Origin of the sequence: Chryseobacterium sp. BIGb0232 (assembly GCF_024810195.1) — a bacterium.
Taxonomy (GTDB): Bacteria; Bacteroidota; Bacteroidia; order Flavobacteriales; family Weeksellaceae; genus Chryseobacterium; species Chryseobacterium pennae.
On record NZ_JANUEH010000012.1, the window covers coordinates 1 to 57,671 of the forward strand.

Consider the following 57,671-nt stretch of genomic DNA (forward strand, 5'->3'; position numbering starts at 1 on the left):
ATTTATTTTCTGAGGACGTAGGCCCTTGATATTTTCAAAATCTTTCACAGTACAAATTTAATCTTATTTCAAAACCACTACAAGATGAGCCTCTGGAGGGGGAATGATGAAGGCCACCACTTATTAACTGAAGCTAAGATAGTTCCTTACCTCATCCTATTTCTATTATCTCTATATCTCCCTAAAAAACAAAAACCGCTCATTGCTGAGCGGCTTATATTTTTACCAGATTTTAATTCTGTCTTCCGGAGCTTTATATAATTTGTCTCCTTTTTTTACATCGAATGCTTTGTAGAATGAATCAACATTGATTAACGGACCAAAGCTTCTGAAGTAACCCGGCGAGTGCGGATCTGTCTTCACCTGGTTGATCATGTATTTTTCACTTGATAAAGTTCTCCAAACGGTTGCCCAGCTTAGGAAGAATCTCTGATCCTGAGTAAATCCACTGATGGTTCCTGGATTTCCTTTATCTTTTAAGTACATCTGAAGAGCGTCATAAGCAATATTCACTCCTCCTAAGTCAGCAATATTTTCACCGTTTGTGAAAGTACCGTTTACAAATGTTCCTTTTACAGGCTCATATTTGTCATATTGAGAAGCAAGAGCTTTTGTAGCTTTTTCGAAGTTTGCTTTATCTTCCGGAGTCCACCAGTCTACCAGGTTCCCCTCTGCATCAAACTGTGCTCCAGAATCATCAAATCCGTGGCTCATTTCGTGACCAATAACAGCTCCGATTCCACCGAAGTTTACTGCTGCATCAGCCTTAGGGTTGAAGAATGGCGGCTGAAGAATTGCTGCCGGGAATACGATTTCGTTATATACCGGGTTATAGTAAGCATTTACAGTTTGTGGAGTCATTCCCCATTCTGTTTTATCAACAGGTTTACCAATTTTGGCTAATTCTCTGTTGTATTGCCATTCACCAATATTCTGAAGGTTTTTATACAATGTACCTCCTTTTGATTCAGGTGTAATTTCTAATTTTGAATAATCCTTCCATTTATCAGGATAAGCTACTTTTACAGTGAATTTATTTAACTTCTGTAGTGCTTTTTCCTTAGTTGTAGAAGACATCCATGCTAAGTTATTGATGTGAACTACAAAACTTTTCTTTAAATAGTCAATCAATTCAACCATTTGAGCTTTAGCTTCTGCAGGGAAATATTTCTCAACATATAATTTACCGAAAGCTTCTCCGATGTTTCTGTTGATTAATTCAAAACCTCTCTTGTTCAGTGCTCTTTGTTCCTGCTGACCTCTTAAGTATTTCCCAAAGAAATTAAATTTCATATCACCCAGCTTTTCGCTTAGGTAAGAAGCACTTCCATTGATCATGTGGAATTTCAGGTAATCCTTAATTACCGGAAGATTCTCAGCATTTACTAATTTATCAAAGTTTTTATAATACCCCAGTTCTCCGATGATCACTTTATCTGTGTTTACTCCCACTTTTTTAAGGTAAGCCGGAAGATCTACTCCTTTTACCAAAGCTGAAAGTTCAGTCATTGTCTGAGGATTATACTGAAGGGTATTGTCACGGCTCTGCTCGTTTGTCAGATAAGTTTTTGCAATGCTTTTTTCATAATCAACAATACTTTTTGCTGCTGCATCTGCATTTTTATATCCTAATTCTTTCAGCATTGAAGCTACATATTTCTGATACTCAGCAATAGCTTCCGTATTCTTTTCATTTACTTTCTGGTAGTAGTCTCTTCCTAATCCAAGAGAAGCTTCTCCTAAGTAAACAGCATTCATATTAGAATTCTTTAAATCAGCATATACTCCCCATCCGTAGAAATTATTTTCTCCTTCTTTTGTTACAGATGCTAAATATCCCTGAAGATCAGCCATATTTTTGATGGCATCAATTTTACTCAGGTGCTCCTGAATAGGCTTGATTCCGTCAGCATTTCTCTTCTCCATATTCATGTAAGAAGCATATAAATCCTGAATTTTTTTCCCCTCACTTCCATCTGCAAACTTATCTTTCAAAAGAGAGTTCAGAATTGTCATGGAATTGTTATCCGTATCCTCACCCAATTTATTAAAACTTCCCCAAGTTGGTTTATCAGCCGGAATTTTAGCTGTTTTCATCCACGTTCCGCTCACATAATTATAAAAATCATCCTGTGGACGTACTGAAGTATCCATTAAGCTAAGGTCTAAACCTTTATCTGTATTATTCATTGCTACTTTAGTAGCTTTAGCTTGTGCGCTCATCGTATTTTGAGAGCAGATCCCTGCTATTAGAAACAAAGAAAGCGTTAGTTTTTTCATTATGATAACAATTTATACAATATGTATGATTTATTTCTTATTTGTTACTTTTTTGTGAAATAATTTTTAATAGATGATGGAAGATGGGAGATGGAGGTTATGAAAATCATAAAGAATAACTACTCTATTTCTTTATATCTTTTAAAGAAGTTTATTCGAACTCTCAGTAATAATACGACTAAAAGTAACTTCTAACCTCCAGCTTCCAGACCCTACCCTTTTAAGATGTTGCTATCTCTTTTACATTCCCTGTGCGTTTCAGAAAGCCCCAGGATTGTATTTCACCTTTCAATGCTTTTCTTAAACTTTTAAACAGTACAATATACATCAGCCATCTATACCCAAATCTTTGCGGAATAATATAGAACAGATTCGTTAATTTTTCCCTTTGCATAATAAATGCTACCAAAGCCAGAGAAGCATCTACCAGAAGAAAAATCAAATAATAACTAAATATTTTATCTCCGTTTCCAGACAGGATTCCAAAGAACATAATAAGGTCTGCCAAGGGTGAGAAAAACGGAATAATATACTGGAACAATAAGATATTCGGCATGGCCCAAAGTCCTAATCCTTTATATTGAGGATTAAGGAAAGTGTGTCTCTGTTTCCAGAACATCTGCATGATTCCATACGTCCAGCGGAAACGTTGTTTCAGGAACTGTCTTACGGTTTCCGGAGCTTCTGTTACGGCAACCGCTCTGTTTTCATTGGCCACTGTATATCCGGCTTTTAAAATTTTTACTGTAATATCACAGTCTTCAGCCAGTGTATCGGAAGAATACCCTCCTGCTTCAAGAATTACGGATCTTTTAAACGCCCCGATAGCTCCAGGAATTACAGTAATGGCATTGATATTAGCATACGCCAGCCTGTCAAAATTCTGGCTGGTTGTATATTCAATGGCCTGCCATTTGGTAAGCCAGTTTACAGTGTTTCCTACTTTTACATTTCCTGCCACTGCAGCAATTTTTTCATCTGAACCTGCATTCAGGAATCTTGCAATCAGATACTTTACCGCATCCTGCTGGAGTTTGGTATCTGCATCTATACACACTACGTATTCAGCATCTGTCTGTGAAATCCCGAAGTTTAAAGCGGTTGCTTTTCCTCCATTTGTTTTTGTAAATATTTCTAACTTCGGATGATCCGGAAAAGCATCTCTGGCCTTTTCATAAGTTGAATCTTTGCTTCCGTCATCTACCATAATGATGTTAAAGTTCGGATATGTCTGTTTTAACAGGTTATTCAGGGAAGAAACAATATTCACTTCTTCATTATAGGCAGGTACTATAATAGAAACCTTAGGATAGAATTCAAGGGTTGGAAAATCACCCAGCTCTTTTTCTTTTTTTCTTTCTTTAAAAGCCCAGTACGCCATCAACAGTAATCTTATTAACCCCAGTACAATGAAAATGGTAAATAAAGCAACCAAAAAATGACTTATTCCATAAATTACGGTGGCCAGCACCAGATTAAGCTGCATGATGTAGTAAGACTTTGTCTTAGGAACTTCAGGCATCAGTTCAGCTTTACTTTTATGCAGAAGATTGGTAAGGTTGGTAAAGTGATAGCCCTGTTTCTGAAGGGTTGGAATTAAAATTTTCAAAGCCTTCACGGTTTCTTCTCTTGTATCACCACCAGCGTCATGAAGCAATATGATATTTCCTCTCTCCTTCTTGATTCCTGCCATTACCCGTTTTACAATTTCATCTGCTTTTATTCCCGGCTGCCAGTCTTCCGGGTCTATATTTTCTCCGATATCCAGATAGTTTTGCTGTCTTGCCAATGCCACCGGAATAATCTCTTCTGAAGTGGTAGGCTCAGAGTCGGCATTATAAGGAGCACGGAAAAGGATTGTACTGTGTCCTGTCACACATTCTATAAGAAGTCTGGTAAGTTTCAGTTCCAGCAAAGCTCTTTCCGGGCTTACCTTAGCTACGTTTTCATGGGTAAAGGTGTGGTTTCCTATTTCATGACCTTCCCGATAGATTCTTTTAACGAGCGGAAGATTTTTTTCTGCATTTAACCCTACTAAAAAGAAGGCAGCCGGAACGTGATATTTTGACAGAACATCAAGGACCTGAGGTGTATACGTCTCATCGGGACCGTCATCAAATGTTAATACCAATTCTTTCTGCGGAGCGCTCCCATATTTTTTCACTTCATAGGAACTTGGATACGTAACATAGTTTTCATCGGTAATAATTTTTTCCTTCGGATCTATTTCAAGAGCAATTTTTCCATCATGGGGTGTATTCAGAACATCCAATACTTCTCCATCTCCAATGTAATCCACCATGGTCTGCCCTTTTACATTTTCAAGTGTTTTCAGATTCAGTTTAGAAAGCCCTGCAAACGTAAGGTCTTTATCATAAAAATTCCAGACTCTGCTGTCCTCACTTCCCAGTCTCCAAAGTGCAGTTCCTGCCAATGGATATTCGGAGGCAAAACGCATGGTATTAAAAATAGATGCAGCATCATTAAAAAATACAGTATGGGTATTATTTTTAGAATCTGTATAGGAATAATTCAGGTTAAAAGTATTGTCATTAAAATCAATAACCGCTTTACTGGCACTGGCCTTGGTAATGGCCTGCATATAGGTAACCGAAGTATTGTCATCCTTATTGGAGCTCCAGTCATATCCATATGCTCCCAAACCAAGGATAATCTTGTGAGGAGAGGTTTGCTTAACGATCTTTCCTGCCTGAGATTCAATCCATTTCTGCGAAGAAACAGGGCCTGCATCACTGCCTGCTGAGTATTCATCATAAGCCATCAGTACAAAGTAATCTACATAAGGATCTAATCGCGGAATGTTGTAGTCATCATTATCCGTCATAATATCCATAGTCACCAGCAATTGATTCTGTCTGAATGTTGCTGAAAGTTCTTTCATAAAAGCAATCAGGTTTTCATCAGAATTCAGGTTCATATCTTCAAAGTCGATATTGATCCCTTTGAAATGATATTTTAGGCACTGTTGGGTAAGCTTCTGAATAAGAGCCGTTCTTTTTCCGGGATCATTCAATACTTTCCCTAGCCCTTCAGAACGGAACTCCTGATTAGAATTATTACTCAGGATCGGCATGGCTGCTACTCCTGTTCTTTTGATTATTTTGTATCCTTCCGGGTCAACATTGGTTTTCAGGTCTCCTGTTTTGGGATCAAGGAAAAACCATTCAGGAAAAACCAGATTAATGTGTCTGATATTTCGTTTCAGAGACATCAGAGACTGAGGATCCCAAGCCACATAAAATGCAGAACGGATCCCTCCGGGAAACTGAGCCCAGTTTCTGTTTTGATTTTTATATCTTTCTGCTCTTGCCTTTTCAATCTTGGCAAGGTTGGTATGAATTGTTTTTTCAGAAATAAAGCTTCGGAAACCTTTGTATTCTTTGGAAATTTTATTCTCCTGAAGATAGGGCTTATTGGCTGTAATAACTGCTTTATAATCCTCTTTAAAAGGAATTTTCGGACTTTTATCAAATCTCATCATCAGTCCTAAAGCCAAAAGAAGAAGAACCGCAATAAAAATAAAGATACGGCTGCCCCATTGTACACTTTTCCAGCGTTTTTTGCTGTTAGTCTGAAAAATCTGTTTGGAATTTTCCACAATTTTTAAATTTTAATGAAGGATTTTCAAAAAGTGTGAAAAAGTACCTGAAAATTCATTAAAAAAAAATTAAAAAAGGAGTATTCCGTTTACTGATTTATCAAAAGCCCTACAAGATCCTGAATTACCTTTTGGGAAACAAAATTCATAAAGTCTGTTCTTTCCAGATGAGGCATATATAATTTTGATGTTACTTCCTGATCCTTGACCCGGATAGTATAGAAAACCGTCCCTATATCTTTGCCATCCTCTCCTTTTCCCGGGCCCGCCACTCCGGTTGTGGAAAGGGAAATATCGGTTTCAAATAAATCCTGACAACCTTTAGCCATTTCCTGAGCTACCTGCTCACTGACTACAGTAAACTGATCTACCGTTTCTCCGGAAACATTTAAAATTTTTATTTTTTTCTCTGTGGCATAGGCTACCATTCCACCTAAAAAGTATCTTGAACTTCCGCTAACTGAAGTAATCATTTTCGCCAATTCTCCTCCGGTACAGCTTTCCGCTGTGGAAATGGTCAGTTTTCTTTCGGTAAGCATTTCTGCCAGGATATTTTCGATTTTATCTTCAGATATAGCAATCACATTGTCCTTAATGAGCGGAAGCAATTTCTGAATTTCATCTTCTGTCTGTTGTTGTAAAGCTTCTTCATTATCTCCTGATGCCGTTAATCTCAGTTTTACCCTGGTTCCCACCGGAAGATAAGACAGTGAAATATTTTCAGGAAGAGCTAATTCCCAGTCTTCAATAGTATCTGCAAGAATACTTTCCGGAATTCCTACCACGGAAACAATCCTGGAATGGATATAATTAAGATTAAATTTCTCCTGTAAATACGGAATAATCTGATCTTTAATTAACGGTTTTACTTCATAGGGAACTCCAGGCAAGCTGTAACTCAATTTTCCGTTCAGTTCCATCATCATGCATGGTGCTGTACCAAAATGGTTTTGAAAAACAATCGATTTTGTAGGAACGAAAGCCTGTTCTCTATTTCTTTCCAGAATATCTGCGCGCCCCCGTCTTTCCATGTATCCTTTAAGATGATTAAAGGTTACCTCATCCAATGCAATCTCATCATTGAAAAACTCGGCCAGTGCTTTTTTGGTTTTATCATCCCTTGTTGGGCCCAGTCCGCCTGTGGTGATAATCAGATCTCCCAGTTCAAACGCTGCACTTAATGTATCTTTAATGGTTTCAATCTCGTCTGAAATTGTAAAGATCTGTACAACCTTTATTCCGATATTCTTCAGTTCAGAGGCAATAAAATTGGAATTGGTATCTACCGTATTTCCGGAAAGGATTTCATCACCAATAGTGATCAGGACTGCTTTTTCCATATATCAGATTCTTGAAAAAAATTCTCCTGCAAATGACGGAAAAATATGCGGCTGTAGCAATATAAATTGATTTTTTCTATTTTTGACAGAAATTAGTTAAAATTATGTCTAAATATGATGATGCTTCATGGCATTATGGCGGTGATTTTCCTGAAGAACTTCCTCAGAAAAACGGGGCTACTCATACCGGTATGTTCCTGAACTGGTGTATTCATAATAACCTGATCTCTGATGATCTGAAGGGAGATGGTGAAGAGGAAATTGAGAAATTAAAACGCAGAGAAATTACAGGCGCTGAATTTATCATGGATTCCTGTGACGGAAAATTCTCTGAATATGATCTGAATGACCTTGGAAACAGTTTTGCAAAAGATTATTACGCAGATGAGACCGATTTTGGAAACAGATACAGCTCGTTTGCAGATGATTATGTAAATCTTTTTGATACTAAGGCTGAGGAAAATGATTATGAGTATGAAACCTTTTATCACATAGAGGATACCTACGAGAATTATGACCTGATGAAACAGGTGATTGATTACCGTTTTGAAGAGTGGAAGGAATATATTAAGAACTAAAATAACAAAGGAAACAAAGCAGCTTAACCAGCTTTCTTTGTTTCCTTTGTTTCCTTTGTTTCCTTTGCCTTCATTTACTGATTATGTTTTACCCAGATCAGTTCATCCGTATTATAGCCAATTTTTCTGGCTTTTTCAATAAAACGCTGTCTGATGCTTTCCGGGATAGTGGTGGTTCGGGAGAGGATCCAGAGATATTTTAAGCTGCTCCCTGCTACCAGGGCATATTGATAGTCTTCATCCATATCAATGACATTGTAACCCGCCCAAATCGGTTTGAAAAAAGAGACTTTGAGCCGGGCTTCGGTTTTATCTTTAACGAATCTGGCCTCACCAATGGATTCCTGCCACAGTTTTTTTACATAGTTGTACCCTTTATTTTTAACATGAACTGTTCCATCCGGGTTTTCAGAATATTCTGCAGTGACATTATCCATATTTTTCTCGAACCTGTAGTCGAAACGGGCAATTTCATACCATCTTCCGAGATATTTTTTAACTTCAAAATTCTTTACTGCCACCGCTCCTTTTGGAATTCCTACCGAACATGAATTAAAAGCAAGCAAAGCCAAAGCTCCCAATGAAACGGGAAGAATAATTTTGTGAAAAGTTTTCATAACAGAAATATTTTGTGTGGTTCTGATAAAAACTTCAAAAATAATGCCTTTGGGCTGTTAAAGAACAATAAAATCTAGGAAAAGACCTTCAGAAAATTGTCTTTAAAACTTCCGGAAACCTCAATTTCAGTATCATCAGCAAGCATTACTGTTCCACTTTTATGATAGGATTTCACGAAAGATGTATTGATAATATGAGAACGGTGAACCCTTACAAACGGGTTTTCCAAAAGATCATCAAAATGCTTCAAAAACCGGCATACCATTTTCTTTGAGCCATCGGTAAGATAGACCTGAGTAAAATTACCATCTGCCTGAAGTCTCATAATATCCTCTGTCTTTACCACATCAAATCCCTGTAAAGTAGGAAGAATAAGCTGTTGCTTTTCAGGTTTTAGCTTTAAATTTTCCAGTAGGATCTTATTCCTGTTAAGCTCTTCTTTTTTCTCAAGACTTTCAGCAACTTTATTTACAGCTAGAATAAGCTCTTGAATATCAATAGGTTTTAAGATATAATAACTAGCCGACTTATTTAAAGCCTGTAAAGAGTATTGTGAAAATGCAGTGATAAAAATGGTTTCATAGGAAAACGCACTGGTGGCTTCCAGTACATCAAAAGCATTTCCAAAAGGCATTTCTACATCTAAAAAAACCAATTGAGGGTGATTTTCTGCAATCAGAGGAACAGCTTCTTTAATATTTTCCGCTTCTCCAAGAATTTCTACCTGTGGGCAGTATTTGGTAAGATAGCTTCTCAGTACTTCTCTTGCTATCAATTCATCATCTACGATTACAGCTTTAATCTTCATTGGATTTAAATATTAGGTTACAGTTAACAGACTGCCAATGCAAATTAGTAATATTTAGCCACCCCTGCAATCTTCCTAATACAAGTCATACCCTTTTCCAATTCCAGGCATATACTACGATCAATATTGTTATGATGCATTCCACTGCTGCAAGGAAAACATAGAATAAATACCATTCTGAATAGGACGAAATCCCGATAAACAGCATTACCAGAGTGAAAAAGAGGCCCAAAACAATATTGAGAATCCTGTTGATGACCGGTTTAAGGATAAGAGAAAGAAACACCATAATAGCCGGTATTGCCAGGACTACAGCAGCCATTAATAAATTCATTGGAGAATTCAATAAATTATGACCGTCTACAAGTCCCTGGGTTTTCCCTGGTGTATACAGTTCAAAGTAATCACCATATAAATAACATAGTGTAACAGAGGCCCAAAGTCCTGCAAGTATAATCTTGACATTTACCGGAGTATCTTCAAATTGAGTAGAATTATTCATGATATATTAATTTTGTTGAATATTATTAATAAATTTATTCCTAACTCCTGCAATCAACAACCACAGGCATATTCCTATTTCCCCTATTGAGGCCGGTAGTGTTATATATCCTGATATTGCATAATCCTGAAAATCAGGAATCAGAGTTCTACAAAAAACATTGATGATATAACCGAAACAACCCAACATTAAAAAAATGCCTAAAAGTTTGGGTAAGAAACCTGACCTGTACACCAGGTAGCCCAATGGAAATAACCAAAGACCCCAGAAAATCTGAACAATTAAAATTCCTTTGTTATAATTGCTCAGCACAAGCATTATCTGAGCCTGTAATTGTCTGGAATCAAATACTTTTAAATAATCTGCTCCCTCAACTAGGGTAAGTACAGAAAATTTACTTTGTAAATTAATAAATGAAATAGGAACGCTTATTATGGCAAAAATCACCATCAATCTTGCTGCGTTTTTATTAGTTTCTTTTAGCAACTGATACAGAGCCAAAGGAAGCAATGCAAAAGCAATATAACAAACCATACTGCTTGCAATCCCCGACCTGAATAGAAAAGCAGAAGAGGAAATATTATGAAAAGTAAGTCCCGGATCTTCCCATACAATAAGTTGTGAGGGTACATACATGAGACTGTAAAAACCGGTTATGATGACAACAAGATAAATAAATCCTGCTAATCGGGCTGTTTTATTACTGATATTCATCTGGTTAGTCTTTAAACTAATAAGACGAGACCGATATAAATTTTGTTACAGTGAAAAGTAATTATAATTGTTTTAATAAAAGAATGTTAGAAAACTACTGATATTTTCCATTTTTGAATTTCAGCTGTTTATAGAATGTTTTTGAAGTTTCCTTTTCTTCGCATTCTCCTTTCACTTCAGTATTGATGGAGGTTACAGAAATAGTTTTAATTTTAAGATTTGTGAAATTGTTTGTTTTGGATGTATCCATCATGATGTAGGAATGGTCATCTTTAAATTCACCGTTGCATCGGGTATCCCACTCTCCTGTCGTTGAATCCATTTCAAACTGATCGAGAACCTTTTTAAGAGTTTTCCCTTCCGGATAATACAGGGAAATTTTACCTGAAGCGTAAGGATTGGGTTTGCTGCTTCCAACAAAATCGGCTTTTACTCCAAATGCCCTAATAGTTGAGCTGATCGTATACAAACCTGTATCAATTGAAAAACTTCTCAGATTTACTGCATCAGAGTCAAGTTCTGTCGGATCAAAATATTTATTCTTTATCGTTCCTTTACTATCTGTAATCACTATATAATTCTGCACTGTAAAAACATAATCTTCTTGGTCCTGATTCAAAATAACCGGAATAACTGCAATATAGGAGTCATCAGCATTGGGCATTTTCTTTTCAATACAGAGTTCTTCTCTTATTTTGGTTTTATCCAGCTTCAGGTTTTTAAGAATATGGGTTAGTCTTATACTGTCAATATCCTGAGCTGCTATAGTTCCGAAAAAAAGACTTATCATCAGAGTATATAGAAATATATTTTTTTTCATTGTCCCGTTTTTATACCAGATTAATTTGGATCGTGACCACAACCCCATTACCGTTTTCTTTATCTTTTACAGAACAGGTTATATTCTTTTTGTACAGATCATTCAGTAGCTGAATTCGCTCCACTGTGTTTTTCATTCCTCTTCCTTCCCGGGTTTTCTGGTGCTGGGTTTTCTGTTTTTTACTTTCTTCAATTCCTATTCCATTGTCTTCAATCATGATTTTCAGATCACCATCATTTTTTTCAAAGCTTAGTTTTAAAAATCCTTTTTCTGTTCTGTACCGCAATCCGTGCCAGATAGCATTTTCAAGGAATGGCTGTACGAGCATCCCGGGAACCTGCAGCTGGTGCGTATTCAGATTTTCATCTACATCAATTTCATAATCAAATTTATCCGCAAAACGTGTTTTTTCAAGTGCCAGATAGTTCTGCAGAAGATCCAGCTCCTGTTGAAAAGGAATAAAATCATTGGTAGAATTCTCCATCACGCCCCGCATCAGTTTGGAAAATTTTGTCAGGTATTGATTGGCTTCCAATTCATTATTGGTTGCAATGAAATGATTGACACTATTCAGACTGTTGAAAATAAAATGCGGATTCATCTCCCGCCGAAGCGACTGAAGAGCTATTTTTTTATTCTTGATCTGAACTTTTTTCAGGGTTCTGAAAATGAAAACAATGAGACCTGTCAACAGGATCAAAACTCCGATCAGTCCATAATTGAATACATTTTTTTTACGGATAAGCTCATCTTTCAGCTCTTTTTCTTTTTCCAGCTGAGAAATTCTTTGCTCTGTATCTTCCAGAATTTTATGATCCACCAGGCTTCTGTCCTTGGAAACCAAATCCGGAAGTTTTCCCAAAAAGTCTCTGTACAGCTGAACAGAAGCATCTGTATTTCCGGAAATGGCATAAAGACTGTCCAGTTTCTTCACACTCCTCTGAGCTTCCAGTGTATGACCTTTATCCAAAGCTATTCCGTAAGCATTTTTTAATAAATCTACAGCCTCCTTGGGGTCATTCTTTTTGATATAAATATCTGCCAGCTCCTGAATCTGATTCACTTTTTCCTGTGAATTATCCTTTACAAAATCTTCCTTCAGGACTTTCTTTTTGGCTTCAATAGCTTTATCAAAGTTTTTATTTTCAACATAGAGATCCGCTAATTTCTGATTAATAGCCAATGCCTGTTGTGGAGCTTCCTTTTTTGAGATTTTATAGGCATTATTAAGATTTTCTTCAGCTTTATAAATATCTTTCTGCTGTATATTAAGGTCCGCAAGCTGAGTATAGCCTTCTGCTACATTTGCCTTTTCATTTTCCTTTTTGCTCAGGTCAATATTACTCTGTATAGCTTCTGCTCTAAGCTCAGGTGTAGGAGAGGAAAGCCTGGTCACATCGTTAGTATTCACAGCTTTACTTTTTTCACTGTAACTCATCTGTGCTGCCCGGCTATAATTGTTGAGGGCAGGTGTTATCTTATTTTGTTTCTCCTGTGACTGAGCCAGTTTTCTGGTAACCGATTCAAGATTTTTTTTATCATTAAGTTTTTGGTAAAGTGCTTTAGCTTTGGCAAAATACTCCTCACTTTTAGGATAGTTTCCCTGATTATAATAATCAGTGCCCATGTTTACATATACGTCAGCCGCCCCTTTATCATCATTTTTATCTACTGCTTTTTTCAGCTTTGCAGCAGATTTCAATACCTGAGAAACCTTTACAGAGTCCTGTGCCATGAAGAAATTCCCCACCGTAAGCATTGAAATAAAGAGTATTTTAAAAATTAATTTCACAGATTAAATCTTTATTGCAAAGTAAGTAAAACTTTAGTGATCATCTTCTATTCTTTACCAAGCCAAAACATGATTTCACCAAGTCATAACCTGTGAGGAACTTTAAACACAAATACCAAGAATGCTTTCCACAAATAACACAATTTCATATCACACAAAAAAATATACTTAAGCATCTGTGAAAATCTGTGCATTCTGTGCATTCTGTGGTAAAATAAAATTTCATGCGCTTCCTAAGAAAATACTGAACCAGAAAAGTCACAAAAGATTTAAACACTTAAGGAATTTTAAAGTAAAAGCATAATGCATAGGAAGTACACAGAAGTTTTGATTGCACAGCTCACCAAGTGAAAACTCCCATTCACCAAGTCTTCCGATTTTCACCTTTAGATCTGGCTAATTTTACATCAGAATTTAAAAGTAAAAACAGGAAATTATGAAATTGAAACATTTTTTATTAATCGGAATTTTAACGCTGGGAAGTTTTGTAAACGCTCAGGAAGTAAAGAAAAATGCGATCGAAGTAACAGGAGTCGCCGAAATGGAAGTAGAACCGGATGAAATCATCTTTAGCATCGGGATAAAAGCAGATAACAAAAACGATCTGACAGATAATGAAAAGAAGATGTTTGATATCTTAAAGAATGCAGGAGTAAAGAACGAGGATATCAAGTTTAAATCAATGTACCAGAACATCTATGCAAAAAACGGAAAGTTCTCCAAGAATTATCAGTTTAAAGCAAGTTCAAAATCGAATATCAGCAAGATCTTTGAAGACCTGAACCAGAAATGGGTAAGCAGCCTGAATATCTCAGAAGTAAAAAACACGAAAATGGCAGACTTCAGAAAAGCAGTAAAAATCAACGCCTTAAAAGCAGCTAAAGAAAAAGCAGATTATCTGTTGGAAAGCATGGGCAAAAAAGCAGGCAGCGTTCTTGAAATCATTGAAATTGAAGATTACACCAGTGACATGGTAATGCCTGCTGCCTACAAAAGCAGAATGAGCAATGTACAGCTTGAAATGGCAGATGCTCCGGTAGATTTCTCCTTTGACAACATCGAAAACATCAAACTGAAATACAGTATCAAAACGAGATACGAAATCCTTTAGAATAACAGATTTAAAAGAGGCTGCCAAAATTATGGCAGCCTTTTTTTAGCCATGAATTCACGAATTATTTTGTGGATGGGTAAAAAAACAAAACGGAAAAAACAGTTATAAAAACTTTTAAGTACAAATTAAGTCTGCCACGAATTCACGAATAAAATAATTCCAAATAGTTTGTATGCCTATGTAAAATCTATTGGGTTTAATTTTTTTCGAACCCCATAGATTTCACATAGTTTTTTGGGAGTAAGATATTTTTAAGCTTATTCATTCTACTCACCAAGTGAAAACCTCCTTTTACCAAGTATCCAAAATTTCAGGCTTAGATACAGGTAATTTTACTTCATAATTTAAAATAATAAACGATGAAACGCTATCTTTTAATCACCCTGTTTTCAGTGGCTTTCCTTAAGGCACAGGAAATAAAAAAAGAAATAGAGGTAAAACAGGCTACTGTTTTTCTTCAGGGAGCAAAAGTCTTCGGGAGTACCAATATCAATCTTCAGAAAGGAAAAAATATGATCCGAATTGTTAACCTTCCTAATAATCTGGATGAAAATACCTATAAAATTAATCTCGAAAAAAACACTACGCTACTATCCATCACTCCTCAAAGTAATTTTCTGAAAGACGATCAGCTTTCCGATAGTGAAAAAAAACTGGATGATGAAAGAAAAAAGCTGCAGAGACAGGTCAGCTTATTGAATATTCAGGTTAAAAACCTTACCGGAGAACAGAATATCATCAATGACAATCTGAAAGTATCTGCGAATGATAAATCAACTCCGCAGGAACAGCTCATCAAGCTTACTGAATTTTACAGAAAACGAATGCTGGAAATTGATAATCAGGTCTTTTTATTAAATGAACAGAAAACCGTTTTGGATGAAAGTATTGCAAAGCTCAATAAACAATCTGATGAGGAACAAACGCATAAAAACACAAATAGAAAAGAACTTTTGCTTGAAGTTCTTGCTGATAATGATACCAGCCTAAATCTGGGAGTAAGTTATATTGTTTCTGATGCAGGCTGGATTCCTTCTTATGACCTTCGTGCTGAGTCTGTAAAGAAACCTCTTGAAATGGTTTACAAAGGAAAGATCTATCAGAAGACAGGACAGGACTGGAAAAATATAAAACTGTTTGTATCTACCTACAGACCTTCTTATAATCAGGACAGGCCTATCCTTTCCCCACTTTATGTTGCTGAATATACTGCTCATAATCCAATGCAGGAAGTTGCTGATTATAGTCTTAAAGATAAAGCGGTTCTCACAAATGCTTATCAGATGAGAAAGGAAATTTCTGCAAAACCAAGTCAGATTCCAATTGCTTCTGTTTCCGATAACCAGATGAATGTGATCTATGAACTGAATTATAATCAGACTATTTTAAGCCAGGAAAAGGAACAGTACGTCATTCTGGATAAAAAACAAATAGATGCCACTTACAAATACCACACTGTTCCAAAGGTAAATAACCAGGTATTCCTGATGGCTTTTGTAAAGAACTGGCAAAATCTCAACCTGATTAATGGGGAAGCCAACATCTATTTTGAAGATAATTATATCGGGAAAACTAATATGACCAGCAATTATGTAAAAGATGAGTTCCCTATTTCTCTTGGAGTGGATGAAAGAATTACGGTAAAAAGAATTAAACTGGAAGATAAGGCCTCTCAAAAACCAATGAACTCAAATAAATGGGAAACTGAAACTTACCAGATCAGCATCAGAAATAATACCAAAGAAAGTATTGAACTGGAAGTGCTGGATCAGCTTCCTATCAGTGAAAATTCTAAAATTTCTGTCAAGACAATAGAAACCGGTGATGGAAGCCTTGATGAAAAAACAGGAAGTATTCTCTGGAACAAAAATATAAGATCCGGAGGCTCTGAAAAGATCAGTTTCTCTTATGAGGTTAAATATCCAAAAGATATGCAGATTCAATATTACAGCAGATAACCAATAAAAAATAATAATATGACAGCTTTAAAAATCTTAGCAATCGCAGCAACCTTCTTAAGTGCCGGTACGTCTCCAGCCATCCGCTGCTCAAAAAATGATTCGGAAAACAGTACCTTAACAGTACGAAATGCTTCCACAATTCCTGTAAATACGGTATCAAAAGATAATAAAATCCAGGTAGCCCTTTTACTGGATACGTCCAACAGCATGGATGGACTGATTGACCAGGCAAAATCAAGACTCTGGAATATTGTCAATACACTGACTACATTAAAATACAACGGCCAGTCGCCACAAGTGGAGATTGCTCTTTATGAATATGGAAATGATGGCATCCGGGATGAAAACTACATCCGACAGGTCACTCCTCTTACCCAGGATCTCGACCTCGTATCTGAAAAATTATTTGCTTTAAGAACCAACGGCGGAAGTGAATATTGTGGAGCTGTGATCAGGGATGCTTCTGCCAATCTGAACTGGGATGGTAATGAAAAAAGTATGAAACTGATTTATATTGCAGGGAATGAACCATTCAACCAGGGAAGGATTGACTATAAGGAAGTAGTCTCAAAAGCAAAAAATAAAAATATCTATACCAATACCATTTTCTGTGGAAGCCGTGAAGAAGGAATCCAGAGCTTCTGGCAGAACGGAGCAACAACAGGTGGTGGCAAATACTTCAATATTGACAGTGATAAAAAAGTGATTTATATTGAAACACCTTATGATATCAGAATTTCCGAGTACAATGCTAAATTGAATGACACTTATATTTACTATGGAAACCATGGCTCAGAATATAAACAGAAACAGATTACCCAGGATAAAAATGCTGAAGTACAATCGGTTTCCAACCTGGTGGAACGAACCGTTTCCAAGTCTAAAAAGAATGCTTACAAAAACGAACACTGGGACCTGATAGATAAAGCTGAAAAAGATGCCGGGTTTATTTCAAATATAAAAGAAAGTGAGCTTCCTGATGAGCTGAAAGGAAAAAGCAAAGAAGAAATAAAAAAAGCTGTTGCTACAAAATCAGCAGAACGTGAGAAAGTTCAGCGAGAAATTGAAGACCTTTCTAAAAAACGCCAGACCTACATTGACAGTGAAATGAAAAAAAGAGGAACTGATGATTCTGATGATCTTGGAAAAGCCATTGAAAGTTCTATACAGGAACTGGCTAAAAAGAATGGATATAGCCTGTAAAGATGATAACCGTAAGAAGGGTCAGCACTTAAGTATTTTTAAGTAATACCCTTCCGGAAATGAAGTACACTTAAGTTTTGAAGATTTTTGATTTTCTGCTTAAGTGTACTTTCGTATTAAACTCAATATTTAATTGCTGTAAGCCATGGCTAAATACTGTTGTTCTATCTTCCGAACTTAAAATATCCGGACAAGGGATGCTTTTTATTCTTCATAAACGCAGAAACCATTTCCATTCCCACAACTGAAAACGTAATTCCGTTTCCACCGAAACCCAATACAAAATAAGAATTTCTGAAATTTTTATGTTCTCCGATATAAGGAAGCCCGTCTTTTGTTTCCCCAAAAGTTCCTGCCCATACAAAATCAGGGTAAAAATGATAATCAGGTTTTATTTTCTTTAAATTTTTTAAAATTTCATTTTTTTTTGTATCCAATAAAGCGTCCCGTTTTTCAGCACCGTAGAAATCTTCATCACCGCCACCTATGAGCATTCTTCCGTCATCGGTACTTCGCATATACAGATAAGGATCATCGGTATTCCAGACTAATGTACTCGTACTATTTTTAAACTTATTCTTATCTACTTCCGAAACAACAGCATAAGTACTTTTCAGATCAACGAAGTTTTCTTTCAGCAGATTTTTGCTCTCATAGCCAATGCAATAGATTATTTTCTTCGCCCTGATCTGAAAACCCGTATCTACTTTAATGATATTAAAACCTTTATGATACTCCACCTCTACCATTTCAGTTTTATCAAAAACCTTTAAGCCTTTCTTTACATTATGTTTAAATAATTCATGGGCAAACTGAAAGGCATCAATACTCGCTCCCTGCTTTGACAGGATCCCGCCATAAGTATTTTCAAATTCAAATGCTTTTAATATCTGATCTGAATTTAACCATTTAACATCAAATCCAGCTTCTTTTCTGGCTTCATATTCTTTTTTCAACCATTCAGTATCTTTCTTTTTCGCAGCAAAGTACAGTGATTTTTTCCGTTTGAAACCTGCGTTGGACCGTATCTTTGCAGCAAGCTTTTCAATGGTATCAATAGATTCCGAGCATGCTTTATAACTCTCAACTGCCCCTTTTTTCCCTATTTTTTCTTTTAACTCATAAAGAGGGATATCTATTTCATACTGCAGCATTGAAGTGGTAGCCGAGGTACTTCCGTTACAAAGCTCACGCTTATCAATAAGAATAGTTTCATAGCCATCTTTCACCATCTGATGGGCGATAAGACTTCCTGTAATTCCCCCACCAATAATTACAACATCACATTTTTCGTCTGATTTTAAAGAAGGATAAGTGGTGATCAGACCATTTTTTAAAAGCCAGAAAGGTTCATTTGATTTAAGATCCATATTGATATTTTACATTAAAAATAACAATATTTATGTCTATTTTAACAATTTTCGATGAATTTATGGTGTAGTTATTGTTACTTTATTAAGTTCCAACCACCATAAAATATTTACTATGATAACAATTATTCCAGAAGCTCCGGATAATGTTGCGGCATTCAATGCAACGGGAGAAGTGACGAAAGAAGATTTTGAAAAATTGGTAATTCCGCGTGTAAAAGAGAAAGTAGATCAATTTGGTGAGGTGAATTACTTACTGTACCTGGATACCGATCTGGATAACTTTACCATGGGTGCATGGCTCGAAGACCTCCTGCTTGGAATAAAAAACCTTGCAAAATGGAATCGTGCAGCCATCGTTACAGACAAAGAAGGGGTACAGAATTTCACTGATATATTCAGTGTTCTGATGCCTGGAGAATTTAAATCCTTCCCAAAAGAAAATTTATACAACGCACTCTATTGGTGCAAAAATGGCAATGAAGTTGAGGTTTAATCAATCTTATAAAAAATGATAAAAAGACTGTCTTAAAAGGCAGTCTTTTCTATTACATCTAAATCAATATCAACAGTATACGTAAAAATACCTAATAATAAATTTGGTACATTATACTGTAATTATTTCCCAAATTGGTGAGTATATTTGTAATACTAACCCACAAAAATTTATATCATGTCAACATTCAAAACCAACATTATTGCAGGACCACTTTGGAGTAATGACGAAGCACAAAAATTAGGACCACGTATTGCTGCGGCACATTTAGGAAAATTTACTGGACAATGGACTACCATTGTAGAAGGACAAATGAGCGTTATAGAAGTTGAATTAAATACTGAGCCAACCGGCAGTACAGAATATACTTTAAATGTTTTAGCCGGTCCGATCTGGAGCGACGAAGATGCTAAAGCTATCTGCCCTTCCATCTGTGCATCCTATGGAGGAACATGGAACGGACAATGGACAACAGTTGTAGAAGGCAAAATGAGCGTTTGCAGCTGCGTATTTAAATTCTAGCCTGAAAGAATAAATGTATTAATTTAAAAAAGCTGTCGCTAAAGTCAATTTTCTGACTTTGGGACAGCTTTTTTTTTGCTTTATTATTTTTTGTCTCACATGTTCAGGAGATTATGCCGATTTTTATATTCTGTATTTCTGTAAATATATATCTTCAGGATTATCTTTTCTTACAAAATTGAAAACAAATAATTTTTGTAAAAAATCTATTTATCACAGGAAACACATTCTGTAACGGGTTCATCTTTATTCACAGTTTTTGAACCATATAGATACATATATCTTACACTGATTACAAACCCGATAAAAGTCATCCCCACCCCTACCAATGACGGATAGTTGAAAGGTAATCCATATTCCAAAGGAATTCCGCCAAAGAAAGCTCCCATTGCATTTGCAATATTAAACCCTGCCTGCATAAAAGCTGCTGCCATCATCTCACTTTTCGGGGCAGCCTTCATCATCATAATATTAATGGGTGCAGCGATTGACATTTTGATAATGCCCCACACATAAACGTCAGGATAAAAGCTATATTCTGATGCTCGGAAAGCAAAAATACGCCTACCAGAGAAATCATCATCAGAAAGATCAGCAATGCACACGTTTTTTCCGGACCTAGTTTATCTGAAATAACACCTCCTGCCAGGTTACCAACTACCATCCCCGCTCCTGCAAGAACCATTACATAAGCCATCTGACTGCTTTGAACTCCGGAAATCACTGTCATTAAAGGAGTAATATAGCTTAACCACGTAAAAAGTCCACCAAACCCGATTGCTGTAATTGCCAATACCAACCATGCCTGCTTCTTTTTCAGAAACTTCAGTTCCTCCAGAAAATGGGTATTTTGATTAGCCTCCGTTGCAGGAAGCCATAATTTTAAAAACAGGAGGGCAAAAACACCAATTAAAGCTACGATAGCAAAATAAAGCCTCCAATGGAAAGTATGCCCAATATACGTTACCAAAGGAACCATGACCAGGTTGGCTACAGTAAGCCCGGTAAACATCATAGAGATATAGAATGCTTCTTTACCTTTCCCTGCCATTTTAGCGGCCACCACAGTCCCTACTCCAAAGAATGCCCCATGAGGAAGTCCAGACATAAATCTGATAATCAACATGGTCCCGTAATTGGGAGCAATGGCAGAAAGCCCGTTAAATAAAGTAAAAAGGATCATGAATGCGATCAGCACCTTTTTAGGAGGAAATTTCACCGAATATCCGATCAGAATCGGTGCTCCGATTACAACCCCCATTGCATAGGCTGAAATCAGGTGCCCGGCTTGCGGGATCGTAATCTCTAATGTTTTTGCAATATCCGGTAATAGCCCCATAACGGTAAATTCTGTGGTTCCTATTCCCAGTCCTCCTATCGCCAGCGGTATTATTCTTTTATCAATCTTCATTGTAAATTCTTTTCTCAATTAATCTTTTGAAATGCAAATGGTAACCCATCTTTATTTTGAAAGTGCAAAATTCGAAAGAAAGATTGGATTTCACACCTCTTTGAATGATAAAAATTTGCTCCATATTAACCTTTTTATTTAAATTTAACTCTACAAACAATCAAATGAGAACAAAATGAAGATCCAGAAAGAAATTATAGAGTTTGAAAAAGGGAAATCGTTCAAGCTATTTTCCCCTTCCCTAAAGAATTGTTTTTTCTGGCATTACCATCCTGAAATAGAATTGGTATATGTAGAAGCTTCAAATGGAATCCGCCATGTTGGAAAAAATATTTCAGGCTTTACCAACAGTGAATTGTTGCTGATAGGCGCCAATGTACCTCATCTTAATTTCGATTACGGTATACAGACTGACTGCAAGCAAATGGTACTGCAGATGCGTGAAAATTTTCTTCAGGATATCATTTTGCCTGTTCCTGAATTTGATTCTATTAAAAATCTTTTGGAACGTTCCCATCTTGGGTTATCCTTTTCCGGAAAAACAAAAAGCCTCGTGGTAGAAAAGCTTCAGATTATCAAAGATAAAAACTCATTTGAATCGTTGATTGGATTAATCGAAATCTTACAGATCCTGTCTAACTCTACCGAAGTAAGTGAAATTAATAAAGAAGATACCAGGGTCAAATGGTTTCTGAATGACAAGATCAGAATGGGAACCATCTACGATTATATTCATGAAAACCATGATAAGAAACCCAATGTAAATGAAATTGCCAAGATTGTCAGCTTGAGTACTCCTGCTTTTTGCCGCTACTTTAAAAAGCAAACCAATATGACATTTACAGATTTTGTTAATAATTACAGGATCAATCAGGCTAAAATTTATCTGTTAAAAGATTCTTCAGTGACAGAAGTTTGTTTTCAGGTGGGTTTTGAAAGCCTTTCTTATTTTAATAAGCTGTTCAAGCAGCATACGGGAGAAACTCCGTCAGAATTTAAGAAAAAACATTTTAAACCTATTGAGATCAATGGAAGGATTGGAGTAATTAATCGGGAATCTTCCTGTAATAAATCGTTTTGATGATCTGGCAGATCATGCAGATTTAAATTTTATATATTTTTACCACAGATCGCACAGATTTTCACAGATGATTGGGTATAGTTTGGATATGATATTACGATAAACCACCCCGTCAAAAATTCTTTGAATTCTTGCCCCTCTAAAGGGTGGGAATGATAACAGCTATCCTTCATGGATGCTTGTTAAGATCGTTGACAACTCTTCCCTATTATCTTCTCATCTATTATCTATTCGTCTATTCTCTCACCATCTCTCATCTTCCACCAGTACAAAAAAATAACCGCCCATTGCTGAGCGGTCTGTATTTTAATGAATATGTTTTTCTGCGTGGTAAGAACTTCTTACAAGAGGAGAACTTTCAACATGTCTGAAACCAAGGCTTCTTGCAAAGTCACCCAATTCATCAAATTCCTCAGGAGTAATGAATCTCTTTACAGGAAGATGTTTTTTTGTTGGCTGTAAATATTGTCCAAGAGTGATAACATCTACATTGGCATTTCTGATATCTTCAATCGTCTGGAAAACTTCATCTTTAGTTTCACCCAGACCAAGCATTACACCGGTTTTGGTTCTTCTTTGTCCTGCTTCTTTTAAATATCTTAAAACCTCAAGGCTTCTTTCATATTTTGCCTGAATTCTCACTTCTCTGGTCAAACGTTTTACAGTTTCCATGTTATGAGAGATTACTTCAGGGGCAACATCTACCAATCTGTCGATATGTTTAGTAATTCCCTGGAAATCTGGAATTAATGTTTCCATTGTAGTTCCCGGAGAGATTCTTCTTACAGCATTTACGGTTTCTCCCCAAAGAATAGATCCCATATCTTTCAGGTCATCACGGTCTACAGAAGTAAGAACGGCATGTTTGATCTTCATTAATTTGATCGAACGGGCTACTTTTTCAGGTTCATCCCAGTTTACATCAAGCGGCTTTCCTGTTTTTACGCCACAGAATCCACAGCTTCTTGTACAGATATTTCCTAAAATCATGAATGTTGCCGTACCTTCTCCCCAGCACTCCCCCATATTCGGGCAGCTTCCGCTTTGGCAAATGGTATTTAATTTATATTTATCAACCAAGGTTCTCAATTCCCTGTAGTTCTTTCCGGTAGGAAGTTTTACACGAATCCACTTTGGTTTTTGAACGGTAGTGTCTTGAACTAAATTTTCCATTTATTTCTCAAATTGAGGTTCAAAGTTAGTGATTTTTTTATCGAAACAATCAAAGACAGACATTGATGAAACATATAATTTGTATTTTTAAAATTCAATATTTCTTATGAAGACTATATTCTGCTTTCTGTTCCTTGTTTTGGGCATCTCTTGTTTTGCTCAAAAAGAATTCCAGCCAAAAGGGTCAGTAATTAATGAGACCATTGATGGTGATCTGGATGGAGACAGGATTCCGGAGAAAGTAATCGTTTATGATATTCCAATTAATGAGGAGTCCGGGAATGCCCGTGAAATTCAGATTTTAAAGAAAGTCGGTAATAAATGGACCCTTTTGGAAAAATCCAGAAATGCTATCTTAGGAAGTAAGGATGGTGGCGTAATGGGCGATCCTTATGTGAATACCACCATAAAAAACGGAATTTTGATCATCAAGCATTATGGCGGAAGCAGCTGGAGGTGGGCAGATACAGATAAATACAGGTTTCAGAACAGGCATTTTGAATTAATTGGAAACCTTTCCGAATCCGGTAGGGTTTTCGAATTCTGGAAGACCATTGATTTTAGTTTATCAACGGGACAAATTATCTACACAAAAACAGTTGAAAATACTAAAGATCCAGAAAACGGTAAAAATGAAACTGAAAAGTATGTAAAAAAAGGAATAAAAATTAATCTTCAGAACAGAAATGATAAAAGTGTAAAAATTATACTTCCTAAGACCAGACAGGAAATCTTTATATGAACTGATACTATGTCTGTTGACAAACACAAAGAAATGAGTTTCGTTTTTCCAAGCCATTATTAAAGGCAAAGATTTGATCTACGATAAAATTATGAATACATATTAATTGCCACAAATGTACGAATGACCTTCTTTTATATGACTATGTGGTTTAAAAAACCACTTTAATTTTAACCACATAGGCACACAGAATTTATTTGTAAATAAAATTATTCGTGCACTCGTGGCAAAAAATCAGGTCTTAGAGTTTTCCAACAATAATCTTAATGATCATCAAACTCATTATTCTTTAGCAACTCTGCAAGAACCTTTTTAGCACGCATCACGCGAACTTTGGTATTGGCAACAGAAATTCCCAGTTCTTCGGCAATTTCCTTGATACTTTTTTCTTCAAAAAACCTAAGCTTGATAATGTCTTGATAATTAGCATCCAGAGATTCTATGGTTTTAATGATTTTCTTCTGCTCTTCTTCAGAAATCAGAAGTTCTTCCGGAGATTTTGCATATTGATTTTTTACCTCATCAAGATTTTCAACGGCATCTTCGTTTTCACGGCTCTTCTTTCTCCAAAAGTCTATAACTGTGTTTTGAGCAATGGTGAGAATCCAGGTTTTAAACTGAAAATGCGGATCAAACATATCCAATTTCGATAATACTTTGGAAAAAACATTCACAGTAATTTCGTCAGCATCATTTTCATCTTTTACTTTTTTCATTACAAAAGAGAAAACATCCACCCAAAAAATATTGATGAGTTTAGTCTGGGCCTTTTGGTCTTTATCTTTAGCCTTTTGAATAAGCAGGAATAGCTGTTCGTCGTTCATTAATAACAAATATAGAGTATTTGGGGGGGAAATGCAAAGCGCATAGGCTCTCATTGGTTAATTTTGCTTTGCAAGTGAATGGCCAATCAGGAAAAGTATTAATTTTATCTCCTGTTTGAGATATTTTGCCATTTTACCTTCCCTGGCTTTTGAATTTATACTTTTGAATTTATTATCTTTGCAACTTAAAATTTTAAAGAAAAAAATCAATGAATTCCTTTATAGAAGAACTGAAATGGCGTGGTCTTTTTGCTGATATGATGCCTGGAACCGATGAACAGCTGAATAAAGAGGTAACCACTGCATATATTGGTTTTGATCCCACTGCCGATTCTTTACATATCGGAAGTCTTATTCAGATTAAAATTTTAGCTCACTTCCAGCAGCATGGCCACAAACCGATCGCGTTGGTAGGAGGAGCTACAGGAATGATCGGTGATCCATCCGGAAAATCTGCCGAGAGAAACCTTTTGGATGAAGAAACTCTTTTACATTATGTAGACTGTCTGAAAAACCAGCTTTCAAGATTTCTGGATTTCGCAGGAAACGGGCCTAATAAAGCTGAGCTTGTAAACAATTACGACTGGATGAAGAATATCTCTTTCCTTGATTTTGCTAAAAATGTTGGAAAGAACATCACTGTAAATTACATGATGGCTAAAGACTCTGTAAAGAAAAGATTTTCAGGAGACGGAGGTGCAGACGGAATGAGTTTTACAGAGTTTACTTATCAGCTTATTCAGGGGTATGATTTCCTTCACCTATACCAAAACAATAATGTGAAACTTCAGATGGGAGGTTCTGACCAGTGGGGAAATATCACTACAGGAACAGAACTGATCCGTAGAAAAGCTCAGGGTGAAGCCTTTGCATTAACGGTTCCCTTGATTACAAAAGCTGATGGTTCCAAATTCGGAAAATCTGAGAGCGGAGAAAACTATTGGTTGGATAAAAAGAAAACTTCTCCATACAAATTTTACCAGTTCTGGCTGAATGCTACCGATGAAGATGCTGAAAGATTCATTAAATTCTATACTTTCCTTGGAAAAGAGGAAATTGAGGCTTTAGTCGAAGAGCACAAAACAGCTGCCCATGAAAGAAAACTTCAAAAAAGATTAGCAGAAGAAGTAACAGTCTGGGTACATGGAAGAGAGGAATATGAAAAAGCGCTTAAAGCTTCTGAAATTCTTTTTGGACGCTCTACTGCTGAAGATTTGGTAAGCCTTGATGAGGAAACTTTCCTTGAAGTTTTTGACGGAGTTCCACAAAAGGATGTGGCAAAAGCGGATGTATTGGGAGTAAACATTGTTGAGCTTCTTTCTGAAAAATCCGGATTCCTTAAATCCAAGAGTGAGGCACAGAGAGAAATCAAAGGGAATGCAATCTCTATCAACAAGCAAAAAGTAAATGATACTTTTACAGCGAATGATACTGATCTTATTGACGGCAAATTCTTATTGCTGCAAAAGGGTAAGAAAAGCTATTTCATTGTAAAGGTTATTTAATTCTAATACTACATAAAAAACGGCCGCCGAGATAAATCTCGGCGGCCGTTTTATTTTAAGTCAAACAATATTTTTTCTAAAAAAATTAATTGACCTTATTGGAGAATTCCCGAAAGCGGTTGGCTCTTCTGAAAGTCCCCAGATCATTAAACCTGACCCCATATTTCCTCAATATTTCCTGGGCCTGTTTTCTTCCTATATGACGTACATAAAATGTCTCGTTAACCACAAAATGATGAATGCTGTGGGTCCAGCCAAAAAAGAAACAGAACACCTGCATAGGGAAAGTCCACCATACATTCAGGACCTGTGTCTGTTCAATCACATTTCCTTCCTCTATATCACCGAAATAATGCATATTGGAGGTGATAAAATGTAAACAGAACTGTCGTAATAAATTGGGAAGAAAAATCGTATAAATAATCACATGTAAGCTGCTTAATATATTTTCAATATAAAAAGGAAAACCGAAGTCTGTCATCATCCTTGCATTGATCCAGTGCAATAGCAAATCTGCAAAAAAGAGATACAATATCACATGAGCAAAAATGGTCACGGGTATTAAACTCAAAAATGTAATTCGTTTTAAGGTTAAAGAAGTTTCTTTCTTAAGGTTTCCATTCTCCACTTCCCTGTCCATATCCTTAAACATTTGCTGGAGACGCAGAAGGCCACCTAAAACAATATCAGCCGTGGTCAATAAACGTTTGATGGACCAGCGTTCACCATTCGTTACCCCACGTTCCTCCACATCATGTAAGGTTCCTGAAAATTTATGATGATGATAATGCAATGTACGTCTGATCCAAGGATTAATCGTTAATGGACGTAAAATCCAGACACTTAAAAGCATAAAATGATGTATTGGTTTTTGCTTCTTAAAATAGAGCCAATGAATAAGGTCATGCTCGATCTCGTGAAGAACTCCCATAAAAAAGGCATTCATAATAATCATCAGCCAGGTTGGAATAATTGCTTCATACCAGCCAACAGATGTAGCAACAATCGCAATAATTGAAAGTAAAAATATAGAAAACCCAATGCTGTCCTGCCTCTTCAATAGAGGATATTGCTCCTTAAGCTCCTGATAGGATTGATTAATTTCTTTCCTTATGTATCTCGATTTCTCCTGATGTTTCACTATTTGGTGATTTTGTAATCAAAAATAATAAATTATACAATAACTAAATACATAAATAATTATCATTAATACAAATACATTAAAAAATAATATAAATAGCATTATATCTAACTAAAATAAAACCGGCGTTAAGATGAATCTCAACGCCGGTTTCTTTATTTTGAAAGTATTAGTTTTTTTTAAAATACATAACTGGCAGAAGCAGATAGGTACTGACCGCTGGAAGTTCCTTCTTTTTTCAGTTCACCGTCTACCCAAATCTGAACTTTTAAAGTAGAAGATGCGTTTGCACCTACAGCATTTACCGCTACATTTGCATTATAAGCTCCTTTTTCTGCAGTCACTTCAGGGCTGGACCACGTTGTTCCGCTAAGGCTGGAAGCTGTAGTTGGGTTACCATCAATTCCATACACTGCTACACCTATATCACTTCCTGCAGAAGCTATTGCCTTGAAAACCAATTTATGACTTTTATTTGCTCCATTCACATTGTTATCATCATCGTCATCTTTACTGCAAGAAGTTACAAACCCCAATAACATAGTTGCAAGAAGTACTACAAACGTACCTTTCAACAGCTGACTCATTCCTGGTTTTTCCATAATTTTTTTGTTTAAATTTTAGTTACTTTATTTGATATTCTATGATTAGTGATTCTGTATGTGCAAAGCTATTAGAGTCATCAAACATTATCAATCCTGAAAAATGTGTAATTTTTTCTACCTAAATTCAGGTATTTTTTATGCTGAAATTTTTAATTAAATTCAGCGTTTATAAAAAAGATATTCTACAGAACCGATACCCGATGAAGAGATTACTGATCCTGTTAAGTCTATTGCTGTCTTTTGGTGTACAGTCACAGCAACTGATTCCCCTTAATGAGAAACCTTATTTAGACAGCTTACAAAGCGTAATAAAGAGTAACGGAGCAAACACGGCAAAGGCAAATGCTTCTTTTCTGCTGTCCAATTATTACAGAAATATAGATTCTCTTTTAAGTAAAAAATATCTGGAAAACGGTAAAACATTCATTAAAGGCGATGACTTTCTATCTGCGAAGTATAATTTCTATGAGGCTCAGTATAACCTTGACCGAAATAAAGGGAAAGCAGCTATTTCTTATCAAAAGGCTATTAAACAATTCTCAAAATTCAAAAATGAAGAATCCGATCTCTTTCAGGCTGCAGCCTGGTACAGCTATGGAGTAACACAGAAGGACAAGGAAGGATATCCTTTTTTGGTAAAGACAATCCTTGAAAAGAGTATTCCACTGGCAAAAAAATATGAGAACAGCAGAAACCTGGGATTTTTATATACTCAACTTGCCGTGATCCTTACCTATAATGCAGAATTTAAAAAGTCTGAAGATTATAATACTAAAGCTTTACAGATTCTTGAAAAACACTATCCCAATTCTCCGGAATTATTTTTCACTTACTTAAATTTAGCCAACAATTTCTGCTATCAGGCCAAGGGAGATGAAGCTAAAAAGTTTTTGGATAAAGCCGAAACTCTTATTGAGCCTCATCCGGATTCCTCCGTTAATGCTTTTTATTATTATGGTAAAACGCTTTATTATATTACCAGACAAAAGAACCCGGAAGCCTTACCCGTTATTGAAAAAGGGATTTATTATGCTAAAAAGTTTAATCAGAATCTATTGGCACAGATGTTCTATTTCAATAAATATGACATTTTAAGAAAGTTAAAAAGATATAATGACGCAAAAAATGTTCTTGAAGATGTTTTAACCGAAAAATCCCTTGCGCTTGATCTTAACAACCGGAAAACCATTTATAAGCAACTCTCTTCTTTACATGAGGAAATGGGCAATACTAAACAGGCTTTGATATGGGAACAGAAATATTCCAAGCTTAATGACAGTCTGAATACAGAAAATGTAAAACTGGAAATCAATAAAATTGAATCCAAGTTTAATGCTGCAGAAAAAGAGAGAAAAATAGCTACGTTAAATTCCGAAAAAAAGCAAAAAGAACTGGAAGTTAATAAGAAAAATTCCTATTTATGGGGACTAAGCCTTTTTTTATTATTAGTCCTAAGCCTCCTGATTTTTCTTTATATCATCTTCAGAAAAAACAAAAAAATCTCTGAGCAGAAGATCAATGATATAAAACAGAAAGAAGAACTTTCCTTAACCAAAGCCATTCTGGACGGAGAAGAAAGGGAAAGAGAACGTATCGCAAGAGATCTTCACGATGGTTTGGGTGGAATGCTTGCCGGAGTAAAGATCAATTTTTCTACGTGGTCAGCCAGTCACTTAGACCCTGAAAAAGATGCAGAGTTTTACAGGATTCTTGGGCAACTGGATAACTCTGTCAGTGAATTAAGGCATGTTGCCAGAAACCTAATGCCTGAGTCATTGCTTAATTTCGGTTTGGAAACAGCCCTGAATGATCTGTGTGAATTTTACAGCAGAAAAGATATGGACATTGATTTCCAGGCGATCAGTATTGAGAAAAATCTGCCAATCAATATTCAGCTCAATATCTACAGGATTGTACAGGAATTATTGGCTAATGCCATTAAACATGCTGAAGCCAGCAGTATTCTATTACAATGTTCCCAGTCTGAAAAAGACTTCTTCATTACTATTGAAGACAACGGAAAAGGATTTGAAAGCAACAGGGAACAGAAAACCAAAAGTATGGGACTCCATAACTTAAAAAACAGAGTAGATTATCTGAAAGGAAATATGGAAATCAGTTCCGACAGTCAGGGCACAACGATTAATATAGAACTCAATATAGATGGGGACTGAAAAAATAAATATTGTCATCGTAGACGATCATCCTATCGTCATCGAAGGACTGAAAATGATGCTGAGCAGCCAGCCATTCTTTAATATTCCGGAAACTTTTACTTCCGGTTCTGAAATCATCAGCTTTATTGGATCCAATAAAGTGGACATTATCCTTTTGGATATTACACTTCCGGACGCCAATGGTACAGAGCTTTGCCGGGAGATTAAAAAAATATCTCCCGATACTTCTGTCATTATGTTCAGTAACCGTTCAGAAAGAAGTATCATCATGCAATCTATCCAAAACGGAGCGAGTGGCTATCTTCTTAAGAATACCTCTATTGAAGAATTAGTGATCTGCATTAAAGGGGCGTTATCCGGAGACATTGTTTTTTGTAATGAAACCAAACAGATCATCAGTAAACCTTCTCAAAATGAACTACCAATTCCAAGACTTACCAAAAGGGAGAAACAGATCCTGCAGCTGGTAGCACAAGGGAAAACAAGCAACCGGATTGCGGAAGAGCTGTTTCTAAGTCCGCTTACGGTAGATACTCATCGTAAAAACCTTCTCCAAAAATTTCAGGCTAAAAACTCTACAGAACTCGTTAACCAGGCTATAGAGTATCATCTGATTGAAAAATAAAAAAACCGCTCCAAGAGCGGTTTTTGTTTTATATAATAGTTTTATTTACGGTTCTAGGAAACTGAAAGCAACTTTGGCAACTTTGTTATCACCTTGCCCTGTAACTTTAGCAGTTCTGGCAATTTCTCCATCTATATAAAGAGTAATTGTCATTTCCGAGTTCGCCTGTGGCAACATAGCATTAGCTGCAAAATTAATCTGTGCCTGGCTTGAATTTACCCATACTTCTCCACTTGACCAGCTTTCTTTTAAAGGTTTAAGATCAGTACTGTAGGTAGTATTCTGAGCAGTTCCTATCTGAGTTACTGTAGAGATAAGTTCTCCACCTGTACTGGTTTTAGCTACAAATTGAACCACGTGATCCTTAAATTCTTCATCTTCATCTTTTTTACACGAATTTACAACAGTAATCACTGAAAATAACAAAACGAATAAAGAAGAAAGTCTAAGTAAACTTTTTAAATTGTAAAATTGCTTCATTTCTCCAAATAGATTTTTTAATGTTCCAAATATAAGTTTTTTATTAATATAAAAATATCTTTGATAAAAATTTTACAACATTTTTTTACAAAAAATATCAAATTAATAAAAAATAAAATCAAGTTAAAAAACCCAATAATACAATGTAATTCATTAATTATTAAACATAAAACATCTTTATATTTAGAATTATTTTAATACTGATAAAAACAGAATATAAATATTCATAATGATACGCTCTCAGATCAGAGATCAATCCTTGCTGTATCCGGAAAATGATTTTCAGATTCCTCTATATGAATAATAAAAGATAGGATTTACAATGTAATTTATTAATTATATTTGCTGTATGAATTTAGATTACTTAGTAAGAGAGCCGGAAAATATTACATCTTCGACCCCTATACTTTTTATGCTTCATGGCTACGGCAGCAATGAGCAGGACCTTTTCAGCTTCAGAGAAACCCTTCCTAAAGATTGGATCATCATTAGTTTCAGAGCTCCCAGAAATACTCAGTTTGAAGGGTATTCATGGTTTGATATCAACTTCAATGATCCTGAAAACTATATTGATGTTCCTCAGGCTAAAGAATCTTTAAACTCTGCATTGGAAAGCATATTAAAAGTAATCAATCATTATGGTCTTACAGAGAGTAAAGTCCATTTGTGCGGATTCAGCCAGGGAGGGATATTATGCTATGCCCTGGCCTTAAAACACCCTGAGTTATTTACAAATATTGCCTGTCTGAGTGCTTATGCGGAAGAAAAGATTCTGGACGGAATTGTAAAGGACAAAAAGAAACTGGAAAAACTGAGATTTTTTGTATCCCATGGTACGGATGATGCTGTAATCCCTCTGGAATGGGGAAGAAAATCGGCTGAGTTACTTTATGATCTTAACTGCTACTTTACATTCAGAGAGTATATGAGTGGGCATGGTGTGAATCAGAAAAATTATATGGATCTAATGGATTTTTTCTCTAAATAAACAGAATTCATTTTTTTCAGATAAATTCAACACAAAACAATAATTCATTGTAGTTTATATAAACATTCCTGTATTTGGGATGTTTTTTTATTACAATAAAGATAAATTCAGTAAATTCAGTAAATGAAACTAAAGCTTCTTTTACTGGGTTTATTATTAGGTATTTTTATTAATGCCCAGGACACTTTCAGGCTGATCAATACCAACAAAACGGTTATTCCTTTTCAGCTTATCAATAATCTGATTTTCATTCCTGTCAATATTAATGGAGCTGACCTTACCTTTATGCTGGATACGGGAGTAGCAGAAACCATTCTGTTCAGCCTGAATAATAAAGAAATTAAACTGGAAAATGTTGAAAAAATAAAATTCTCAGGTCTTGGAGGAAGTTTAAGTATCGATGGGTTAAAGTCTGAGCGTAATCTTGCCAGGGTCGGTGATCAGATCATTAATACTTCCATGTCTATTTATGTGATCCTTGATGAGGAATTCAATATTTCTTCCCATGTTGGAATCCCCGTAAACGGTGTTATCGGCTATCATTTCTTTAAGGACCATCCTATCGCCATTGATTATATTTCTAAAAAAATAACGGTCTACGAAAATATAGATTCTTTAAAAAAGAAGATCAGAAAGTTTGATGAAGTCCCGATCAGCATTGAAAAAGATAAACCTTATCTTATTGCTGATGTAGAAATGACCAATGAAAAGAAAGGCTCAAAACTGCTGATCGATCTTGGAAACAGTGATGCCATCTGGCTCTTCCCTACTCTTATCAAAGATTTTGTTTATAACAGACCTAATATTGATGATTTTCTCGGCCGTGGATTCAATGGAGATATTTATGGTAAAAGAAGCAGAATTCATAATTTTTATATCAACGATTTTAAGTTTGCCAAACCTCTTACAGCAATGCCTGATGAATTCTCCATTCAGCATGTGAAATTGGTAAAAGACCGGAAGGGCTCTGTAGGCGGCGAAATCATGAGGCGGTTTTCCATCATTTTTGATTATGCTAACAATAAACTATATTTGAAGAGAAACAGAAATTTTGATGATCCTTTTCATTTTAATATGAGTGGACTGGATTTCAAACAGGATGGACTGGAATGGCAAAAGGACAGAGTTCAAATTGAAACCCAAACAATGGGTCATACAGATAATACGAGTAATGCCACCGAAGTATATAAAGACTCCTTTCAGTATAAATTCAGTCTGAAACCTATATTTTCCATTGCTGGGATCAGAAAAGATTCGCCAGCTTATGAAGCAGGGTTAAAAAAAGATGACAGGATCATCAGCATCAATGGAAATAAAACTTCAGATATGAAGCTTGAGACCATCCTTGAGACCATGAAATCATCTGAAGGACGAACCATCACCATGATTATTCAAAGACAGGAAAAAGAAATGACTTTCCGTTTTAATTTGGAGGACCCAATTCCTTATCAAGAATAAATAGTATGACAACCGAAGAAACCACCTTAGACAAAATAAGAACCCGCCCGAGATTTAAGATGTTTACCCATCTTACCAAGGAAGAGTATGCTGTTAATCTGAAAAAATATCTCGCCGAACATAAAAATGAGTTCTCCGGTAATATCAATAAGGAAGTAGCTACTATCTGGGTGGAAACGAAGGATGATAATTACTGGAAACCCCGCCTTGCCCTCCGTGTTGAAATGGAAGATGATGAAACAGTAATACGTGGAATTTTTGGCCCCAGCTCTGCAGTCTGGACATTCTTTATGTTCCTTTATTTTACCTTTTCTATTTTCTGGATGACCTTCTTTACCATGTATTACGTAGAAAAACAAATAAAAAGCGCTGAATACCCTTGGGCACTGAGCGCTTCTTTTGTCATGTTATTTTTTATTCTTCTTACTTATATTGCTGCAAGGTTCGGGCAGCATAAAGGGAAAGATGAAATGCTTAAATTAAGACAATTTGCTGAGGAATCCACTTTACAGTTTGAGAAGAAGATTATTTAGACAAAGTATCTGTAGGTCTCTCATTCTGAATTGGAGTAGCCATTGCTTTGGCCGTTTTAATAGAATCGGCTACTTTTTCTCTGTTGGCTTGTTCCTTCAGCATTTTAGGAACATCCGGTTCCAACAATTTCGTCAGCTCTTCTACAGAAATGTTATTGGCATTAGGGTCATCAAGAAGTTTTTTCCATGGTCTTCTTCCACCCCAGTTATAGTCACCAAATACCATTACTGCAGTACCTCTTGCTTTTGTAGTGGCCCCACCAGGATTCAGGATCCAGGTATCAGCATAGGAATACAGCCACTGGGCATCTTTTCTTAATAATCTTAAGCAAGAGTGTGAAGCCGGATATCCCGGAAGTGTATATTCATGCCATCCGATACCACCTATATTGTGGATATTAAAGTTATAAGGAAGTTTCCATTCACTGCTGACTGTAGAAATAGAGAGTTTCTTTTTCCAGTTGGCAAAAGTAAGTCCTCTTGTGGTCTGTGCTGCTTTTTTTCCCATACTCGTTGGCCCCCATTTTACAAGACCTCCATTGGAGTACACAGCATAAGCCTGAATAGGATATGAAAAGATCACAAATTTTTTCACACCGCTTAATACATCAAGCTGCATGGGAAACGGCGAATATGCCATCAGAGTAGTATCTATTTTCGCAGGAACCACCAGCGTATCGGCATTCCATTTGCTTTTAGAATCCAGCCTGTTTAAGGCTAAAATAGCAGTACGTTCCTTCTCATCATATTTTTTACTGAATTCCGCATATACAGAATCCCTCATTTTCTTGTCTTTTGGAAGGACAAAGGCATTATAAAAACCATTCTCCTGCATCATCGGCGGAGCTGATTCTTTTTTCACCACAGGTACTGAATCTTTTTTTATAGAGTCTTTTTCTGCTTCAGGAGTCTCAGAAGCAGAAACGGTATCTTTAAAAGTATCGCTTATCTTTTCTATTTCTTTCTTACAGGAAACAAGAAATACTGCACAGAAACAGGCGTATAGAAATGATTTTTTCACAGATATGTTCTTCATAAATAAAACAGGTCATTTAGTTTGGCTACCCAGTACAAATATCAGACCTAAAATTGAATCCTAAAAGACATTCTGAAAAATACCGTAAAAAAACGGTGCCTAATAAGTTTTATCTACAGTAATTTATTGGTTTTAGCATAAGATAATGCTTCTGCAATATTGCTTACTCCAATTTTTTCAAAAAGTTTTTTCCGATGAAACTTCACCGTATCTGCCGTAATAAAAAGCTTGTCAGCAATTTCGCTGATCGTATGACCACTGGTATGCAGGCTTAAAATTTCATATTCGCGTGAGGACAATTTTATCTTTTCACTTTTCTCCCATTTATCTGCTGTGAGATCATACTTCCAGACTTCATCGGAGCCTTCTCTGCTAAGTACTACATTCCCGGAGGAAGTATTATTAGAAAGAGAAACAGCACATAGAGCCTTCCACACCTGTCCGTCTTCAGTAAGGAACATAGGGGCAAGTTTATGATTCACCAGGATCATATTCTTTTTGCTATTGATAAGATAAAAGTCATAGGAAATGGAATACAGCTTCCTGTCCTCTATAGGAATCTTATCATAAAACTTAAATCCTGCTTCATTGATCTTAATCAGCATTTCCACATCTTCAGGTTTCACATTCTGAAAATAGAATGCATACCCCAGATTTTTTACTTCTTCTGACGTTTTCCCACATAAAAAAAGAGGATTTTCTGAGACATATTCAAACCCTTTAGTTTGATAGTTGATGACATACAAACTCTGGTATGTGGTTCTGGCAAGTGCTTTTATAGCCTCCAGATAATCACCACCCTGGCTTAAATCAATGTCAGCATCTTTACTGACCTCATTTTTTTCGTTGAAAAACCTGTTAATCTGTTCCATATTTTTTAAAAGCGTTCTTCACGACTACACTAAAGGATAGTTTTTAGCTTTCATCCCACAAATCTACACAAAAGTGTAGCGATTCTCAAAATACCGTGATATACATTTGCAAATGATTTGCATGATTGTACCTTTTTCAGAACCGCATCATCAGGATGAGTCTGAAAAACATCACATACAGGCTATCAAAAAACACCAACTTTTGTCATCAATAACCATGATATAGAAGCTGCAGAAATTCGGTCCAAACAAAGTTGATTCGTCAAGTTTTTATCGTAAAATAACTCAGACAATGACACCTAATTCAGACTAAATATTAAATAATTGACCGAATAGAAACAGCTCAAAAGATCAGCCTTTTAAACAGCATAAATCTCTGCTTTAAATTACAAACTGATCAGCACACCATATCACTGATTTTTACTATTACTGTCCTATCAGACAGTAATTTTTTTTTATATAATATTTACCTTTTCAATTCATAATCCAAGAAAGAGATCCCATTATCTCTATGACTGAATTTTATGATTGAAATAAAGAGTTCCAAATCTCCAATAATAAAAAATCCAAATTGCAAACCAGGGCAGATTCGTAATCAGAAAAAACAGAATATCCTCTCCATTGATTTTTTGTCCTTCCGTAATCATAAAGAAATAATAGATGATAAAAAGAATCGGAAGCAAAAACCAACACAGAAACGTTTTCATTTTGCTATGAAAAGATCTTAAAAGTGAAAACAGACTACTGAATGAAACAATACTTAAAAATAAAATCCAGATAATCACCAGACCATAAGCCAATCCACTCATATCACAGTTTCTTGGATGTTCCCCCATCTCGGGTTTAGTAAGGTTCATAAATACAATGAGAAGAATGGTTGAAATAATGGTTGAGAAAAACCAGGTCTTCAATACTGATAATAATATGAACTTCTTTTTTGACATCAAATTCCGCTTTAAATGCTAAAGTAATTATAACTATTCAATTTTACAAAATATACCTGATTGTTTTCTGACTGATATTTAATAATTTGTTAAAGATACCATACCCATATTATCTATAATTTTGACAAAATATCAGTTATCATGTTATACATCATTATGGTAGTTGTACTACAGGCACTTATCACCCTAACCCTATTACTCTATCTCATTAAAAACAGGGAATCTGTCCTGAACATGCTGATACTGTATATCGGAGTGGTTGCATTGGATATGGGATATGAATATTTCATTATTCAGAGATTCGGCTATGAGTCTGTTCTTTATGAAATTCCGGGAAGTCTCCGGGTTTTTAAAGGACTTATTTTTTTATATATTACCACTTATTTAATTCATGCCAAATGGAGAGACAAACTTAAATATCTGATTGTTCCTCTTACATTAATTGTTGTTCATCATGCCATTGCCTTATCTGCAAAAATCTTTGATCTGTCCTGGGCAGATATTGCTATCAGGTCATACCAGGCTTATTTTACTTATTATAGCTATTATTGGGTAGCATGTCTTATTACCTGTATTTATTTTCTTACAAAATACCGTAAAAGCATCACTCATCCTGTGGCCAGTAATTTCCGCTATCTGGTCTGTTATGTATTAATGGGTGTACTGGTTTTCTGGACGGTTTATCAATTGGGCTGGGATACACTAATCTATCAGAAGGTCTACAGTCTTCTATTTCTTTTCCAGTTTGGATGGATTTTGTACGTTTATATTTTAACGTACCAGCACAGGCTGCTGGAACAGCAAAATACATCTCCCTTTCAGGTTCCCAAAGAAACCTATCAATATAAAGACCTTTCAAAAATAGATTTTGACACATTACAAAATGCAATTATCTCTTTTTATAAAGAAAGTGATATCTATCTGGATGAAGAATTTACTTTGGATCAACTTTCCAGCCATTTAAAAATAAGTAAAGCAGATCTAAGTCTTACTTTTAATAAGCACCTCAGCACCAATTTCCATGAGTACACCAACAGAAACCGGATTCAACATTTTAAACAAATCTTATCAGAGGATCCGTCTGCCAGTGTCATTGATCTTGCTTTTCAATGTGGTTTTAAATCCAAATCAACTTTTTATAAGTATTTTAAAAAGGAATTTGATTGTCTTCCTTCTCAGCTTATTCACTAATTTACAATTATTTAATATTAACAACCCATTGATTTACAATACAGTTCACCTCGAACTCAGCAGAATTGGTTGTCTTAAATTTAAATGAACTAAAACTTTTTGATGAGCCGGCATCTTTGTAAAAATTTCACTAAGATGTCACGAGAAAGTCTTTTTCTAACAAAAGCAGCATTTTTTCTTTTAGGCCCTTTAGCCTTTGCACAGACCTCAGTTCACGGAACTGTAATAGACAGTCAGGGAAATCTTCCCAATGCTCTGGTTTACATTGAAAACAGTGGTCAAAAGGTTACTTCCGATACCGACGGATCCTTCATTTTGAATAATGTTCATGATGGCAGTTACAGGCTTGTTGTAGAATACAAGGGCTATGATACTGTTTACATTCCTTTCAATGTAACAGACAAAAAAGAGGTAGATCTTGGATTGGTTAAGTTTGGAAGTAAGCCTAAAGAAAACAGTATTCAGGAAGTAGTGGTCACCAGTGTTTACAAAGCCTCACAAGCCAGAGCCATTACAATGAAGAAAAACTCCAACACCATCACAGAAGTGCTTTCTGCCGATGCCATTGGGAAACTTCCGGATCGTAATGCAGCAGATGCGGTACAACGGATGCAGGGAGTATCTATTGAACGCGATATGGGTGAAGGACGCTTTGTAGCGGTAAGAGGAACTCCTATACAGTGGACAGCTTCTACTTTAAATGGTAATAGAATGCCTAGCGCAAGTGGTGACAATGCCAACCGTGGAGTTCAGATGGATATCTTCCCTTCAGAACTTATCCAGAATGTTCGTTTATCTAAAGCCCTAACTCCGGATCTGGATGGTGATGCCATTGGCGGAAATGTAGATTTTATTACCAAAACTTCCCCCAATAAAGAAACTTTAGCCATCAGTATGTCTTCCGGATATGTTAACATGTCGAAATCCCCAACGTACAACTCTTCCATTGTTTATGGCAACAAAATTACCAACAAACTGAAATTTATTTCTTCTGCCGTGATTTGGAAACGTTCTACTGCCATAGATCAGATGAGAAATATTTTTAACTATGGTTTGAAAGACAAAACAGCCTCCTACTCTATCAATCAGCTTCAGCTCCGTGATTACCTGGCAAACCGAAGAACACTTGGATTTAATCTAGGTTTGGATTATGAGATCAACAGCAGGAATAAATTATATTTTAAAGGTTTATACAGCCAATATAAGGATGGGCAGTCCGTAAGGGAAACCTATTTTAATTTTGATAATAAAAATGTAACCCTTCAGGCCCGTCATGCAGATTATCTCACAGACCTCTATTCTATGCAGCTGGGTGGAAATCATCAGGTGGGACAACGTTTGGAAGTAAACTGGTCTTTATCCAAAGCCCGTTCAGAGTTCAGATTCAATTCTCCGGAAAATCTTGACAGAAATGAGAGAGGCTATCCTATGGTCAATTTTGTACAGCCAATGACCTATGGAAATCTTTCTGCAGATGGAAGAAAATATACGGCAATGGACGCTCCTGATGGCATCGGAGATACCGGAAGCTACATCTTACCTTATAACCAACAGGTTATAGCAGCGGATAAACTGAAATTAAATCAGGTTATCCTCAGTCAGAATCACAACAGTGAAACAGACCTTAGAGGCCAGGTGGATTTAAAATATAAAGTCTCTGATAATTTTGAACTTAAATTCGGGACAAAATATAACAATAAGAATAAAAATGTAGACAGTTCTTTACTGGTATGGATGCCTAAATCCGCACTTGGAATTCCCGGAGCTCCGGTAACTTTTATGAGCCAGCTTGAACGTGAAGCATTCCCATATAAAGGAGGTTTTATGAATCCTCTTGGAAATCCTTACAATCCTGTTATCATGGATCAGATTACGAACGGACAGATTGATCAGATGTACAATCCCGGTACACAGAACAGTTTAGGACTGATGCAGGTAAGCAGTAAAGACAGCAGTTCCAATATCACCAGCTCTTACCGCGGAACCGAAAACGTATGGGCTGCTTATATGATGGGAACATGGAAAGTGACCGATCAGCTTCAGATACTGGGAGGTTTCAGAAATGAATACAATGATATTACGTTCTGGGGTAAAAAAGTAGTTTCGGATAAGGATCATAAAACGGAAGATATTAAAGACAGTAAAACCTACAATGTTATACTTCCTATGGTCAATATGAAATGGAATATCAGCAGTAACCGTATTTTAAGGCTGGCTTATACCCGTTCCTTTGCAAGACCTGATTTCAATGACCTGAATCCGGGAACCATCGTCAATGATATCACTAACACCATCACTCAGGGAAATACTAAACTGGATCCTACATTTTCCAACAACTTTGACCTGATGTTCGAGAACTACTTTGGAAAACTGGATCTGATTACCGCCGGAGTATTCTATAAAGACATTACCAATCTCATTTATAAAGATCAGTCAGTGGCAGATATTGGAGGCAGAACCTACACCTTTACCGCTCCTAAAAACCTTGAAGGAGCAAAACTGTTCGGTTTTGAGTTGGGGATCTCCAAACGTTTTGAAAACTTACCCGGATTTTTGAAGAATCTAGGTTTTGAAGGGAATTATACCTATATCTCTTCCAAAATGAATATGCCGATTTATGAAAACGGACAGCAGACAGGAACCATGTCCACTACAATTCCTAATCAGGCGAAACATATCTTCAATACCATCTTATTTTATGAAACTAGTAAACTGATGTTTCGTGTTGCCGGTAATTACAAAGGTAATTATGTAAGCGAGATTAGAGCTGCTGCAGGGGCAGATCATTATCAGTATTTTGATAAAAACTTCACTGTAGATCTTTCTACTTCATACAGTATTTCAAAAAATGTCCGGTTATTTTTAGAGCTTAACAATATTTTCAATGAACCCAACCGCTATTATATGGGAACTAAAGACCGTGTAGAAAATATGTCCTACTCAGGGATGCGTGGACAAATGGGATTCACTTACAATTTTTAATCAAAAAATTTATTCATCAATGAAAAAGTATATCTATGGAGCTGCATTTTGTATGACAGCATTATTACAGGCACAGAACCAATGCCAGAATCCAAAGATCAATCAACTGCAGATTGTGGGAACACATAATTCATACGCTCAGCCTGCAGACTCCAAAGTTTTGGATATGGTAAGCCCAATCATTAAAGGGATGATGCAAAAATATGACAGTATGATGTCTGAAGAACAGAAAGCAAAGTTCAAGGAATATCATCCTAACGGAATGGATATCCAAGAAGGTTTGAACTATAACCATCCTGATTTTACAGAACAGCTCAATGCCAATCTGCGCGGTCTGGAAATAGATGTTTATTATGATCCGGAAGGCAATAGGTTCAGCCATCCCGCCTCATATGAAGCTTTAAAATCAAAAGGAGTAACAGATTTAGCTTCTTTTAATACCAAAGGATTGGATCAGCCTGGATTTAAAGTGTTGCATATGGCTGATATTGATTTCAGAACCCATTATCCTACTTTAAAAGATGCCCTTACAACACTTAGAACATGGTCTGACCAACATCCCGGACACACCCCTGTCTTTATGATGATTGAAGCAAAAGATTCAGGGTTTCCTATTCTTGAAAACAGGACAAAGGTTTTAGCATTTGATAAAAAGGCTTATGATGATCTGGATGCTGAAATTGTAAAATATTTGGGAAAAGATAAGATCATTACCCCAATACAAGTTCAGGGAAAATACAACACCTTAAAAGAAGCAGTCACCCATAATAACTGGCCAAAACTGAATGACAGCAAAGGGAAATTCATCTTTATGCTGCTGCCGGGAAGTGCAGGAACCTTGTCATCTAAAAACAATCCTTATCTTATAAACGGCTCACTGAAAGAAAGAGTGATGTTTCTGAACAGTGAACCTGAGGATTCTTTCGCAGGATTTATATTAAGGGATAATGCCATTGTAAGACAAAAAGAAATTCAGAACCTGGTAAAACAGGGATATATGGTAAGAACAAGATCAGATATTGAAACCTATGAAGCCAAGGTTAATGATTTTACACGATCTAAAGCAGCCTTCAGTAGCGGAGCACAAGTAGTCTCCACAGATTTTTTCCGTCCGGGAAACACCTATGGTACTCCTTACTTTGTGCAACCTCCTCAAGGAAAAGACTTCCTTGATAACCCTGTCAACAGCTCATGTAAATAAAATTAAAGCCAGCTCTGTTTCCAGAGCTGGCTTTTTACAATATTTTATGCTGATCTTTTACACTTTATTTTTATCGTAAATCACTTTTCCTTCTTTAATGGTTTGAAGGACCTTAATGTCTTTAATTTTCATCTTACCCTCTTTTAACGGATTCTTATCCAGAATGACCAGGTCTGCAAGCTTATTTTTCTCCAAAGTTCCTTTAGTAGCCTGTTCCATATACTGAATAGCCGGATGTATCGTAATAGCCTGAAGCCCCTGATAAGGAGTAACACACTGATCCTGACCTATTGGTACATTATCCGATGAAATTCTATTGACTGAGGACCAAAGCACCATCATTTGATTCAATGGAAGAACCACAAAGTCTGTATGATTGGTTGGCTTTAATCCCAATTTTATCGCATCTTTCATTGGACTCATATACGCAGCCTGCTTAGCTCCTCTGTTTTTAATATGTGCATCAGCAAAGTAGTATGTATGCAAGGTATAAAATGAAGGTAAAATTTTATATTCCGGATATTTCTGCAACTGCTTGTTGTTCACAAACTGAGAATGTATCATTGTCACATGTCTCTCTTTTCCAAGGTCATGTTTAGCCACCATCTCATGAGCTTTCAGAAAGGTAGCAATCGCAGAATCCCCATTAGCATGAAGATTCAGAGGAACTTCCATTTCATACACCATTCCAACCATAGCATTGATTTCAGCTTGTGAAAAGGTAAGCTCTCCGGTCCAATTCTTGTCATCTTTATTACTAGGGCTTCCCGTAAGATAAGGATCCTTAAAGAAAGCTGTTTTACCCTGAGGAGAACCGTCTATTGTAATTTTAACGCCTCCTATTTTAAGGTGATTATCATATTTCAACCAATCTTTTTTAGGGTATTTTGCCAAAATAGATTTCAAATCTCCAATAAAGGGAAATGCAATAATATCAATCATATTCACATTTGCTTTATTAGCATTTTTCATAATTTCCAGGTCATTAAATTTGGTAGCTCCATCATGAGCTGTTGTAATACCAGCTTCTGCATACAACATCTGACCTCTTTTTGACCACGCAATCTGCTGGTCCGGACTAGGTTTCGGTAAATTGTCAAAGATCGGTAAATAGGCAGTTTCCATAATTAAACCATAAGGTTCACCGTTGCTGTCCCTTACAATCACACCTCCTTTTGGAGTTGGAGTATCTTTCGTAATATTAAATCTTTTAAGAGCTTTAGAGTTTAATACCGCCCCATGCATTGAAATATGTCCTACTATAACAGGATTATCCGGAAAGGCTTTATCCAGATCATCCCTGTTCAGCAATCTTCCATCCGGCATTTTTGTATCATCATAACCATACGCCTGAATAAGAGAATCTTTAGGAATGTTCCCTTTATCTTTAAGCTGTTTTATGGTGGCAATAATTTCATCTACATTATCACCTTTTCCATCAGTAATAGGCTTAGGAGAAACATTTGCCTGATCTGATACCGTTAAAGAATTGATGTAATGACTGTGAGCATCAATAAAGCTAGGCATTAGAGTTTTTCCTTCAAGATCTGCCAATTTTGCGTCCGGAGCCTGTTTTTTTGCTTCCTCCAAACTGCCTATATAAGCAATTTTTCCATCTTTAATCCATACCGCTTTAGCATAATTTGGAGTATCTCCTGCCATCGTGAGGATATCGCCCCCAAAATAGATAACGCCATTACCTGTAGCTTCCGTAATGTCTTTGTACGTAATGGTTGAGTTCTTACAGGAGATTAAACCGGCAAGAGCAATACTCAACAGAAAAAACTTAATCTTTTTCATGTCAATTTTTGATTTTTGTTATTAGTTTTTTATTATTAAACCGTCCCACTATCAGGACTAATTTTTTAAACAATAAATAGTCACCTCACAATCAACATTATACAGGAGGCTAGTATCATCATCAATTTATTTGAGAGTGTTCCGTGAAAGTATTTGAGAATGATAAAAAAGAAAATGATATTGCCGATCCTACAATCCAGGGTGATCTTTTCTTAGTTTAAAGCTGGTCTGATTTTTAAATTTAATTAAACACAGATCTACAAATTCCTTTCCATGGAACTTTCACTTTTAACGGCTAAGCAATATTTACAAAAATAAAAGAAATTAAAAAATAAATTTAAAACAATTTGTAGAATTAATTACAAATATTAATAGAAATAATTTTATATGATTAAAATAATCACAATACAACAAACGATTTAAAATCCTTATTATTCAAAAATTCATAAAACCGATACCAATAAAAAAGTCTTCCAATGATAGAAGACTTTCTTTTTCTTTTGATAAGTATTGCCCGGAATTTTCCGTGGAAATCTATTATCCCGGAATATCTGAACCTTTTCTGCTCACCATCATTCTTGTCGCCAGAATATGTTCGCAAGGCCCTTGTCTCAAACCGTTTGCTTTATAAAAACTACACTGACAGTTTCCATCAGTTAAACGTTGGTCTTTATCGACAAAAGCTTCCGTTTTGTGAGTGAAATTATTTTCTTTTATAGTTCCCTTAATATGGAGCACCTCATTTTTTATACTGTAATCAATTTTCACCTTCCCTTCGGAAATGAACTGATCCGCTTTTTCTTCTAACGGGCTGGAGAAGCGCAGCTGTTTCATATCCAAAGGTTCCTGAGTCAGTTCACGAACTCTATATAAGCCTGAATTAAGATCATAAATAACCCTTCCGGCTTGTGTATAAGAGGTAAGTGAAGCTGAAATAACAGCAGTATCCAGATTCAGCTTTCTTGAAAGTTCATCAGGAGTTCCGAACCATGTTTGCTTTAAAGCATTAAACACTTTTTCCTGAGTCATTAAATCTACATGCCCTCTCGGAGCCATCAGATCAAAATTTCCGGCTCGGCTCCAGTCATTGGTTGTCCAGCCTGAAAGTCCCAGTGTAAAGGACATGTCTCCAAGATCTGCAATATAAAATGAAGGCAGCCCATTTCCCAGCAAAACCACTCTGAAATTTTGAGCGATAGGAATTAATCTTTCCAGAATCAGCAACCTTCTTCTCCCCCAGATTCTGATCGTCTTGCTTTCCGGTCCTTTATAAATAGAGCGGTGAAAGGTTAAAACTTCATACCATGGCTCAAAAACGGCCTGAATAGGTTTTCCAGGCTCAAGAATAAAACGCAGTGCTCTCGGCCCTTTTTTCTCTTTAAACCTTCTTAGATACTGACAAATACTGAAAATATCCATCGGATGAAGATCAAAAGTGGTGGCTGGTAAAGTCATTGCAGAGCTTACCTGTAAAAATCCACGAACCCAGGAATCAGGTAAATCTATTTTTTCTTCTTTGTAAACTTCTTCATTTGTAATAAGCGCTTCAAACCCTGAAGGATCAATTTTAAACTCGGTATCCTTATAATCTCTTATCTTTTGGAACTCATTATAAAGTGCAGCTGAATAATCAATATTGGTGGTTCCACATTTGAATTCGTTGATTTCTGTGAAAACATTATAGCTGCTGCTCAGTTTTCCGTAAGTGGATTCGTCCTGACTGAAACATTCAAAGAAAACTTCATCAGGATGTACCGTAATAACAGGATCAAGAACAAACCAAGCATCTTTATCTTTTTGATACAGATAATCAAAGTAAGCCTTTTTCGCAATATTGAAAGGACCTAACACCCTGTTTTTTTCTTTATAAACATGATCCAGCTCTCCTCTTACTTCCGCCATTCTTTTCCGGACTTCTTCTATCTGAAATTCCGCCATATAATCACTCAGCCAAAGTTTTTCCTGTTCTGCAACCCATTCTCTGTACTCCTCTCTATCCTTTGGTTTGAAACGAAGATCGGAAACCACCACATCATGCAAAGCTGAAATCGCTTCCCTGAAAGGTATTTTTTTATTGAGCTTACCCACAAAAAATGTAGGGTCTCTTTGCAGATCAGGTGAAAAGCTCATCTGCGTACTCGTTGCAGAGTTGGTAACCGCAGTATCTTTATGAAATTTATAATCGAATTGCATGGCTTAAGAGATTAATTGAAGATGAACATTCAGTTGAGGATAAATCATTTTCAGCTCAGAAATAATATTGATGCATTTAGCTTTATCCTGAATAGCTGTTGTTGCTGATAAATCGTCTAAAATTTTACTGACAATTTCTGCCGATTCCGTATTTTTTCTTCCTTCTTTTTCCAGAAAAGTGAAAATCCTGTTTTTGGCAGTTCGCGCCCGGTTTACCCTTGAAAGTACAGAACGGAAGTAAAATTCCAACTCTTTAAGTTTTTCAGGATTATCTGTTGCATATTCTTCAAGATAAGAAGTCACAAAAAGCTGTATGTTCTGGCTCGGATGTTGGCTCAATTTTGTGAGATATTCCAATCCCTGTTCTTTTTTGAAGAATTTCATAATGAGATTTTTACCGAAAGTTTCCACATCAGGACGTACAGAATCTGCAATTCCTACTAAGCAATCGGTATCCCAATCTTCTTCTGTGAATTCGGTTTGGAAGAAGTGAAAAGCAAACGCTCTGCTGTCATCCCATTTTGCATCCAGAATTCCCAAGGCATGATTCCTGTCTGATTTGATTCTTTCCACATTATTTTTATAAAAACTCCAGGACCACTGTCTTACTTCCAAAAATTCGTGATTGGCCAGAGCTATAACCTGTTTTAAGGTGAATCTACTGTCATCATTTACTTTTTTAAGCAACTCGAAACCGAAAAGCTGATTTTTCACACTGTTCGCAAACACTAATCTGATCATCCATTTTACAGGAATATCGTTCTTATATTTCACAATCATTTTATCCAGATAATCACGGAATAACTGATGTGAATTTTCAAATTTCTGTTCGGCCATCAACACATCAAACAGTCTTCCAATGGTCTGCTGCTGAATTTCAGGCTGGGACTCAAATCGATCGTTCAATGAAAGAACACTTTCTGTAACTTCTTTGTAACCAGAAGAAAGCAATTGAAGGATTTGCGGCCAGTTTTTCCCGATCTCTTCTTTCGGATATTGCTGCAAAAGACTAATCCCGTTTTGCCTGATGGATTCATTTTCATTATTTAACAGCAGCTCAATAATTGAAATTGGGATTTCTGTAACAGGATATTTCTGGGACTTGGAAAGTAGAATTTCACTGGCTAAAAACCTGTTATTATTCAACGGAGAAGTCAATAATTGGGCAATAATATCCCAACTGATCTCAGAAAAATTAGAAGAAGCCGTTATCTTGAGTTTTTTTGTAGCTGCTTCTGCGATTTTATCGTTTTCCTCGTTATTTTCCAGAGCAATCAATTGTACGATTACTTTTCCAAGCACAGCTTTTTGCCTGTCTTCCGATAAAGATGCTTTTTGAAGTAAATTATTGATAAATTCATTGGACTCTTTTCTTGAATTCATCACCAGAATCGCCATAAAATCTATAGAGGAAAGAAAATATTGTGTATTATTTTCAATGTTCACTTTCGCCCAGTTTCTTGCTTTTTCGTGTCCGGAAACTAGAATTTGTGCTACAAAACTTTCTTTTTGTCTTAATTCCGTTTCTCTTTTCTCCAAAGCATCAAAACCTAAATTTCGAGGATATTTTGAAGACTTATTAAGCAATCGGATCATCATTTCAGGTTCTATTTTCGACAGCAGATTTTTGTAGTCCGGATGGACAGAAAGATTTTCATACGCAAATCTCATTACCCTATCCATTTTTCCCTGCATCAAAAGCTGAATGTAAGCTTCAGGCATTCCATCCCAAAATTCAGGATAAAGTTCAGACCTTGATGCGCTTACCTCAGGTTGTATTACAGCTTCTTCCTGTATAGATTGAGGATCTGTCTGCTTTTCTTTATTGGAACCAAAAATATTTTTAAATGTATTGATGATATTGCCTAAAGCTCCATCCTGTTTTTTAACAGAAGAGTCTTCTGAAGAAACCGGGTTGCTATTTGTTACTGATTCTATTTTTGTTACCTTATTTTCCTGATAATAATAATCTGAGCTCCAGAACTCTTCTTTTTTTAAATAAAACTGAAGCCTGGAATCCATTTTACGGGTTCTATCGTTCCCGAAAAGTATCGTAGTAAGCAATAATGATTGATAACATTCAGGGAAATCAACTACAGTGTAATGATATCTGCTGCTTTGCCAGTCATAAGTCCCATATACGCTTAAAGGCCTTCTGTTGGCAGAAGTATAATCCTCATCAGAATACTGGATAAGAGCATTTACAGCAAACCTTAAATATTTTTTTGCTTCATTTTGTTTTCCCAACTCTTTTAAATAGAAAAAACCATTCTTCTGGAAATAAAGTTTGGTGAAGTTTGAAAATGCCAATCGGCTTTCATTATGGGAAAGCTCTTTTCTTACGTTAATATAATCTCCGAACTGATAGAAATATTGAGTCTGATTCCACGATTCTTTATCCAGACTGGCCGTTCTGTTGAACGTTGGCGTTTTCTTTTCGAATAAAAATGAAAGCATTCCCAGAATCTGAGCATCATCTCTGAAACGTGCAAGCTTGTATATGGCCCGGATATTTCTAAAATAAGGTACTTCAAACGGAATCTGCCACATTACGTTTTCGATGATTTCAACCAAAGATGGATAAGCTTTTGATAAAAGATAAAGAGAAACCAGCTCATCTGTTTTTTCTTTTTTGGAAAATTTTTCAGTGTAATGCTTTTTCAGACTTTCATAGTCTCCTTTATCAATAGCATATCGAATTTCAGATGGTAAGCTTTCCAGTAATTCTGAAACATTTTTTTCAAGCTCCGAACCTTCATTAATTGTTAAAAGCGCATCAAAAGCAACATTTTTGATGTATTGTTTATGTCTTGTACTGTGTGCAATGCTGTGAAGCAGTTCGGAAGCCTGAACAATTTTCAATCTTCTGATGGCAAAAATGGAAGCGTACAGCTGCATTTCATCCCCTTTTGTTGCCAATTTCAGAATGTAAGGAGTGGCTTCTTTGATTTCCATTTGAGCTGCTTTCCAGATGACACGGGAAGTTTTCCATTCTGTTTTGAAAGAATTAATACCCTGTATGGCATCCTCCAGACGCTTCAGCATAACCCCTTCTTTGGAATCCACATTCAGTGTTTCCAGTGAAGGAAGCTCTACGAATACTTCTACTTCAGACTGATATCCTTTATTTCTTTTTTCTTTTTCGAGTTGGTCAAAAATATTCCCTGCCTTTTCTATGGAAACAAATTCAGGGGTTTTAGTTCCTTCTTTCAATGCAGCTCCTCTTCTTCCATAGCGGAAATTGACAATGAAGGCATCGGGATTAATTTCACAAAGATCAATTTCGTAAACTTTATCTGATTTTCCCTCGTGGAAAAAGAGCTTGGTTTGTTTGATGATTTTCATCTATCTTATGGATTAAGATGTTGTTATTATGTATTGAATTCAGGCTAAAAAATATTCCACCAATCGGTTTTGTCTTCTTTTGGTGCTATTATTTTTTCTTTAATTTCGGAAACTTCAATTACTTCTACCTTTTCAGGAATTGCTTTTCCGGTTTCTACAATCGGTTTGCCGTGTTTTGCAATGATCATGTTTAATTTTTCTCTGAAAATTAACGCCTTTGAAGGATTTACCATATTAATAAAATTGATATACCCTTCAATGGCATTGATCAGATGAAATGCTTTTCCCCAGGTTTGGTTTTGCCATCCATTGACTTCAATATTGTGTAAAAGGGCTCTGAATTTTCTCAGTTTATTCCTTTCCACATTCAGTTTTTCATTCACCACGATTCCCGTTACCTTTTGCTGATGCTTTCTCCTCATGATGTGAAGCTTATCAGGATGAACCGTAAAGTTTTCGTCTTTGATTATCTGTTTTACAAAGTATAAAAGCTTATTAATGTTTTGTTCATTATCATCATTGGTAGAAAAAGTGAGATCATCTGCATACCGTGTATATACAAATCCTAATTTCAGTGCTAAGCCCTGCAATCTTTTATCCAGCTTATAAGCAATACTATTACTGATTGCCGGACTTGCAGGGGAACCTTGAGGCAGAAACCGGTCTCCTTTATGTACAAAGTATTTAACACCATCAAGCAGAGCTTCTTCTGTATGAGCATGGGTACAAGCTAATGCGAAAATAGTTGCCAGCTGTTCTGAATACCCAAGTTTAACAAATAAGCCTTTCACTCTTTTATAGCTGATTGACGGAAAAAAATCCTGAAGATCTATATTAATGATAATATCCTTACCAAGATGCGGTTCTGCATTGGTAACAATTGATTTTTTTGCTGTGAAACCATGAACAACCTCTCCTACCGATATTTTATTCAGTATATTATCCAGAATCCATTGCTGGAAACCTTTCAATTGTGATTTTGGAGCAGAAATTTTTCTTTTCCCACCTGATTTTTTTGAAATTTCAAAAATATGATAATGAGATTTTTTTGAAACTCTCCGGTGAAAAGCAAGATATTTGATTACCGAAAGGCTGTACCCTGACTTTTGACTGAAATCTAATATGTTTTCAAAAACAGGAAGTGAAAACTGAAGTAGCTTTTCGGTATCAGAATCGGTTTTATGAAGCCCCTTTGAAACATTTTCGCCAAGATAAATGATTTGCTGCTGTTGCAGCCTTTTCCAGTGATCAGCTTTATCCTGTAGCTTTTGTTCGTTTTTTTGTTTGGTGACTTCTCTTTTGGCTTTGGCTTCCTGCATCCGTTTTTTACGCATTTCTCGAAGCATTGCTTCCTGATTGCCATACTTCCGGTCTTTTGCCAGTAATTCCTGTAATTCCTGCTGTAAAACGGCTTCTTTTTGGATCAGTTGTTCCGGCAGAGAAGGCGTGGATGTTTCCTGCCAGAAACCAAGCCTTTTCATTTCTTCCAAAATATAACTGTCTTTGGAAGATGCCTTTATACGATCATAAATCTGTTGTCTGGTGAGACTTTGTGACATGATTTGGTGTATTTTTATAAATAAAAAGCCCTACAATTGAATAGGGCTTTGTTTTTGGATATACCTTCGTATCTTCTGAGAACTATATCTATCAACTCCAGAAATGGTACTAGTGCGTACCTTTATTTTCCCGGAAAATGAACTGAAAAGGCACGCACTAGTACCAATTTCACCATTAAAGATAGTATGTAGTGCAGTATGCTAAGCAATTTTACATCGATGACGAAACATCATCATTTCTTAAAAAGAAAAGCAAGGATCTATCTTTTCCAAATATATAAAAAAATTGGTTATAGCATCCAATTCCATTTTAAAATTCTTTATTATTTTTTAGACTGAAATGAACTTCCAAAAGTTGGAGATAAAGGGTTTAATTCTGATGCAAAGTTTTAAGAAGTTGATATCACATTTTTAAGGAAGCTAAGATAGAATCAATTTCATTGATACTTCTAAGCGGCTAGATCACTATATTACCTCATCAGCGGTTTACCACAATTTTTAGTTTTCTTAAAAATAAAGCAGACTTTAGTTCTGAGGGTAAGTTCCCTCCTGACATGACATCTGTTTTTCCAAAGTGCGTATAAATAAAAAAAAGTCTTCTATTTCTAGAAGACTTTTTGCGATCCGGACGGGACTCGAACCCGCGACCTCCGCCGTGACAGGGCGGCATTCTAACCAGCTGAACTACCGGATCAATTTTTTTTTAAGTAAATTGAGAAAACTTCTGCGATCCGGACGGGACTTGTACTTTTTAAAGGAAAGCCCTATCCATAAGCTTTATGCAGTCCTCTTATCTTATAGGTCACTTTCTTAAATAAGATATAGGAGCGTTTCTTTTTAACTGGTGCAAAGATATGTTTTTTTTTGTTTTTTGCAAATAATTTTAGCTAACTTTAATTTAAAACAAGCATATATATCAGAATATCAAACGCAAAAATATTTTTAAACTTATTAAAACAGACATTATTAATTTAAATGTCAGCGAATTTATTCTTGAATTCAGATTCTTTTGTCCTATAATCATCTTATTATTGATTATAAGAATTGTCATTTATTTTTAATAATTCCTTTTTCTGTTCATTGATTAGATTTTCTAATTCATTAAACATAAATTCTATTCTCGGTATATTATCATCTGATAACTCAAAATTATTTAAATCAATCGCTCCAGCGGGAAATTTTTCACTCATAATATCAATAAGTTCAAGGAAATTAACCTTGTTTTTTATTTTCTTTTAGCCATTCTCTATCTTTACTTAATAAGTCTTTGTGTAAATTCATTTGAAGAACTTTATTAAAAACTTCTTCAGAGTTATTTTTTACTAAGTCCACAAAAGAAGCCCATTGATTTTTATGAGGTAATTTTCAATTTCTTCCGAGTCAACGTGGCAAAATACTTGACTCTTGTTTTTCATTTAGAACTTGTAATATCTCGATGACTGACTGCAAATTATCTAAAGGTTTCGTAATTGGTAAGTCTTCTTTTTTAGACCATATTTTTAATATTATATCACAGCATTCTTGTTACAATACTTTTTTTATTCTTTGGATTCAGCGTGGTCAATATATTGAATTAACTCAGCAATATAATGTGACATCCATCTTGCTAATATATTTGTGGAATATTCTAAGTCGGGTTCCTTTACTAATTTTTCACCCAATTTTATAATCTCTTCCTCTGAGTGTTCTAACTGTACCATCCTGTTTAATTAAATAAAGTTTTACTTGGTTTCTATTATCACTATTTCTTTCTCTGTAATTCCGCTCTTCAAGTTGTCTATATACTATACATCGTACTATCAATGATTTTTGCTCAGCTCTTAGGAACTTTAAAATAAATTCATTTTTGACTTTAAATAAACATCCAGAAGTTTCTAAATAACTATCATATCTTCGATATTCATCATCAGAAATTTCATTCCAATTTTCGTATATATTTACTTCTTTTTCATCCAAATATCCTCTTGTGTACAAGTTATCATATTTAATGTTAAAAATTTGAATGTACAATTTCACCAAACCTGATGTATCCTTTAGAGTTATTATGAAATAATGAATCATCAGCATCTAAACCTTCATACTCGCTTGTAGGTTCTCTCAGCCATCATATACATATTCTTTATAGCCTTTGGGGCTTATCTCTTTTTTAATTTGTCCGAAACCGTTATATTCATAATAATAAACACCATTGGAAGGATCATTGAATTCAGATTTTCTACCCCACAGATCGTATTTGGCGGTTACAATATTATTGCCATACTGAGCTTTAATTGGCTCTCCTGCGGCATTATAAGAGAAGTTAATAATACCGCCTTTATCCTCAGAAGAAATAACATTATCTAAAGCATCAGTAGTTTTCTTAGTAATATGTAGAATCCTGCAAAATTGACCACCCTAATCCTGCGAAAGTTTGCAGGCTTTTTGTTTTTCAGTATCTACAAAACCTATATTGATTCCCAAGTGGATCGAATTTTCGAAAATTTTAACAGTAAATTGTGCCAAAAAAATGTTTGATTGTGCCAAGCGATTCTAAGTCGGTCAGTATCATCATATGATTCGGAGTATCGAGTTCGTATAATTGGAAGTTCGCAAATAGTTGTTCCCATTCTTGCCAATATAAACCGTGATCAAAATAGGTTTTATTCGGATCGATAGAAAAATAAGGCCTTAATTCTCCTAGAAATAGTCCGCTCTGATTGCGAAAATAATAACATGTTAACTCTTCTGGTCTAAGGAGTGGCTTGACCACATAGGAGCTAGCTTCGAATGCCTCTTGCACTTGTATCGTTTTATCAATCCATTGCGTACCTTTCACATTGTCTCGTATGTACCCTCGTTTATTGGCTATACTAATGAGCTGCTTTAAAAGATTCGCAGGAGAATGTCTTTTATTCAATTCTTCGCAATGAATGAGTTCATTGGATAACTTTTCAGGTTCCGATTGAAGGCTCGTAAAAATCTGCATATTAACGGTTTGCAGCAATGCGTCTTTCTTATTGAAGGTTGCGTTTTTAAGCTCCGGTCCTATTAATGTATCCAACATAACTATTGACTCTACTTTGTCTTCCATTTCTTGCAATTGTCTTGTAACTTCATAGGCGGTAAGTCCACCCAATGAATAACCGCCTAAATCATAAGGACCACTTGGTTGAATCGCTTTAATAATTTGGCTATAATACGCGGCCATTGCTTGTATACCATTTAAAGGAGCGCGTTCGGTCATATAGCCTCGAGCCTGAATACCATAGAATGGGCGGTTAGAATATCGGGCCAAATCTTTGTAAATTTCAACACCGCCTGCACCTGCATGGAACCAGAAAACTGGTCTACCATGCTTACCTTCATTAAGCAATACAAGTTCTGGAAACTGCGGCCAAGCTTTCGGTACAAAATTAACTTCTGCTTGTGGGCTCTGTGCCGGCAGTATTGGTTCAATACTTTTAACAGCTTCCACAATATCGTTTAGGGTGTTGCATTTTTCCAAATGTCGTGCAGTTATTGCTGGCGATATATGCGCTTGCAGTCTTTGCACTAATTGCATAAAGAGAATCGAATCCATCCCATATTCGCTTAGGGAAATCTTTAGTGAAATCACATCCTCTTGAAGTCCTAACAATCTGGCTGTCAAATTAATTACTTTGTTTTCTACAAGCATTCCATCCGCCTTTGTCTCGCTTTCCTGAATAAACAAACCTAAATCGGGTGTAGTTTCTAGCGGGGCTAACCAATAATGGGCTTTTGAGAAGGAATACGTAGGCAAACTGATTCGCTGGGGAGTTTCTTTGGTATAGATTTTCCGCCAGTCAAAGGCAAGACCTCCTACCCATAAATCGAGAAATTTGCTGTATTTTTTTCGTTTCAGCCAGTCTAAAAGCGTTTGTTGTAATTCTTCATCGGTAGAAAATAAGGATATCATTTCCCCTATATTATCCGCACTACCTTCATAAATCTCCTCCAATGAACCCTCTAAATAGCCTTTTAACTTTGTTTTTAATTCCGCTATTGAATCGGCTATAAATGCCATTCGCTCGGTCATCGCTTCTCTTCCGACCTGCAAGGTAAATGCTATTGAGGGAAGCATATCATCTGAAAGCATTTCTTCATCCAGATAAACCAACAACTGATGAGCGTAGGCCTTAAGGCTTTCCTTGGTTTTAGCCGATAGAACTACAATATTTTGCTCTAGCGTGTTAATCGGCGTGTTTTTAATCGGATACTCTTCAATAATTAAATGTGCATTAGATCCTCCCGCTCCAAACGATGAAATACCCGCAATCCTTGGTAGAATCTTTTCTTGTGTATTTCCATCAAACTTCTGCACGTTCCATTCAGAAAGCCCTTGTTGAACGCTGAACGGAGTTTGTCCAAAATTAATCTTGGTATTCAATTCTGCTATGTTTAACGAAGGAACTAATTGCTTGTGTTTCATTTGCAATAGTATTTTAGTTAAACCTGCTATCCCTGCTGCGCTTTCGCAATGACCGATGTTGGATTTGACTGAGCCAATTGCGCAAAACTGTTTTTCGGTTGTAGCGCTGGCAAATGCTTTACTTAGCCCGGCTATCTCTATAGGGTCTCCCAAAACCGTTCCTGTTCCATGCGTTTCTACATAGGAAAGTTGTTCAGGTTTTACTCCTGCTCTTTCGAGGGCATCTGAAATTGCGCTTGCTTGCGCATTTGGATTCGGAACGGTGTATCCATTCGTTTTACCTCCTGCATTAATTGCACTGCCTTTAATAACACCGTAAATATGATCTTTATCTAAAATAGCTTTTGATAAAGGTTTCAGCACTACTGCTCCTACTCCTTCCCCATCCACGAAACCATCGGCATCGTTACTAAACGCTTTGCATTTATCGTCAACCGACAACATTCCCATAGCGCAAAGGCGACTGTAATGAACGGGATCTACGATAAGATTTACACCACCCGCAATAGCCACTTCACATGAACCTCCCTGTAAACTTTCGATTGCAAGATGTATTGCTGTTAAAGAAGATGAACAGGCGGTATCTACTGCAAGACTTGGCCCTTGAAAATCAAGAACATAAGACACTCGATTGGCAATGGAATGGAAACTGGTTCCGGAAGGATAATTACCGTTCATTACGCCAACGAAAACGCCCACTTTCTTCTTCGCGTTTAATTCCTGCGGGGTATAACCTGCATCTTGCACAGCTGTATAGGCAATTTCCAGAAACAACCTTTCTTGTGGGTCCATTCTGGCGACTTCAGTTGGTGCAATTCTAAAAAAAAGTGGATCAAATTTGTCGATATCCTTAATAAACCCTCCCCATTTAGTATAATGTGTACCCCATTCGCCTTTCTCATTGCTAAAATATTTTTTCCAGTCCCATCGATCTTCCGGAATTTCGGTAATGCAATTTTTCCCGGACTTCAGATTGTTCCAAAACTGCATCAAATTATCGGCTTGAGCATACTTACCTTGTACCCCGATAATGGCTATCGAATCTCTGTCAGCTGGTCTATGTTTTTCTTCGTTTAAGTTCTTAGTCTCCTTTTCTCGGCTGAAATTTAAACTCCTCGATAAGCTTACTGTTTTATATGGTGCTTTATCAATATTTACGGCTAAATTAGGCAGATTAGTGCTTTCCTGCTCAGGTTGTAAATTGACTATTTTAGCCAAGTTATCTTTTTGAGTCTCTATAAAATAATCGGTAAGTTGTTCTATTGTCTGATACTCAAAAAATAAAGTACTGCTCACATTTTCAAACACTTCTTCTAGGGCATTATTCAATTGAATCACCATTATCGAATCTATACCGTATGATTCAAACGAGGTTACCGCATCTATTCTATGAATGGGTATTTTTAAAACACGAAAGAAAAGTTCTTTAAAATATAAGATACCTTTTTCTCTCAATTCATACGGCTTAACTGCCCCAGTAGGGATATTTGTATTTATTCCCGTATTTTGTGCAATTGCCACAGGCGATTTTACGACCTCCTTCACTAGCGGAACATCTTCGCTCTTAACAAACTGACTATCAACTGTTTTTTGCCTGATTATTCCATCGCTTTTTGCAAGCACAATTTGTTGTCCCAAT

At 36.1% G+C, this 57,671-nt stretch carries 44 protein-coding genes and 1 tRNA gene (1 of these 45 running past the window's edge); 17 read left to right on the forward strand and 28 right to left on the reverse strand.

Annotated elements, in window-relative coordinates; translation table 11 throughout:
* Window positions 1-222: 222 nt before the first annotated feature.
* The 3 genes from M2372_RS20995 to M2372_RS21005 all read right to left on the reverse strand — a co-directional run bounded on the left by M2372_RS20995 (window position 223) and on the right by M2372_RS21005 (window position 7,239).
* A complete protein-coding gene (locus tag M2372_RS20995; RefSeq protein ID WP_123321284.1) occupies window positions 223-2,280 on the reverse strand; it encodes a M13 family metallopeptidase in 2,058 nt (685 codons plus the stop codon).
* 220 nt (window positions 2,281-2,500) lie between these two features.
* A complete protein-coding gene (locus tag M2372_RS21000) occupies window positions 2,501-5,899 on the reverse strand; it encodes a polysaccharide deacetylase family protein (RefSeq protein WP_123321283.1) in 3,399 nt (1,132 codons plus the stop codon).
* 89 nt (window positions 5,900-5,988) lie between these two features.
* Window positions 5,989-7,239 carry a CinA family nicotinamide mononucleotide deamidase-related protein gene (locus tag M2372_RS21005; RefSeq protein ID WP_123321282.1) on the reverse strand — a complete coding sequence of 417 codons (1,251 nt, stop codon included), beginning with the start codon at window positions 7,237-7,239 and terminating at the stop codon, window positions 5,989-5,991.
* 104 nt (window positions 7,240-7,343) lie between these two features.
* Here M2372_RS21005 and M2372_RS21010 point away from each other — a divergent pair, with 104 nt between their 5' ends.
* A complete protein-coding gene (locus M2372_RS21010; RefSeq protein ID WP_123321281.1) occupies window positions 7,344-7,817 on the forward strand; it encodes a hypothetical protein in 474 nt (157 codons plus the stop codon).
* 74 nt (window positions 7,818-7,891) lie between these two features.
* On the opposite strand, the gene M2372_RS21015 is transcribed toward M2372_RS21010, so the two are convergent.
* The 6 genes from M2372_RS21015 to M2372_RS21040 form a co-directional block, all read right to left on the reverse strand.
* Entirely contained in the window at window positions 7,892-8,434 is a 543-nt protein-coding gene (locus tag M2372_RS21015; RefSeq protein ID WP_123321280.1) for a lipocalin family protein, read from the reverse strand.
* Between the two features lie 74 nt (window positions 8,435-8,508).
* On the reverse strand, window positions 8,509-9,243 hold the full coding sequence (locus tag M2372_RS21020; RefSeq protein WP_123321279.1) for a LytTR family DNA-binding domain-containing protein: 735 nt from the start codon (window positions 9,241-9,243) through the stop codon (window positions 8,509-8,511).
* An 85-nt stretch (window positions 9,244-9,328) separates the two neighbouring features.
* Window positions 9,329-9,745, reverse strand: a complete 417-nt coding sequence (locus M2372_RS21025) for a DUF6326 family protein (protein ID WP_123321278.1) — start codon at window positions 9,743-9,745, stop codon at window positions 9,329-9,331.
* Between the two features lie 6 nt (window positions 9,746-9,751).
* On the reverse strand, window positions 9,752-10,459 hold the full coding sequence (locus M2372_RS21030) for a DUF4386 domain-containing protein (protein WP_123321277.1): 708 nt from the start codon (window positions 10,457-10,459) through the stop codon (window positions 9,752-9,754).
* A gap of 94 nt (window positions 10,460-10,553) precedes the next feature.
* On the reverse strand, window positions 10,554-11,279 hold the full coding sequence (locus tag M2372_RS21035) for a hypothetical protein (protein ID WP_148060820.1): 726 nt from the start codon (window positions 11,277-11,279) through the stop codon (window positions 10,554-10,556).
* 10 nt (window positions 11,280-11,289) lie between these two features.
* Complete coding sequence (locus tag M2372_RS21040) at window positions 11,290-13,071, reverse strand: histidine kinase (RefSeq protein ID WP_228455790.1); 1,782 nt, start codon at window positions 13,069-13,071, stop codon at window positions 11,290-11,292.
* Window positions 13,072-13,507: 436 nt separating this feature from the next.
* Here M2372_RS21040 and M2372_RS21045 point away from each other — a divergent pair, with 436 nt between their 5' ends.
* From M2372_RS21045 to M2372_RS21055, 3 genes are all read left to right on the forward strand, one after another.
* Window positions 13,508-14,182: an SIMPL domain-containing protein gene (locus tag M2372_RS21045; RefSeq protein WP_123321274.1), complete on the forward strand. Its 675-nt coding sequence runs from the start codon at window positions 13,508-13,510 to the stop codon at window positions 14,180-14,182.
* A 362-nt stretch (window positions 14,183-14,544) separates the two neighbouring features.
* Window positions 14,545-16,143 (forward strand): DUF4139 domain-containing protein, encoded by a 1,599-nt coding sequence (locus tag M2372_RS21050; protein ID WP_123321273.1) that lies wholly within the window; start codon window positions 14,545-14,547, stop codon window positions 16,141-16,143.
* Between the two features lie 18 nt (window positions 16,144-16,161).
* The gene (locus M2372_RS21055) at window positions 16,162-17,349 is read left to right on the forward strand and encodes a VWA domain-containing protein (RefSeq protein ID WP_123321272.1); all 1,188 of its coding nucleotides are present in this window, start codon (window positions 16,162-16,164) and stop codon (window positions 17,347-17,349) included.
* 164 nt (window positions 17,350-17,513) lie between these two features.
* On the opposite strand, the gene M2372_RS21060 is transcribed toward M2372_RS21055, so the two are convergent.
* Window positions 17,514-18,719 (reverse strand): FAD-binding oxidoreductase, encoded by a 1,206-nt coding sequence (locus tag M2372_RS21060; protein WP_123321271.1) that lies wholly within the window; start codon window positions 18,717-18,719, stop codon window positions 17,514-17,516.
* A 115-nt stretch (window positions 18,720-18,834) separates the two neighbouring features.
* Between M2372_RS21060 and M2372_RS21065 the strand changes: the two genes are divergently transcribed.
* Together M2372_RS21065 and M2372_RS21070 are read left to right on the forward strand one after the other, a co-directional pair.
* Window positions 18,835-19,215, forward strand: a complete 381-nt coding sequence (locus M2372_RS21065) for an STAS/SEC14 domain-containing protein (protein WP_123321270.1) — start codon at window positions 18,835-18,837, stop codon at window positions 19,213-19,215.
* Between the two features lie 177 nt (window positions 19,216-19,392).
* Entirely contained in the window at window positions 19,393-19,737 is a 345-nt protein-coding gene (locus M2372_RS21070; protein WP_115973016.1) for a mannan-binding lectin, read from the forward strand.
* A 206-nt stretch (window positions 19,738-19,943) separates the two neighbouring features.
* On the opposite strand, the gene M2372_RS25555 is transcribed toward M2372_RS21070, so the two are convergent.
* Window positions 19,944-20,231: a hypothetical protein gene (locus M2372_RS25555; RefSeq protein ID WP_310473128.1), complete on the reverse strand. Its 288-nt coding sequence runs from the start codon at window positions 20,229-20,231 to the stop codon at window positions 19,944-19,946.
* On the reverse strand, window positions 20,201-21,148 hold the full coding sequence (locus M2372_RS21075) for an MFS transporter (RefSeq protein ID WP_310473129.1): 948 nt from the start codon (window positions 21,146-21,148) through the stop codon (window positions 20,201-20,203). The genes M2372_RS25555 and M2372_RS21075 overlap by 31 nt, the downstream gene beginning before the upstream one ends.
* Window positions 21,149-21,323: 175 nt before the next feature.
* Here M2372_RS21075 and M2372_RS21080 point away from each other — a divergent pair, with 175 nt between their 5' ends.
* Window positions 21,324-22,229 (forward strand): AraC family transcriptional regulator, encoded by a 906-nt coding sequence (locus M2372_RS21080; RefSeq protein WP_123321269.1) that lies wholly within the window; start codon window positions 21,324-21,326, stop codon window positions 22,227-22,229.
* 306 nt (window positions 22,230-22,535) lie between these two features.
* Here M2372_RS21080 and lipA read toward each other — a convergent pair whose 3' ends face one another.
* Window positions 22,536-23,402 (reverse strand): lipoyl synthase, encoded by an 867-nt coding sequence (gene lipA, locus M2372_RS21085; protein ID WP_115973014.1) that lies wholly within the window; start codon window positions 23,400-23,402, stop codon window positions 22,536-22,538.
* Window positions 23,403-23,508: 106 nt separating this feature from the next.
* Here lipA and M2372_RS21090 point away from each other — a divergent pair, with 106 nt between their 5' ends.
* Window positions 23,509-24,144 (forward strand): hypothetical protein, encoded by a 636-nt coding sequence (locus tag M2372_RS21090; protein WP_123321268.1) that lies wholly within the window; start codon window positions 23,509-23,511, stop codon window positions 24,142-24,144.
* Between the two features lie 263 nt (window positions 24,145-24,407).
* On the opposite strand, the gene M2372_RS21095 is transcribed toward M2372_RS21090, so the two are convergent.
* A complete protein-coding gene (locus M2372_RS21095) occupies window positions 24,408-24,968 on the reverse strand; it encodes an RNA polymerase sigma factor (protein ID WP_115971798.1) in 561 nt (186 codons plus the stop codon).
* A gap of 209 nt (window positions 24,969-25,177) precedes the next feature.
* On the opposite strand from M2372_RS21095, the gene tyrS reads away from it, so the two are divergent.
* Window positions 25,178-26,473 (forward strand): tyrosine--tRNA ligase, encoded by a 1,296-nt coding sequence (tyrS, locus tag M2372_RS21100; RefSeq protein WP_123321267.1) that lies wholly within the window; start codon window positions 25,178-25,180, stop codon window positions 26,471-26,473.
* A gap of 85 nt (window positions 26,474-26,558) precedes the next feature.
* Here the strand turns inward: tyrS and M2372_RS21105 are convergent, their stop codons facing one another.
* Both M2372_RS21105 and M2372_RS21110 read right to left on the reverse strand, forming a co-directional pair.
* Window positions 26,559-27,614 carry a fatty acid desaturase gene (locus M2372_RS21105; RefSeq protein ID WP_123321266.1) on the reverse strand — a complete coding sequence of 352 codons (1,056 nt, stop codon included), beginning with the start codon at window positions 27,612-27,614 and terminating at the stop codon, window positions 26,559-26,561.
* Between the two features lie 179 nt (window positions 27,615-27,793).
* Complete coding sequence (locus M2372_RS21110) at window positions 27,794-28,216, reverse strand: hypothetical protein (RefSeq protein ID WP_123321265.1); 423 nt, start codon at window positions 28,214-28,216, stop codon at window positions 27,794-27,796.
* A gap of 140 nt (window positions 28,217-28,356) precedes the next feature.
* Here M2372_RS21110 and M2372_RS21115 point away from each other — a divergent pair, with 140 nt between their 5' ends.
* Window positions 28,357-30,393, forward strand: a complete 2,037-nt coding sequence (locus M2372_RS21115) for a tetratricopeptide repeat-containing sensor histidine kinase (RefSeq protein WP_123321264.1) — start codon at window positions 28,357-28,359, stop codon at window positions 30,391-30,393.
* Window positions 30,383-31,021 carry a response regulator transcription factor gene (locus M2372_RS21120; RefSeq protein WP_115971803.1) on the forward strand — a complete coding sequence of 213 codons (639 nt, stop codon included), beginning with the start codon at window positions 30,383-30,385 and terminating at the stop codon, window positions 31,019-31,021. Before M2372_RS21115 ends, M2372_RS21120 begins: the two co-directional genes overlap by 11 nt.
* A 45-nt stretch (window positions 31,022-31,066) precedes the next feature.
* On the opposite strand, the gene M2372_RS21125 is transcribed toward M2372_RS21120, so the two are convergent.
* On the reverse strand, window positions 31,067-31,501 hold the full coding sequence (locus tag M2372_RS21125; protein WP_115971804.1) for a hypothetical protein: 435 nt from the start codon (window positions 31,499-31,501) through the stop codon (window positions 31,067-31,069).
* A gap of 349 nt (window positions 31,502-31,850) precedes the next feature.
* Between M2372_RS21125 and M2372_RS21130 the strand changes: the two genes are divergently transcribed.
* The 3 genes from M2372_RS21130 to M2372_RS21140 all read left to right on the forward strand — a co-directional run bounded on the left by M2372_RS21130 (window position 31,851) and on the right by M2372_RS21140 (window position 34,480).
* Window positions 31,851-32,489, forward strand: coding sequence for an alpha/beta hydrolase (locus M2372_RS21130; protein WP_123321263.1), 639 nt, complete (start codon window positions 31,851-31,853; stop codon window positions 32,487-32,489).
* 123 nt (window positions 32,490-32,612) lie between these two features.
* The gene (locus tag M2372_RS21135; protein WP_123321262.1) at window positions 32,613-33,947 is read left to right on the forward strand and encodes a PDZ domain-containing protein; all 1,335 of its coding nucleotides are present in this window, start codon (window positions 32,613-32,615) and stop codon (window positions 33,945-33,947) included.
* 5 nt (window positions 33,948-33,952) lie between these two features.
* A complete protein-coding gene (locus tag M2372_RS21140) occupies window positions 33,953-34,480 on the forward strand; it encodes a hypothetical protein (protein ID WP_123321261.1) in 528 nt (175 codons plus the stop codon).
* Here the strand turns inward: M2372_RS21140 and M2372_RS21145 are convergent.
* The 3 genes from M2372_RS21145 to M2372_RS21155 form a co-directional block, all read right to left on the reverse strand.
* Window positions 34,473-35,516 carry a L,D-transpeptidase gene (locus tag M2372_RS21145; protein ID WP_115971808.1) on the reverse strand — a complete coding sequence of 348 codons (1,044 nt, stop codon included), beginning with the start codon at window positions 35,514-35,516 and terminating at the stop codon, window positions 34,473-34,475. The two genes, M2372_RS21140 and M2372_RS21145, sit on opposite strands and share 8 nt — an antisense overlap.
* Window positions 35,517-35,629: 113 nt before the next feature.
* Window positions 35,630-36,388, reverse strand: a complete 759-nt coding sequence (locus M2372_RS21150; protein ID WP_115971809.1) for a response regulator transcription factor — start codon at window positions 36,386-36,388, stop codon at window positions 35,630-35,632.
* A gap of 509 nt (window positions 36,389-36,897) precedes the next feature.
* Window positions 36,898-37,332 (reverse strand): hypothetical protein, encoded by a 435-nt coding sequence (locus M2372_RS21155; RefSeq protein WP_123321260.1) that lies wholly within the window; start codon window positions 37,330-37,332, stop codon window positions 36,898-36,900.
* A gap of 141 nt (window positions 37,333-37,473) precedes the next feature.
* Here M2372_RS21155 and M2372_RS21160 point away from each other — a divergent pair, with 141 nt between their 5' ends.
* The 3 genes from M2372_RS21160 to M2372_RS21170 all read left to right on the forward strand — a co-directional run bounded on the left by M2372_RS21160 (window position 37,474) and on the right by M2372_RS21170 (window position 42,706).
* Window positions 37,474-38,523 (forward strand): helix-turn-helix transcriptional regulator, encoded by a 1,050-nt coding sequence (locus M2372_RS21160; protein ID WP_115971811.1) that lies wholly within the window; start codon window positions 37,474-37,476, stop codon window positions 38,521-38,523.
* Between the two features lie 135 nt (window positions 38,524-38,658).
* Window positions 38,659-41,505 (forward strand): TonB-dependent receptor, encoded by a 2,847-nt coding sequence (locus M2372_RS21165; RefSeq protein WP_123321259.1) that lies wholly within the window; start codon window positions 38,659-38,661, stop codon window positions 41,503-41,505.
* Between the two features lie 19 nt (window positions 41,506-41,524).
* Complete coding sequence (locus M2372_RS21170; protein WP_123321258.1) at window positions 41,525-42,706, forward strand: phosphatidylinositol-specific phospholipase C domain-containing protein; 1,182 nt, start codon at window positions 41,525-41,527, stop codon at window positions 42,704-42,706.
* Between the two features lie 57 nt (window positions 42,707-42,763).
* Here M2372_RS21170 and M2372_RS21175 read toward each other — a convergent pair whose 3' ends face one another.
* The 8 genes from M2372_RS21175 to M2372_RS21210 all read right to left on the reverse strand — a co-directional run.
* Complete coding sequence (locus tag M2372_RS21175; protein WP_123321257.1) at window positions 42,764-44,506, reverse strand: amidohydrolase; 1,743 nt, start codon at window positions 44,504-44,506, stop codon at window positions 42,764-42,766.
* A 537-nt stretch (window positions 44,507-45,043) separates the two neighbouring features.
* Window positions 45,044-46,699 carry an SWIM zinc finger family protein gene (locus M2372_RS21180; RefSeq protein WP_123321256.1) on the reverse strand — a complete coding sequence of 552 codons (1,656 nt, stop codon included), beginning with the start codon at window positions 46,697-46,699 and terminating at the stop codon, window positions 45,044-45,046.
* A 3-nt stretch (window positions 46,700-46,702) separates the two neighbouring features.
* The gene (locus M2372_RS21185) at window positions 46,703-50,044 is read right to left on the reverse strand and encodes a WGR domain-containing protein (RefSeq protein WP_123321255.1); all 3,342 of its coding nucleotides are present in this window, start codon (window positions 50,042-50,044) and stop codon (window positions 46,703-46,705) included.
* Between the two features lie 44 nt (window positions 50,045-50,088).
* Window positions 50,089-51,603 carry a reverse transcriptase family protein gene (locus M2372_RS21190; RefSeq protein WP_123321254.1) on the reverse strand — a complete coding sequence of 505 codons (1,515 nt, stop codon included), beginning with the start codon at window positions 51,601-51,603 and terminating at the stop codon, window positions 50,089-50,091.
* Window positions 51,604-52,223: 620 nt separating this feature from the next.
* Window positions 52,224-52,297 (reverse strand) — tRNA-Asp (locus M2372_RS21195).
* Window positions 52,298-52,631: 334 nt separating this feature from the next.
* Window positions 52,632-52,793, reverse strand: coding sequence for a hypothetical protein (locus M2372_RS21200; protein ID WP_185018939.1), 162 nt, complete (start codon window positions 52,791-52,793; stop codon window positions 52,632-52,634).
* A gap of 463 nt (window positions 52,794-53,256) precedes the next feature.
* Window positions 53,257-53,577, reverse strand: a complete 321-nt coding sequence (locus tag M2372_RS21205; RefSeq protein ID WP_148060819.1) for a hypothetical protein — start codon at window positions 53,575-53,577, stop codon at window positions 53,257-53,259.
* Between the two features lie 508 nt (window positions 53,578-54,085).
* A protein-coding gene (locus M2372_RS21210; RefSeq protein WP_185018937.1) for an SDR family NAD(P)-dependent oxidoreductase crosses the window boundary here: on the reverse strand, window positions 54,086-57,671 show its end. It continues 10,925 nt past the right edge of the window; the window shows 3,586 of its 14,511 coding nt (coding positions 10,926-14,511); its start codon lies off the right edge, out of view — the gene reads right to left on this strand; it ends in the stop codon at window positions 54,086-54,088.

What these genes read in the sequence shown, in the direction of transcription:
- M2372_RS21175 (WP_123321257.1), bottom strand. Translation starts at nt 44,506, where the DNA reads ATGAAAAAGATTAAGTTTTTTCTGTTGAGTATTGCTCTTGCCGGTTTA.
- M2372_RS21145 (WP_115971808.1), bottom strand. Translation starts at nt 35,516, where the DNA reads ATGAAGAACATATCTGTGAAAAAATCATTTCTATACGCCTGTTTCTGT.
- M2372_RS21095 (WP_115971798.1), bottom strand. Translation starts at nt 24,968, where the DNA reads ATGAACGACGAACAGCTATTCCTGCTTATTCAAAAGGCTAAAGATAAA.
- M2372_RS21090 (WP_123321268.1), top strand. Translation starts at nt 23,509, where the DNA reads ATGAAGACTATATTCTGCTTTCTGTTCCTTGTTTTGGGCATCTCTTGT.
- M2372_RS21050 (WP_123321273.1), top strand. Translation starts at nt 14,545, where the DNA reads ATGAAACGCTATCTTTTAATCACCCTGTTTTCAGTGGCTTTCCTTAAG.
- M2372_RS25555 (WP_310473128.1), bottom strand. Translation starts at nt 20,231, where the DNA reads ATGTCAATCGCTGCACCCATTAATATTATGATGATGAAGGCTGCCCCG.
- M2372_RS21125 (WP_115971804.1), bottom strand. Translation starts at nt 31,501, where the DNA reads ATGAAGCAATTTTACAATTTAAAAAGTTTACTTAGACTTTCTTCTTTA.
- M2372_RS20995 (WP_123321284.1), bottom strand. Translation starts at nt 2,280, where the DNA reads ATGAAAAAACTAACGCTTTCTTTGTTTCTAATAGCAGGGATCTGCTCT.
- M2372_RS21025 (WP_123321278.1), bottom strand. Translation starts at nt 9,745, where the DNA reads ATGAATAATTCTACTCAATTTGAAGATACTCCGGTAAATGTCAAGATT.
- M2372_RS21155 (WP_123321260.1), bottom strand. Translation starts at nt 37,332, where the DNA reads ATGTCAAAAAAGAAGTTCATATTATTATCAGTATTGAAGACCTGGTTT.
- M2372_RS21080 (WP_123321269.1), top strand. Translation starts at nt 21,324, where the DNA reads ATGAAGATCCAGAAAGAAATTATAGAGTTTGAAAAAGGGAAATCGTTC.
- M2372_RS21070 (WP_115973016.1), top strand. Translation starts at nt 19,393, where the DNA reads ATGTCAACATTCAAAACCAACATTATTGCAGGACCACTTTGGAGTAAT.
- M2372_RS21030 (WP_123321277.1), bottom strand. Translation starts at nt 10,459, where the DNA reads ATGAATATCAGTAATAAAACAGCCCGATTAGCAGGATTTATTTATCTT.
- tyrS (WP_123321267.1), top strand. Translation starts at nt 25,178, where the DNA reads ATGAATTCCTTTATAGAAGAACTGAAATGGCGTGGTCTTTTTGCTGAT.
- M2372_RS21165 (WP_123321259.1), top strand. Translation starts at nt 38,659, where the DNA reads ATGTCACGAGAAAGTCTTTTTCTAACAAAAGCAGCATTTTTTCTTTTA.
- M2372_RS21180 (WP_123321256.1), bottom strand. Translation starts at nt 46,699, where the DNA reads ATGCAATTCGATTATAAATTTCATAAAGATACTGCGGTTACCAACTCT.
- lipA (WP_115973014.1), bottom strand. Translation starts at nt 23,402, where the DNA reads ATGGAAAATTTAGTTCAAGACACTACCGTTCAAAAACCAAAGTGGATT.
- M2372_RS21120 (WP_115971803.1), top strand. Translation starts at nt 30,383, where the DNA reads ATGGGGACTGAAAAAATAAATATTGTCATCGTAGACGATCATCCTATC.
- M2372_RS21065 (WP_123321270.1), top strand. Translation starts at nt 18,835, where the DNA reads ATGATAACAATTATTCCAGAAGCTCCGGATAATGTTGCGGCATTCAAT.
- M2372_RS21005 (WP_123321282.1), bottom strand. Translation starts at nt 7,239, where the DNA reads ATGGAAAAAGCAGTCCTGATCACTATTGGTGATGAAATCCTTTCCGGA.
- M2372_RS21190 (WP_123321254.1), bottom strand. Translation starts at nt 51,603, where the DNA reads ATGTCACAAAGTCTCACCAGACAACAGATTTATGATCGTATAAAGGCA.
- M2372_RS21185 (WP_123321255.1), bottom strand. Translation starts at nt 50,044, where the DNA reads ATGAAAATCATCAAACAAACCAAGCTCTTTTTCCACGAGGGAAAATCA.
- M2372_RS21115 (WP_123321264.1), top strand. Translation starts at nt 28,357, where the DNA reads ATGCTGAAATTTTTAATTAAATTCAGCGTTTATAAAAAAGATATTCTA.
- M2372_RS21010 (WP_123321281.1), top strand. Translation starts at nt 7,344, where the DNA reads ATGTCTAAATATGATGATGCTTCATGGCATTATGGCGGTGATTTTCCT.
- M2372_RS21075 (WP_310473129.1), bottom strand. Translation starts at nt 21,148, where the DNA reads ATGAAGATTGATAAAAGAATAATACCGCTGGCGATAGGAGGACTGGGA.
- M2372_RS21035 (WP_148060820.1), bottom strand. Translation starts at nt 11,279, where the DNA reads ATGAAAAAAAATATATTTCTATATACTCTGATGATAAGTCTTTTTTTC.
- M2372_RS21200 (WP_185018939.1), bottom strand. Translation starts at nt 52,793, where the DNA reads ATGAGTGAAAAATTTCCCGCTGGAGCGATTGATTTAAATAATTTTGAG.
- M2372_RS21060 (WP_123321271.1), bottom strand. Translation starts at nt 18,719, where the DNA reads ATGGATCTTAAATCAAATGAACCTTTCTGGCTTTTAAAAAATGGTCTG.
- M2372_RS21150 (WP_115971809.1), bottom strand. Translation starts at nt 36,388, where the DNA reads ATGGAACAGATTAACAGGTTTTTCAACGAAAAAAATGAGGTCAGTAAA.
- M2372_RS21135 (WP_123321262.1), top strand. Translation starts at nt 32,613, where the DNA reads ATGAAACTAAAGCTTCTTTTACTGGGTTTATTATTAGGTATTTTTATT.
- M2372_RS21110 (WP_123321265.1), bottom strand. Translation starts at nt 28,216, where the DNA reads ATGGAAAAACCAGGAATGAGTCAGCTGTTGAAAGGTACGTTTGTAGTA.
- M2372_RS21020 (WP_123321279.1), bottom strand. Translation starts at nt 9,243, where the DNA reads ATGAAGATTAAAGCTGTAATCGTAGATGATGAATTGATAGCAAGAGAA.
- M2372_RS21015 (WP_123321280.1), bottom strand. Translation starts at nt 8,434, where the DNA reads ATGAAAACTTTTCACAAAATTATTCTTCCCGTTTCATTGGGAGCTTTG.
- M2372_RS21170 (WP_123321258.1), top strand. Translation starts at nt 41,525, where the DNA reads ATGAAAAAGTATATCTATGGAGCTGCATTTTGTATGACAGCATTATTA.
- M2372_RS21160 (WP_115971811.1), top strand. Translation starts at nt 37,474, where the DNA reads ATGTTATACATCATTATGGTAGTTGTACTACAGGCACTTATCACCCTA.
- M2372_RS21055 (WP_123321272.1), top strand. Translation starts at nt 16,162, where the DNA reads ATGACAGCTTTAAAAATCTTAGCAATCGCAGCAACCTTCTTAAGTGCC.
- M2372_RS21130 (WP_123321263.1), top strand. Translation starts at nt 31,851, where the DNA reads ATGAATTTAGATTACTTAGTAAGAGAGCCGGAAAATATTACATCTTCG.
- M2372_RS21140 (WP_123321261.1), top strand. Translation starts at nt 33,953, where the DNA reads ATGACAACCGAAGAAACCACCTTAGACAAAATAAGAACCCGCCCGAGA.
- M2372_RS21045 (WP_123321274.1), top strand. Translation starts at nt 13,508, where the DNA reads ATGAAATTGAAACATTTTTTATTAATCGGAATTTTAACGCTGGGAAGT.